The following is a 57,671-nucleotide window of genomic DNA, read 5'->3' as shown; positions in this document are numbered from 1 at the left end:
CTTTTCAATCTGGGCCTGCTGAGCCAAAGGCGTACCCGCGGCACGACCTTCTAACTTGTCGAATAGCATCGAGGCGCGGTCCCAAGCGCCAGCGCTGACTTCATCGCGAGCTTCACTGTAAATTTTTTCAGGTGTCCAAGCCGCCGTGGGATCGGTGTTAGTGCCAGCACAACCTGCAAGAAGCACCATCGAAAAGCTAACAATTGAAAGCGCAAGCACCGATAATCTGATGTTTAACATCTGGCAACCTTGGAAATAGACCAAATTGATTATATCGACCCCCATTGATCAGGGCGAGCCTGAAGACTCTCAGGACGAAAGTTTCTTTGATTCAGCTTCCAGCGAATCCTTGGTCGAGGTGCGGTCCTTGTGGGTTCCCCCTGAGTTTCACGGTCAACGCCTAGACAAAATGTTGGCATCAGCAGTGCCTGAGTTTTCAAGGAGTTACCTGCAGCAGCTCCTGGCAGATGGTGCAGTAACCCAAAATGGGGGGGTATGCACCAAGTCCTCCACCAAGGTCAAAGCCGGGGAGTCGTGGACCATAGAACTGCGTGCCACACCCCAATCACAGGCCTTCAAACCTGAGTCGATGCCACTCAATGTGGTGTTTGAAGACGAATACCTCAGAATCATTGACAAACCCGCTGGCCTGGTCGTTCATCCTGCCCCTGGAAATTGGTCAGGCACTCTCATGAATGGACTTTTGGGCTTGGATGCCGCCCTCATGGATTTACCCAGAGCCGGTATCGTGCACAGGCTAGACAAAGACACCAGTGGCTTGATGGTGGTTGCTAGAACGCGTCAGACCATGGACGCGCTAGTTAAACAAATAGCAGCTCGCGAGGTCAAGCGCCAATATGTGGCCGTCAGCGACAAGACGTGGGAGGGCACCAAGCAGAAGTCAATCGACCTGCCCATTGGCCGAGATCCGACAAATCGACTCAGAATGGCGGCGGTCGATTTGAGTAGAAACTCTGGCAAATTGGCTTTAACCCACTTTCACTTGTTAGACCAAACAAGTCAGGGTGCCTTGGTGCGTTGCATTTTAGAGACGGGTAGAACCCATCAAATTAGGGTCCACATGGCCTCCCTGAAGATGCCTTTACTGGGCGATGCGCTTTATGGCGGTTCCGCAAACGCCTTGATGCCTCGGCAGGCTTTGCATGCGGACATCTTGGCTTTTGAGCATCCCATGACACATCAGAGCATGACTTTTAAGTCAAACTTGCCGCCAGACTTTTTAGGATTGCTGTCGGCTTGGTCCCTCAGTTACAATGAAAAGACCTGAATCTCAGGCTCCTTGGTCGCAATAAAATGGGACCAGAATCCTTTCAATGTGATGCACCTCTGAATATTTTCAGACTCGGTTAAATTCAACCGAAGAATGCATCTCGATTCGCGCCTCTGGCGCATTTATCCCGGAAGACTGACACCATGAATACGGCGCAAGCCAAGCGTGTCCTTGAAACAGCATTGCTTTGCTCAACTCAGCCCGTCACATTGCGTGATTTGCGAGTTTTGTTCGACGATGCCTTAGGCGCTGACACACTTAAAGTTCTCCTTGAGGAACTCCAATTGGACTGGGCCGAGCGCGGCCTAGAGTTGGTTTCTGTTGCCACCGGTTGGCGTTTTCAGAGCCGTCCCGAGTTAAGACTCTATTTGGACAAACTGAATCCAGAAAAGCCGCCCAAGTACACGCGCGCTGTCATGGAAACTTTGGCCATCATTGCCTACCGTCAACCCGTGACACGGGGAGACATGGAAGACATTCGAGGCGTCACCATCAACACCCAGATCTTGAAGCAGTTGGAAGATCGTGGCTGGGTTGAAGTCATTGGCCACCGCGAGTCAGTAGGCCGCCCTGGCCTTTATGCAACAACCCGTCAATTTTTGGATGACCTGGGCCTCGGGTCTCTTGACCAGTTACCTTTGTTGCCATCGGTTGATACTCAGGCGGCCGCTTTGTCCAGTTTGAACATGCCCGAAGAAGATCCTTCACAGCCCTCTTTGTCTTTGGAAGAAGCCATAGAAGAAGTGACAGAAGTGGTGACTGAAGAGGTCAGTGTAGAAGTCAATGAAGAAGTGACAGAAGAAGTCATTGAGCTTGTGTCTCAAGAAGTCATTGAAGTCGTCACCGAAGAAGCTGAAATACCAAACGAACAAAAAGAAGGCCCAGCCCATGAATGAGCCTTCAGACCTGCCTGAGCAATCAGAGGCAATTTCTGCACCCCCCATCAAGCAGGCCGATGTGATTGACGTTTTCAAGCCCATTGGCATTGAAGATGTCGTTTCGGGCCAGTTTGATCAAGAGGCCGAAGGCGTAGTCTCTCCGCTCATTACCAAACGCGTCTTGGCCCCTCAAGCGGAGTCACCCAAATTGCACAAAGTATTGGCGCAAGCTGGATTGGGCTCCCGACTTGAAATGGAGCAGCTCATTTTGGAAGGCAGAATTTCTGTCAACAATGAGCCAGCCCACATTGGTCAACGCATTCAGTTTGGTGACCAGGTCAAAGTAAACGGTAGACCCCTGCGCGTTCGGATTGATCCACCGCCCCCCAGAGTCATTGCATATCACAAGCCTGCCGGCGAAATCGTCTCGCACGATGACCCTAAAAACAGACCCACTGTTTTCAGAAAATTGCCGCGACTGCAACAAGGTAAGTGGCAATCGGTTGGGCGCTTGGACTTGAACACGGAAGGCTTGTTGCTTTTCACCAATTCCGGCGAATTGGCCAACCGTTTGATGCACCCCCGATTTGGTTTGGAACGTGAATATGCGGTTCGCGTGTTGGGTGCCTTAAGCAACGAAGAGAAACAAAAACTTTTAGACGGTGTCATGCTCGAAGACGGCATGGCGCAATTTGGCGCCATTGAAAACGGTGGCGGAGAAGGATCGAACTGTTGGTACCGAGTCACCATTTCTGAAGGTCGCAACCGTGAAGTTCGGCGCATGATGGAAGCGGTTGGTCATGCGGTTAGTCGTTTGATTCGCATTCGCTATGGCGCCATGGTGTTGCCCCATGGCTTAAGGCGCAGCACTTTCATGGAGCTAGACGACGCCGATATCCGCGCTTTGACGCACGCGGCCAATAAGGCTGATTCTTCAAGGGAGACAACGCCAGATTCACCCTCTAGGCCTGCTCAACCACAGGATCGCAAAATTCAGAATCCTAGAAACCGCGCATTTGGCGCTAAGAAGCCAGGGCAGGGACGTTCTGGACAGGGGCAGGGCCAAGGACAGGGTCGTGGTCGCCAAGACAGTGCGCAACCCGATCCTATGAAAACCTCAGTCGGGTATATCGGGGCAGACAGTTTCAGTCGGCAACGTAAAGCACAAGGTCCAGGGGGCCGGCCTGGCGGCCCAAGGCGCAGTGGCGGTCGAAGTCGTTAAATCTCGCCCTTTGCAAGGGTCGCAAATCCTTTTCCCCTCTGGGGAAACCCTAATGTCGGGTTAGAATAGCGGGCTTGCCAGAGTGCAACCAAACTTGGAAATCAAGGTTTCCAACATCTATTTTCAAAATAAAACTGAGGAATCTCATCATGGCCATCGAACGCACACTTTCCATCATCAAGCCTGACGCAGTTGCCAAAAACGTCATCGGTCAAATTTATGCTCGTTTTGAAGCTGCTGGCCTCAAAGTTGTGGCTGCCAAAATGGCCCACTTGTCACGTGGCGAAGCCGAAGCTTTCTACGCTGTGCACAAAGAGCGTCCTTTCTTCAAAGATTTGGTCGGCTTTATGATTTCTGGCCCCGTCATGATCCAAGCCTTGGAAGGCGAAGGCGCCATCTTGAAAAATCGCGACCTGATGGGCGCCACAGATCCTAAGAAGGCAGCGCCTGGCACCATCCGTGCTGACTTTGCTGACAGCATTGACGCCAACGCCGTTCACGGCTCTGACGCCCCCGAAACAGCTGCCGTTGAAATTGGTTTCTTCTTCCCCGGCATGAATGTTTATTCACGTTAATCTGAGCTGATTGTTTTCAGCCCATTGACCGCGGCATAGAACCTTTTCCTTGACCGCCATGACGGCCAACCTTCTTGATTTCGACCTAGAAGGCTTGGCCGTTTTTTGTGAGGGCTTGGGCGAGAAACGCTTTCGCGCCACGCAACTCTTTCGCTGGATTCATCAGCGTGGCATGGCCAATTTTGACGACATGTCAGACTTGGCAAAGGCCATGCGCGAAAAGCTCAGGGTCCATGCGCATGTCGCCGCATTGCCTATTCTTTCGCAACAAATCTCTAAAGACGGCACCATCAAATGGTTGTTTGATGTGGGTGCAGGAGATGCCGTAGAAACGGTCTTTATTCCTGAGGACGATCGGGGTACTCTGTGTGTCTCATCGCAAGCGGGTTGCGCGGTGGGTTGTCGTTTTTGCTCGACGGGTCACCAAGGCTTTAGCCGAAACCTCAGCACCGCAGAAATATTGGCTCAACTTTGGTTTGCTGAGCATTTTCTGCGTCAGCACTTGGGTCAAACCGAGCGCGTCATTTCCAACGTGGTCATGATGGGCATGGGCGAACCTCTGCAAAACTACTCAGCGCTGGTGCCTTCATTAAGAGCCATGTTGGATGATCATGGCTATGGCTTGTCGCGCAGGCGCGTCACAGTTTCTACTTCTGGCGTTGTCCCCATGATGAACCGATTGTCACAAGATTGCCCTGTGGCATTGGCAGTTTCTTTGCATGCACCCACCGATGCCTTGCGTGACAATTTGGTGCCCCTCAATCGCAAATACCCCCTCGACGAATTGTTGGGTGAATGCACGCTTTACCTGAACAAAGCACCGCGTGACTTCATTACGTTTGAATATTGCATGCTCAAGGATTTGAACGATCAAGTTTCCCACGCTCAAGAGCTGGTTACTTTGGTTCGTAAACATGCCGCCCAGGGTTTGCGCTGCAAATTCAACCTGATCCCTTTCAATCCATTCAAAGAATCTGGGCTGTTGCGCTCCGACGACGCCACGGTTGAAAAGTTTGCCAGCGTACTCATTCAAGCCGGATTTGTCACCACCATTCGCAAAACCAGGGGGGACGACATTGATGCCGCTTGCGGCCAGCTAGCCGGGGATGTCAAGGACAGAACTGGTGTGGCCGATCGCATCGCACAGCAGCGCGCTGTGCCGATTCAGTGGGTAGATCGCAAATTAAGTTAAAAAGACGGCTCAAACCATAGAAAATTCTTGGTTTTTTGATCGATTCTCCCTCTGTCGGTGCACAATTGCCTGAGTTGGGAATTCCATTCCCAATTGGGTCAATTTGAATGGCCCAAAAGAACAAATGAGGCAAGATGCTAGGACCGAGAATTTCCAATACTGATCAAGGGCTTGAATGCTCCCATGAGGCTTTTCATGACTGATGCGTCGACCGACAACGTCATGCCATTGGCGCCAACCTCTCCTGGCGCGCTCATTAAGGCGGCCCGCGAAAAAGAGGGTTTGCATCTGGCCATCCTTTCAGTCAATCTCAAGGTCAGTGTCAAACAGCTAGAGGCCCTGGAGGCGGATCAGTTTGACAAATTAATCGAGCCTGTTTTTGCCCGCGCATTGGCTGCCAAGGTATGCAGAATGGTCAAACTTGACGCCAATCAGGTCTTGGCTTTGATGCCAGTTGCTGTGAATGGGTTAAAACCTCTTAATATTATTGATGCAGACGGGGAAGCTTCGTTTTCAGGTAGAACAAACGATAGGCAAAGTCAGCCTGCTTTGGGTCGTCCCAAGTTTTTGTTTCTCTTGATCTTTGTTGCACTGCTATTGTTGGCCCTCAACAACGAATGGTCGGCTGGCATTTTGGGTTTCAATCATTCGCCACCGCCAATGGAAGTTTCTCCTGTGATGCCGCCCGTTCAAGAACCCGTGGCCCCCGATGCTGCGCAAAATGAATTGCCTAAGGCCATGGTCTTTGAAGGCCCCACCAACGCCGCCACATTGCCTAACCCGACAGCACCTGAATCAGTTCCAACAGAGGTTAAAAAATGACAGAACCTGTTGCAATTCCAGCCGCCACACCGCTTCCTAGAAGAAGCCTTCAAGCCCAAGTTGTTTGGGGTCAACGCATTGTGACGGTGGGTGGGCAAGCGCCTGTTCGCGTTCAGTCCATGACCAACACCGATACCGTCGATGTCATTGGCACAGCCATCCAGGTCAAAGAATTGGCCTTGGCGGGTTCTGAGCTTGTGCGGCTTACTGTCAATACGCCTGAAGCGGCTGCGGCCGTACCGCATATTCGCGATCAGCTCGACAAAATGGGCATCGATGTCCCCTTGATTGGTGACTTTCATTACAACGGCCATCGTTTGTTAATGGACCATCCTGCGTGCGCAGAAGCCTTGTCCAAATACCGGATCAATCCGGGCAATGTGGGCAAAGGCGATAAGCATGATTTGCAATTTGGACAAATGGTCGAGGCTGCCCTGCGGTGGAACAAACCCGTTCGCATTGGTGTCAACTGGGGCAGCTTAGACCAAGAGTTGTTAGCCGACTTGATGGACCAAAATAGCCGCCGTGCAGTGCCATGGGAATCTCGTCAAGTGATGTACGAGGCGCTCATAACTTCTGCCATTACATCAGCTGACAAGGCCCACGAGTTAGGCATGCAGCGTTCGCAAATCATGCTGTCTTGCAAAGTGTCTGGTGTACAAGACCTCATTGCGGTTTACCGCGAGCTTGGCAAGCGTACCGACTATCCCTTGCATTTGGGTTTGACCGAGGCGGGCATGGGAACCAAAGGCACCGTTGCCTCTGCCACGGCTTTGTCCATCTTGCTGCAAGAGGGTATTGGTGACACCATTCGTGTGTCCCTCACACCTCAGCCCGGCGAGTCAAGAACACAAGAAGTGGTCATTGCCTCCGAAATTCTGCAGTCCTTGGGCATGCGCATCTTTGTGCCCAGCGTCACGGCGTGCCCAGGTTGCGGTAGAACCACCAGCAGCACGTTCCAAGAACTTGCCAAGCAAATTGACGATTTCCTGCGCGCTCAAATGCCAGTTTGGCGTCACCGCTATCCTGGCGTAGAGAATCTCAAGCTCGCTGTCATGGGTTGCATTGTGAATGGGCCCGGCGAAAGCAAACATGCCGACATTGGCATCAGTTTGCCCGGTACCGGCGAGGCACCTGCTGCCCCCGTGTTTATCGATGGCGAGAAAAAACTAACCTTGCGCGGCGACAACATCGCACAAGAGTTTCAACAAATTGTTGAGCAATACATTGAGAAACGTTTTGGTGAGGCCGTGCTTGCCAAATAAGCTGTGCATTGGCACATCAGCTTTTCAGTGTTTGCTTTGAATTTTTATGTCTGAATCAAAAAATAACGAATCGCCGGTCAAACCGGCAAGCTTCAAAAAAATCAATGCCGTCAAAGGCATGAACGACGTCCTGCCTGGCGAATCAGCCAAATGGGAGTGGTTGGAGTCTGTCGTCAGAAAGTTGATGGCCAGTTATGCCTACCGCAACATTCGCACGCCCATTGTTGAGCCCACAGCTTTGTTTGTTCGCGGTTTGGGCGAAGTAACAGACATTGTCGAAAAGGAAATGTATTCCTTTGAAGATCGCTTGAATGGCGAAGCATTGACGCTCAGACCCGAAAGCACGGCGGGTGTCGTTCGCGCTGTGGTCGAACACAATATGTTGTACGAGGGCGGCAAGCGCCTGTATTACATGGGCCCCATGTTCAGACACGAACGTCCTCAACGTGGCAGATATCGTCAGTTCCATCAAATTGGCGCAGAGGTCTTGGGATTTCAGGGTCCCGAAATTGATGCTGAGGTCATCTTGTTGGCGCATGATCTTTGGAAAGCCATCGGTCTTCAAAATGTTCGTTTGGAACTCAACAGCTTAGGTCAACCACCCGAGCGCCTGGCGCACAGGGCGGCCCTGATTGCCCATTTTGAAAAACATCAAGATGTGTTGGACGAGGATGCCAAACGTCGCCTCTACACCAACCCCTTGAGGATCTTGGACACCAAAAACCCCGCCATGAAAGATGTGGTGGAAGCCGCACCCAAGTTGCTTGATTTTTTGGGCGAAGTCTCGTTGGCTCATTTAAATTCAGTGAAACAAATCCTCGATGCGAACGGCGTTTCATACACTCTGAATCCGCGTTTGGTACGCGGTATGGATTATTACAACCTCACGGTTTTTGAATTCATCACCGATCAACTGGGATCACAAGGAACGGTCTGTGGCGGTGGTCGCTACGACTACCTCATTGAACAAGTGGGCGGCAAGCCAGCCCCAGCTGTTGGCTGGGCCTTGGGGGTTGAACGGGTTTTGGCCTTGTTAGAACAGCAGGGCGCAGCGCTGCCGGATGCCATACCCCATGCCTATGCCATCGTGCCAGATGCGCCCAGCATGCCATTGGTCCTTCAATACCTGCGTCAATTGAGGGCCTTGGGCGTGAATGTCCAAATGCATGCTGGCTCTGGCGAAGGCGTTGGCAGCATGAAAAGTCAGTTTAAAAAAGCAGACAGCAGTGGCGCTCAATTCGCTCTCATTTTTGGTGCAGACGAATTGGCTCAAAACACAGTCTCTATCAAGTCCCTCCGTGATGGCGGCGGCGCCCAAAGAACTGAATCACTCGATCGTCTAGAAAGCTGGGCCAACAGCCTACAATTGACCTCTTGATACAAAGCAACATATGGCCTCAAATCTCGATTTAGAACAACAAGAGCAACTTGACGAACTCAAGCACTTTTGGAAGCAATACGGCAATGCCATCACCTGGTTTTTGATTGTGGTGATGGGCGCCTACGCCGGTTGGAACGGTTACCAGTACTGGCAAAAACAACAATCTACCAAGGCTGCGGCCTTGTTTGATGAAGTTGAACGGGCCGCGGCATCTGGCGACACCGCCAAGCTTGAGCGTTCTTGGAATGACATGAAAGACCGTTTTCCGGGTACCACATACGCTGCGCAATCAGCCTTGTTGGCAGGTAAAACGTTCCAGCAGACAGACAAACCCGATGCGGCTCTGGCTGCATTGAAATGGGCCGCCGAAAGTGCTTCCGACGATGCCAACACCCAGTTGGCTCGTTTGCGTCTGGCCAATTTGCAAATTCAGCAAAAAGCTTTCGACGATGCCGCCAAAACTTTGACCAAGCCTTTTACACCGGCCTTTGCTGGCTTGGCATTGGACATCCAAGGCGATCTTTTTATGGCGCAAAGCAAATCTCAGGAGGCCGTCAAAGCCTACACAGAGGCCTGGTCTAAGCTTGAAATCAACAATGAGTATCGCCGCCTGGTGCTTGCCAAGTTGAACGCCTTAGGTGCGGATCCTGAAAACGCCAAAGGTGCTTCCAAATGAAGCAACTACAACTGAATTTGAGACAAGGCGGAACTGTTGTGGCTAAGCGCTGTGCTTCATGGTTCAGTGCTTTTCTATTGGTGTTTTTAACAGCTTGTTCCAGCACGCCAGAAAAACCTAAACCCACTGAATTGGCTCAATTTGCACCTCAACTAACTGTGACGCCCGTGTGGTCTGCCCAAGCCGGCCCCATCGCCAGCACCTCGACATTGAGTGTCAACGCTTCTCGTCTTGCATTGGTCAGCCAAAACGGATTGCTCACTGTGCTCAACGCCGATTCTGGCGCTTTGGTTTGGCAAGTGGCTCTCAACACCCCCATTTCGGCGGGCGTTGGAAGTGATGGCAATCGTTTTTCCGTCATCACCCAAGCCAATGAATTGATCACACTCACAGACGGCAAAGAATCTTGGCGAGTCAAGTTACCGGCCAGTTCATTCACCGCACCTTTGGTGGCGGGTGGCCGTGTGTTCGTACTGACAACAGACAGAACGGTCCTTGCGTTTGACGGAGCTTCGGGTCAAAGACTGTGGTCTCAGCAACGCGCCGGTGATGCTTTGGTTTTGAAGCAAGCTGGCATATTGACCAGCTTTCAAGACAGTTTAATTGTTGGTTTGTCGGGCCGTTTGGTGGCCATGAGCCCCTCCAACGGCGTTGCCAAATGGGAGGCCTTGATTGGGTCATCTCGGGGTACCAACGAAGTCGAGAGACTGGTTGATTTGGTCGCTGGCGTGTCAAGGGTTAACCAAACTCTTTGCACTCGTGCCTACCAAACCGCTGTTTCATGCACCGATGCGGCCAAAGGCACAAATGTCTGGACGCGAACAGCCTCTGGTCATGTGGGTTTAAGTGGCAATGACACCCAGGTATTTGGCACTGAATCAGACGGCAAAATGATCACCTGGAATCGACTCACAGGCCAGGTCGTTTGGCAGTCTGAAAGTTTGCGTTTTCGCGGTCTGACAGCACCTGCCTTTTCTGAAGGTCAATTGCTGGTTGGCGATGAACAGGGTTGGTTGCATTGGCTTGACCCCAAGAATGGCCAAACTGTTGCAAGAGTGCAATTGGATGCATCGGGCGTTGCCCTTGCACCTTTGCGCTTTGGAAAAAATTGGATTTCAGTTTCAAAAAATGGCTTGGTTCAAGCCTATCGCGCTGAATAAGAACCCCACTGAAAGCTTGATTTGAAACCCGTACTGGCCTTGGTCGGACGCCCCAATGTGGGCAAGTCCACTTTATTCAATCGACTGACCAAAAGCCGAGATGCCATCGTGGCTGACTTTGCTGGTTTAACCCGTGACAGACATTATGGTCAGGGCAGACAAGGGCGCTACGAGTACATCGTGATCGACACCGGTGGCTTTGAGCCCGATGCGCACGAAGGCATTTACAAAGAAATGGCCAAGCAAACGCAGCAAGCCGTTGCCGAAGCAGATGTGGTGGTTTTTGTCGTCGATGCACGTGCGGGCGTTTCAGCACAAGATCATGACATCGCCAAATATTTGCGCCGCATTGGCAAGCCTTGTTTGTTGGTTGCCAACAAAGCCGAAGGCATGCGAGAGGGCGTTCAAATCAGTGAGTTTTACGAGCTGGGCTTAGGTGAAGTGATTCCAGTTTCTGCCGCACATGGGCAGGGCGTTAGAAGCCTAGTAGAGCTAGCCTTAGACCCCCTCATGCTGCCCGAAGACGATGAGGGGCCCGCCGACGACCCTTCCATTGTCAAATTGGCGGTTGCAGGCCGACCCAATGTGGGTAAATCAACACTCATCAACACTTGGTTGGGTGAAGAGCGCCTGGTGGCTTTTGACATGCCCGGTACTACGCGCGATGCTATCTCTGTACCGTTTGAACGCGGCGGTCAAAAATTCGAGTTAATTGACACGGCAGGCTTGCGACGCAAAGGGCGTGTTTTCGAAGCCATTGAAAAGTTTTCAGTGGTCAAAACTTTGCAGGCCATTGAATCGGCCAATGTTGTTTTGTTGCTGCTTGACGCCACACAGGGCGTGACAGAGCAAGACGCCCACATTGCCGGCTTTATTTTGGACAGCGGTCGTGCGGTTGTGTTGGCAGTTAACAAGTGGGACGCCGTCGATGAATACCAGCGTGAGTTGGTTCACCGGTCGATTGAAAACCGTTTGCCATTTTTGAAATTTGCCAATTTGCACACCATTTCTGCCAAGAAGCGTCAAGGATTGGGCCCCGTATGGAATTCAATTACCCAGGCGCACAAATCGGCCATGGTCAAAATGACCACGCCAGTTTTGACGCGTTTGTTGTTGGAATCTGTGCAGTTTCAAAGTCCACAGCGTGGCGGCATGTTCAGACCCAAAATGCGCTATGCCCACCAGGGGGGCATGAACCCGCCGGTCATCGTAATTCACGGCAATTCTCTGGAACACGTCACAGAAACCTACAAGCGCTACCTGGAAGGACGCTTCAGAAAAGCCTTTGACCTTTCTGGAACGCCCTTGAGAATCGAGATGAAAACCTCGACAAACCCTTACGCAGACAAAGAATCAAGTTAATTTGTGAGGTTTTGAAGGGCTATTCACAAGAATTATTCTTTTGTTGTGTTAAGGTAAAACCCTTATTTCAATTCAGAACACGGAGAATATCGTGAACAACAAAGGGCAACTTTTGCAAGATCCCTTCCTCAACGCCTTACGTCGTGAGCATGTGCCAGTTTCCATTTACTTGGTCAACGGCATCAAACTCCAAGGCCAAATCGAATCATTTGATCAATACGTCGTTTTGCTTCGCAACACGGTCACTCAAATGGTTTACAAGCACGCCATTTCAACCATCGTCCCCGGTCGCGCTGTCAATCTCAGCGGGTCAGATGCGCCCGACGAGCCTGCTGCTTAACCGCTTCTCTTGAACACCCAATCGGTTGTTGCAACCCCCGCCTTGTTGGTGGGTGTTGATTTTGGTTTGCCTCATTTCGACCATGAGTTGGATGAGCTGAGCCAGCTCGCCATTACGGCTGGACTGAAGCCCATTTCCAAAATAACTTGCAAAAGAAAAGCTCCCGATGCGGCGCTTTTTGTAGGTTCGGGCAAGGCCGACGAAATCAAATTCATGGCCGAGCAATTGGGCGCCCAAGAAGTTCTTTTTGATCAATCGCTCAGCCCTGCGCAGCAACGTAATTTAGAGCGACATTTGGGATTGCCGGTCAATGACCGAACCCTTCTGATCTTAGAAATCTTTGCGCAACGGGCCCGAAGCCACGAGGGCAAACTTCAAGTTGAGTTGGCTCGTTTGCAATACCTCAGTACCCGCTTGGTTCGTCGGTGGTCTCACTTAGAGCGACAACAGGGCGGTATTGGTATGCGGGGCGGCCCTGGCGAAACTCAAATTGAGCTCGACAAGCGCATGATTGGTGAAGCGATCAAGCGGACCAAAGAACGTTTGGTCAAGGTCAAAAAACAGCGTTCAACTCAGAGGCGTCAAAGAGATCGCCGCAACGCTTTCAATGTTTCTTTGGTGGGTTACACCAATGCGGGCAAGTCCACCTTGTTCAATGCCTTGGTCAAGGCGCGCGCCTATGCGGCCGATCAATTGTTTGCAACCCTTGATACCACCACGCGGCAGCTTTATTTGGGTGAGGCGGGACGGACGGCTTCTGTTTCAGACACCGTGGGCTTTATTCGGGACTTACCACACGGCTTGATTGATGCTTTTCAAGCCACCCTTCAAGAGGCGGTTGACGCAGATTTGCTGATTCACGTGGTCGATGCTTCAAACCCTAACTTTCCAGAGCAAATGAGCGAGGTCAAGAGGGTGCTGCATGAAATTGGCGCGGACGATGTCCCTCAGTGGTTAATTTTTAACAAAATTGACAATCTGCCGGCCGATCTTCAGCCGCTGGTTTTGCAAGATCAGTATGAGGTCGATGGGGTTGCGCTGCCTCGATTGTTTCTAAGCGCTCAAACTGGACAGGGCCTGTCGACTTTGCGTGAAATGTTGGCCATTGAAGTCATGAAGACTTCCGCCTTAGACGCGCCTGCAACAGATCCGCGTTTTGACCTTGATAATTACGGGGAAAATTAAGTGCACGAGGTCAATTTGCCTTCTGGATTGTGCACAATGAGACCCAACAAATAAATTACTAACAAAAAGAATGAACTTCAATCTCCGAGCCTTCTATGGGTCAGTCATTCCACAACGCATTCGTGGCATGTTCAATCTGAACGATCCACGTTGGGGACGTGGCGACGACAAGCCAAATTCTGATGCCCATGACAATGGCGCTTCTGGCAATACGCCTGGTTCTAACGCACCGCAGCAACCTTCCCAGAACAACGGCCAGAACAACAACAATCAGCGACCTGGTCCAGCCTCAGGCCCACCCGATTTGGACGAGCTCTGGCGCGATCTCAACCGAAAGTTGAACCAATTTTTGGGTGGCAAAAATGGCGGCCCACCGCACAAGGGTTCCCCAAATGGCTCTGGCTCTAACGGTCTACCACCCATTTTTAGAAACCTGGGAATCGGTGTCATTGTGGGCGCCTTTCTCCTGATTTGGCTGGGTACAGGCTTTTTCATTGTCCAAGAGGGTCAACAGGCCGTCATTACCCAGTTTGGCAAATACAAAGCCACAGTCGGTGCCGGCTTCAATTGGCGCTTGCCTTATCCCATCCAAAAACACGAGTTGGTGTTTGTGACCCAAATTCGTTCGGTCGACATTGGCCGCGACAATGTCATCAAAGCTACCGGTTTGCGTGAGTCAGCCATGCTGACCGAAGATGAAAACATTGTGGAAATCAAGTTTGCCGTGCAGTACCGTCTAAACGACGCTCGCGCTTATTTGTTTGAAAGCAAAAACCCCACAGAAGCCGTTGTTCAGGCTGCAGAAACGGCCGTCCGCGAGGTGGTCGGCAAAATGAAGATGGACTCAGCTTTGGCTGAAGAGCGCGATCAAATTGCACCCCGTGTGCGTGCCCTGATGCAAACCATTTTGGATCGTTACAAGGTCGGTATTGAAGTGGTCGGCATTAACTTGCAGCAGGGTGGTGTGAGGCCGCCTGAGCAAGTTCAAGCGGCATTTGACGATGTGCTAAAAGCGGGTCAAGAAAGAGAACGCGCTAAAAATGAAGCGCAAGCCTATGCCAACGATGTGGTGCCGCGCGCTGTGGGTGCCGCATCCCGCTTGAAGGAAGAATCACAGGCCTACCGCGAACGCATTGTTGCGCAGGCTGAAGGTGATTCGCAGCGTTTTAAAGCCATCTTGCCTGAGTATCAAAAAGCACCCCAAGTCACGCGTGATCGCATGTACTTGGATGCCATGCAACAAATCTACACCAATGTCACCAAGGTGGTGGTTGACAGCAAACAAGGTTCCAACCTGATGTATTTGCCTCTGGATAAGTTGATGCAAATGACCGCTGGCGCGGCACCTGCTACGGCCGCTACACCAGAAACATCTGCCTCAACAGCACCAAACGCCGCCAACAACAATGGCGCCGCACTTGATCCTAGATCGCGTGAAAGTCTTCGTTCACGTGACCGTGAAATTCGCTAAGGAAGTCTCAAAATGAATCGCATTGGAATTTGGGCTTCATCCCTTTTGTTGTTGCTGGCTTTGGCCAGTTCTATGTTGTTTGTGGTCGATCAGCGTCAGTTTGGTGTGGTCTATGCCTTGGGGCAAATCAAGGAAGTGATTACCGAGCCTGGTCTTAACATCAAACTCCCGCCACCCTTGCAAAATGTCACTTACATTGACAAGCGCTTGCTGACCCTCGACAGCCCCGATACCGAACCCATGTTGACGGCTGAGAAGCAACGTGTGGTCATTGATTGGTATGTGCGTTGGCGCATTACCGACCCCATGGCCTACATTCGCAACGTGGGTTTGGATGAAAAGTCAGGTGCCAACCAACTTAACCGCGTGGTGCGCAATGCGTTCCAAGAAGAAATCAACAAACGCACCGTTAAAGACTTGCTGTCTTTGAGTCGGGATGTTTTGATGAACGACGTTAAGCGTGAAGTCTTAGAAAAGGTTCGCGGCGACAAGCCTTGGGGCGTTGATGTGGTTGACGTTCGCATTACACGTGCCGATTATGTCGATGCCATTACCGAGTCTGTTTACCGACGCATGGAAGCAGAGCGCAAACGCGTTGCCAATGAACTCCGCTCAACTGGCGCAGCTGAAGGCGAAAAAATCAGGGCCGATGCCGATCGTCAGCGCGAGGTGACCATTGCCAATGCTTACCGCGAAGCACAAAAAATCAAGGGTCAGGGCGATTCTCAGGCCGCCCGTATTTACAACGAATCCTTTGGACGTGACCCCCAGTTTGCCCAGTTCTACAGAAGCTTGGACGCATACAAAGCTAGCTTTGCCAAGAAGAGCGATGTCATGGTGCTTGACCCGAGTGGCAGTGACTTCTTCAGAACCATGCGCGGAACCGCTGCACCAGCAGCTGCTCCAGCCGCTGCCGCGCCCCAGACACCCAAGAAATAAGTGTCTTTCGGGAGCGCAATCCTGGCAGCGATTGCCTTGGTCTTGATATTTGAGGGGCTCTTGCCCCTCATTTCACCCACCAAATGGCGTGAAATGTTCACCCAGCTGTTACAACTGCAAGATGGTCAAATCAGGTTTTTCGGCCTAACGACCGTTTTGTTAGGACTCTTTCTTTTGGCTTGGCTAATTTAAGCCGCTTTGAGCCAGTAAAATCCCTGTTTTAACAGCCCCCCTTAATTGCCATGTCCGCTTGGGTCCTCCCGGATCACATCGCCGATGTCTTGCCTTCTGAAGCAAGGCACATCGAAGAACTCCGAAGATTGCTTTTAGACACCGCCCGAAGCTATGGCTTTGAGTTGGTTTCTCCGCCTTTGCTGGAACACATCGAGTCTTTGTTGACAGGTACGGGCAAGGCCCTAGATTTGCAAACCTTCAAATTGGTCGACCAAATTTCGGGGCGCATGATGGGTTTGCGTGCAGACACAACCCCACAAGTGGCCAGAATCGACGCTCACTTGCTTAACCGGGTGGGCGTCACGCGACTGTGTTACTGCGGTCCTGTTTTGCACACACGACCTGACCGGCCGCACGCCACACGCGAGCCCCTTCAGTTGGGCGCAGAAATTTATGGCCATGCAGGTTTAGAGGCAGATCTTGAAGTCTTGCAACTTGCCTTAGATTGTTTACAAGCAGCCCAAATGGGTGAAGTCCTGGTTGACTTGGCCGATGCTCGCATTGTGGGTGCCTTGCTCGAAGGTTTGTCACTGAGTGAAGCGACGCGTGGCGAAGTTTATTCGGCATTAGCTTCTAAAAACAGCTCCCTCTTGGCCGAGCTTGTCAAAAGCTTTCCCTCAGACATTCAAGCGGGTCTCATGAGCCTGATTGATTTGTATGGCGACGCTTCGGTGCTGTCCAAAGCTTTGAAGCAGCTGCCTGCCAAACCCCAAATTAAGTTGGCCCTTGAGCAGTTGAAGTGGTTGAGTGATCAATTGCCCCATGTGACATTCCAATTTGATTTGGCAGATGCGCGGGGTTATGCGTACTACAGCGGTTTGCGATTTGCTATTTACGCCAAAGGCGCCAGTGATGCTGTCATTCGCGGTGGTCGCTACGATGGCGTCGGTGCTGTGTTTGGTCACGAAGTCAGTCGAGATCGACCCGCTGTTGGGTTCAGTCTGGACTTGAAACAATGGGTTGGCATTGTGCCAGCGCTGACATTGAAAGTGGCTATTCGCGCACCTTGGGGCAACTCAAGCGCCTTGCGAAATGCCATTGCAAAGCTTCGTCAACAGGGCGAAACCGTGGTGTGCATCTTGCCCGGCCACAACAGTGAAATCGATGAATTCCAATGCGACCGCGAGCTCATAGAGGTTGCGGCGCAGTGGGTTGTCAAAGTGATTGAAAAATAAAGCGATATGAACATGATCAAAGGACGTAACGTTGTCGTTGTAGGTACCCAGTGGGGCGACGAGGGCAAAGGCAAATTGGTGGACTGGCTCACTGAAAGTGCGCAAGGTGTTGTGCGTTTTCAGGGGGGACACAATGCCGGCCATACCTTGGTGATCAATGGTGTCAAGACTGCCTTGCACCTGATTCCCAGCGGCATCATGCGGCCAGGTGTGAAGTGCTACATCGGCAATGGTGTGGTTCTTTCAGCAGGCAAGTTGTTTGAAGAAATTGCGGGCCTTGAAAAGGCTGGTGTTGAAGTGCGCTCGCGTTTGCGCATCAGCGAAGCCTGTCCCTTGATCTTGCCTTTCCATGCGGCATTGGATGTTGCGCGTGAAGCGGCCAGAGAGCAGGGCGGCACCGAAAAAATTGGCACGACCGGCCGCGGCATTGGCCCTGCCTATGAAGACAAAATTGCGCGCCGTGCCTTGCGCGTTCAAGATTTGAAATATCCCGAACGCTTTGCGCACAAGCTCAAAGAGCTTCTGGATTTGCATAACCATGTTTTGAAAACCTATTTGGGTTCTGAAAAATTCATCTTTGGCGATGCCCTGAAGCCTTACGTCAAAAACGGCGAAGTTCAGTTCGATGTGGTTTACAAAGAAGCTATGGAACACGCCGAACTGCTCAAGCCCATGATGGCCGACGTTTCTCGTGAGCTCAATGACGCGCATCGCTTGGGTGCCAATTTGTTGTTTGAAGGAGCCCAAGGCACTTTGTTGGACGTCGATCACGGCACGTACCCCTACGTCACTTCTAGCAACTGTGTGGCCGGCAATGCCGCTGCAGGTTCAGGCGTTGGACCCGGCCTGTTGCATTACGTTTTGGGTATTACCAAAGCCTATTGCACCCGCGTTGGCGGCGGCCCCTTCCCAACGGAACTCGATTGGGAAAAAGAAGGGACACCCGGCTGGCACATGAGCACAGTGGGCGCAGAAAAGGGGGTCACCACAGGTCGCAGCCGCCGTTGCGGTTGGTTTGATGCAGCACTCTTGAAGCGCAGCGCACAAGTCAATGGCCTATCTGGCTTGTGCATCACCAAGCTCGATGTGCTCGATGGCTTGAAAGAATTGATGCTTTGCACAGGCTACGAGTTAGACGGTGAAGTGATCGATATTTTGCCCATGGGCGCAGACGACATTGCCCGTTGCAAACCCATCTACGAAACCATTGAAGGCTGGACTGACAGCACCGTGGGGGTGACTCAGTTCGATCAATTGCCTGTCAATGCGCGTTTGTATTTGCAGCGCATTGAACACGTCACTGGTGTGCCGATTCACATGGTTTCAACCAGCCCCGATCGTGATCACACCATTCTGATGCACCATCCCTTTTTGGCCCCCCTTTAATTTTCACCTTGAAGCACGCTGCGTGCAAACACATTAACTTGGAGAGACCCCATGCTGACTGAAGACGGCAAACACTTGTACGTAAGCTATGACGAGTACCACAACCTGATTGAAAAATTGGCCTTGAAGGTCTATCAATCGGGTTGGGAATTTGACACCATTCTTTGCTTGGCACGCGGTGGCATGCGCCCCGGTGACATCTTGTCACGCATCTTCGACAAGCCATTGGCCATCATGTCAACCAGCTCTTACCGCGCAGATGCCGGTACCGTTCAGGGACATTTGGACATTGCTCGCTTTATCACAACGCCTAAAGGCGAAATTGCAGGGCGTGTTTTGTTGGTCGACGATTTGGCAGATTCTGGCCATACCTTGAATGCCGTCGTCAACATGCTCAAGAACAATTACAAGCCCATCACTGAACTTCGCACGGCCGTTATTTGGACCAAAGGCGTGTCTGGCTTTCAGCCCGATTACTCCGTCGATTATTTGCCCACCAATCCTTGGATTCACCAGCCTTTTGAAGGCTACGACAGCTTGAACCCTGAAAAATTGATGGAAAAGTGGAAGGTCTAAAGGTAGGATTGTGGGATGACAGATCAGAATGCATCCCACCCCCCTTTGCTTGGGGCTCATCCACACGATGAGCATCTCAGCACCCATATGATTCATCACGGCTACACGCCACCGGCAGACTTTCAAGCACCTCAGCCAGGTGTTTTCAAAGCTTCAACTGTCTTTTTCCCTAACGTCGCGGCCATGCGGCAGCGCGAATGGAAAGACAAATCTGCCTACACCTACGGCACTCACGGCACGCCCACCACCTTCACGCTAGAAGAGCGTTTGTGTTCGCTTGAAGGCGGTTTGCATTGTGTCCTCACACCCAGCGGCCTGTCCGCCATTTCGGTGGTGTCATTTTCAGTTTTAAAAACAGGCGATCATGTTCTGATTCCTGACAATGCCTATGGGCCCAACAAGGTCTTGGCCGAGGGTGAGTTGCTGGCATTTGGTGTATCGCATAGCTATTACGACCCCATGAACCCTGCCGATATGGCCGCCAAAATTCAAAGCAACACCAAGCTGGTTTGGTTGGAAGCGCCCGGTTCTCTCAGTATGGAGTTTCCAGATTTGGTCCAAATGGTTCAAATTTGTCAAAGCCGTTCCGTCTTGACTGCGTTAGACAACACGTGGGGGGCGGGTATTGCATTCAAACCGTTTAACTTAACAGGCAATGCTCAACTTAGCGTCGATTTCAGTGTGCATGCCTTGACCAAGTATCCCAGTGGCGGCGGCGATGTCTTGATGGGCAGTGTCATGACACACGACGAAGCTTTGGGGCTCAAAATGAAGCTCACTCACATGCGTTTGGGTTTGTGTGTGGGCGCCAATGATGTTGAATCCGTCTTGCGATCTCTGCCTACTTTGGCGCTTCGATATGACGCGCAAGATCAAACAGCACGCGCCCTGGCCAAGTGGTGGCAAGGTCAAAGTGCTTGCGCTCAAGTTTTGCATCCCGCCTTGGTTGGCTCGCCCGGTCATGAGCATTGGAAAAAACTATGTACCCCTCAGGGGGGTGTGGGATATGCAGCTGGCCTGTTTAGCGTCATGCTTGACCCACGTTTCACCCAAGCACAAGTCGATGCTTTTTGCGATGGTTTAAGTTTGTTCAAAATTGGCTACAGCTGGGGCGGCCCCATCAGTCTGGTGGTGCCCTACAAGTTGGAGAGTGTCAGAAGCGCTTGGCCTTCAGGTCTGAAAAAAGGCCACTTGGTTCGTTTTTCGACAGGCTTTGAAAACATCCAAGATTTGATTGCCGATTTAAGCCAATCTGCGCAGCAAAACTTGATTTTTTGATTGATGGCAAGTTCTGGGGTGGCAAACTGATACAGTGGAAGAAATTTCATTGAAAGAACTATCTTGGCTACTCCCAATTACGGTTACGAAAAACGTCAAAAAGAATTGGCGAAAAAGCGCAAGAAAGAAGACAAACTGAAAGCTAAGGCTGAGCGCAAAACCGATGCGCCAGATGAGTTGCAAGAAGAGGGTTTAGATTCCCAGGATCAACCCAGCTCGCCAGCCAGCAACTAGCATTTGAAGGTACCCAAGGCCATTAGGGGCTTCACTTCAAGGGGCCCGCAACATCGACTTAAGTTGTGGCCAAATGTTTCTCATCATCACGCTTTGTGCGGCTTCATTTGGATGAATCTTGTCGGCTTGAAACCACTTTAAGGGATCTGCGTCGTCAGCCACCCCTTTCAAAAATTGTTGATTGAGCTGCGAGCCCGATTCTTTGGCCACCTTGAGGTAAACCGCATCCATCTGCTTTCGGTAGTTTTCGCCGTAGTTGGGTGGCACCTGCATTGCCACCAACAAAACTTTGGCCCCAGATTTCTTGCTCGCTTGTGCCATGTTGCCCAAATTGTTTTGCGTCATGCTCATGCTCAAGCCTCTGAGTGCGTCGTTGCCCCCTAGCTCAATCACAACAATGTGAGGTTGGTGTAGCTGGAGTAGGGCGGGCAGCCTAGAAACGCCCCCCGAAGTCGTGTCGCCACTGATGCTGGCATTGATCAGCTGGACTGAAATCTTTTCTTGGACAGCTTGTTTGTCCATCAGCTGAACCCATCCCGTGCCCCTAGGCAAGCCATACTCGGCGCTGAGGGAGTCGCCCACAATCAATACGGTTTGCTTGGCTTTTGCGGTATTGGCTGAGGGTCCGTTCGTTGATTGACTTGGATTGGCGCTGGCATTCATACCTCCCAGCACGCAAGCAATTCCCGAGATCAACACGCCTAAAACAAGGCGGTTAAAGTGTCGTTGTCGGAACAAAGGTATTTGCATGTTGAGTTCTATGATTTCTGTCAGTCAGGTTAGCAAAACGGTCAGCGATGCCAGCGGGCCGCTTTCTATTTTGCGCGATATTGATTTCTCTGTGGGCGTTGGGGAAACAGTGGCTATTTTGGGCGCTTCTGGCTCGGGTAAAAGCACATTGCTCTCGATCATGGCTGGCTTGGATACCCCCAGTCAAGGCCGCGTGGAACTGGCCGGGCAAGATATTTTTGCCATGTCAGAAGACTCGCGTGCGGCCTGGCGCGGCAATCATCTGGGATTTGTCTTTCAAAACTTTCAATTGATGGGCCATTTAACCGCACTCGAAAATGTCATGCTGCCCTTAGAGTTGGCCGGCACCTCCAATGCGGCCAATCTGGCTAAATCTATATTGACCCAAGTGGGCTTGGCCGAGCGCTTGCGTCATTTCCCTAAAGTGATGAGTGGCGGGGAGCAGCAGCGAGTGGCCTTGGCCAGGGCGTTTGTGGTTGAACCGCAATTGCTGTTGGCCGATGAACCCACCGGCAGCCTCGACGCTCAGACTGGCGAAAGCATCATGAATTTGATGCTGCAAATGAACAAAGCCAGAGGCACCACCTTAATTTTGGTCACTCACGATCAAAAATTAGCACAAAGATGCGATCGAACCCTGACCCTGGAAGCAGGACGACTGATATCCCAAGGATAATTGGGGCATGTCTTCTCCCAAAATATTGTTTGGATTTCACGCTGTGGGTGTGCGCCTCAAAACGGCGCCTCAGTCTATTGTTGAAATCTATTTTGAAACCACTCGCCGTGATGCTCGCATGCGTCAGTTCATTGAGCGTGCGCAAGAGGCCGGTGTCAGGCTCATTGAGGCCGATGGCATGCGTCTAGCCAAATTGGCCGGTAGCCACGGTCACCAGGGCGTTGCCGCCAGGGTTGAGTCGATGCCGCAGGTTCACTCACTAGACGATTTATTGGATCAGGTTCAAGGACCGCCTTTGTTGCTCGTTTTGGATGGTGTCACTGATCCTCACAATTTGGGTGCCTGTTTGCGCGTTGCCGATGGCGCAGGGGCGCATGCCGTCATTGCGCCCAAAGACCATGCCGCTGGTATCAATGCCACCGTGGCCAAGGTGGCCAGTGGCGCTGCCGAAACAGTGCCTTATTTCATGGTGACCAATTTGGCCCGCACCCTGGGTGAATTGAAGGAGCGTTCGATCTGGACCATCGGCACCAGTGGCGACGCGCCAAAGAACATTTATCAGGTTGACTTAAAAGGGCCAGTGGCATTGGTGCTGGGGGCCGAAGGGCCTGGCATGCGCCATCTCACGCGCAAAACGTGCGACGAACTGGTCAGCATCCCCATGCAAGGCGCTGTTGAGAGTTTGAATGTATCGGTGGCCAGCGGCGTTTGCCTTTTTGAAGCTGTTCGTCAGCGCTTAGGCTAACTCAAGCCTAGAGCAAGCCTAGATTAAACCTAGTGCGCCTGCAGCGCCGCCGCCTCCAATTAGCCAAAGAATATGGATGCGTGTTTTGAGCATCAGGCCAAAGGCCACGGCCGTTAAAAGCCACAGTTTCCAATCTTTGGCCATGTTGTTGTGGGCCGCTGTGAGTAACCAGCCTGTGGCAACCAACAGGCCAATCACAATGGGTGCCATGCCAGATTTAAAAGACCGAACAGAAATTAAATTTCTATTTTCATGAGCCCATTTGGTGGCGGTGTAGGTCAAAAAAGAGGAAGGCAGCATGATGCCTGCCATGGTGATGCCAATGCCAAGAAAGCCCATTGGCCAAGCACTCATGCCAGCAGACAGTCCGCCGCCAGCATTAAGGCCAATGTTCCATCCCATCAAAGCGACAAACAGCACATTAGGGCCCGGTGCAGATTGCGCCAAAGCGATCGAAGACGAAAAAGAAGCGTCTGAAAGCCAATGTTTTTCATCGACCAAATAACGATGCATTTCCGGGGCCGTTGTAATGGCGCCTCCCATAGAGAGCAAGGACAAAGCTGCGTAGTGCAGAAATAAATCAAACCAATCGAATGGCGTCATTGAAATGATTTCGTTCATGACTCTGCCTTGTCGGTGTTGGCATTGGCATTGGCATTGGCATTGGCATTCGATGGAGTTTGAGCCGCAATCACTGCAAGCGCCCTGTGAGCTAGCCAGCAAGCCAAAATTCCAAGACCGAAAAGGACCCAGGCTAGCGGCAGTCGTAGCAATCCGACACCCACAAAAGCGGCGAAGCTGATCAGCCAGGCCATGCGCAATCCGACCGGATTTTCATTCAAGGTGCTACCCAGTTTAAAGCCTGTGGCAATGATCAAGCCGGCTGACACAGCCCCCATGCCTTTGAGCGCGCCTTGGGCCATCGGGTTGTCTGACACACCCCCGAACAAAATAGCCAAAAGCAAGACCACGGTTAAGGGCGCTATCAGGAGTCCGGCTACAGCGACCAATGCGCCAGACAGGCCAAAGTGTCGGCGACCAAACATCAGCGCCAAATTCACGATGTTGGGGCCGGGCATGATTTGAGCGATAGACCATTCTTCGACGAATTGCGACTTGGTCATCCATCTGCGTCTTTCCACAAGCTCTTGTTGAGCGACGGCCAGGACACCACCAACACCTTGCAGTGCCAGCAATGTAAAGCCAATAAACAAGGCCATTTTTGATTCTGGCTGTTTAAGTTGATCGGAATCCGCGGTCATGTTGTTCAATCAAGGTCAAAGTCATGCAATTTTATGGGTTCATAAAGACCTTTCATGCTCGTGGAAGCGTCTGAGCCACTAAACTACGCCATCCCTCCGACTTGTGACCCATGAACGCCTTTGTAGACGTCTCTTTTTTCCCGCGTGAAGCAAAACCCCTGAACAGTTACAAAAAGTTCTGGGCGTCACGCTTTGGAACGGCTCCTTTCTTGCCAATGAGCCAAGCCGAGATGGCGCAATTGGGCTGGGACAGCTGCGACATCATTTTGGTCACTGGCGATGCCTACGTGGACCATCCCAGCTTTGGCATGGCCGTCATTGGTCGCATGTTGGAAGCGCAAGGTTTCAGGGTTGGCATCATTGCCCAGCCCGATTGGCAAAGTGCCGATCCTTTCAAAGTTTTGGGCAAGCCCAATTTGTTTTGGGGTGTGACTGCCGGCAACATGGATTCGATGATCAATCGTTACACGGCTGATCGCAAAATTCGCTCAGACGATGCCTACACACCTGGCGATGTCGGTGGCAAACGTCCCGATCGGGCAGCCATTGTGTATAGCCAGCGTTGCCGTGAAGCCTATCCCGATGTACCCATTATCTTGGGCGGCATTGAAGGTTCTTTAAGGCGCATTGCGCACTACGATTATTGGTCTGACAAGGTTAGACGTTCCGTTGTGGTCGACAGCAAGTGCGACCTTTTGCTTTATGGCAATGCAGAACGCGCCATAGTTGAAATTGCGCATCGCTTGGCAGCGCGCGTACCGGTTCATGACATCGTTGATGTGCGAGGCACTGCATTTGTTCGCCGACAAACACCAGAAGGGTGGTTTGAAATCGATTCGACCACGGTGGATACGCCTGGTCATGTTGAGGCCCACGTCAATCCGTACCTGATGATTTCTGAGCAGGCACGAGAAAACGGCGCCACTTGTGCGCGAGAAGACGAAGCCCAATCTGTGGCAGATCTTCAAAATGCCAGCAGCTCAGTCAAGGTGCAGCAGCCGGCCTTTCAAGCCTTGCAATTTGTGCCTAGTTCTCACATGCCATCTCTGCGTGGCAAGGGCACTCACAAAGTGCCCCCGCGCGACAAAAGCGTGATTCGTTTGCCTAGTTTTGAACAAGTCAAAAGCGATCCGGTTCTTTATGCGCACGCCAATCGTGTATTGCATCTAGAAACCAATCCTGGCAATGCCAGGTGCTTGGTTCAAGCGCATGGCGAAGGGCACACAGCGCGCGATGTGTGGATGACGCCGCCGCCCATTCCTTTGACCACAGCCGAAATGGATGCTGTGTTCGACTTGCCCTACGCACGCAGTCCGCATCCCAGTTATGCCGACGAAAAAGGCTCGCACGACGGCGCCACCAAAATTCCTGCTTGGGAGATGATTCGCTTTTCGGTCAACATCATGCGCGGTTGTTTTGGGGGCTGCACTTTTTGCTCCATCACAGAGCATGAAGGCCGCATTATTCAAAGCCGCAGCGAAGCCTCTGTGCTTCGTGAAATTGAAGACATTCGCGACAAAGTCAAAGGCTTTACCGGCGTTATTTCAGACTTGGGTGGCCCCACGGCCAACATGTACAGACTGGGATGCAAGAGCCCAGAAATTGAATCAGCATGCCGCAAACCCAGTTGTGTTTTCCCGGGCATTTGCAGCAACCTGACCACCGATCACGGTCCGCTCATTCAAATGTACCGAAAGGCCAGAAGCCTCAAGGGCATCAAAAAAATCTTGATTGGCTCTGGACTTCGTTATGACTTGGCCGTTCAAAGCCCCGAATATGTCAAAGAGTTGGTGACGCACCATGTGGGTGGCTATCTTAAAATTGCGCCTGAACACACAGAGTCTGGCCCTTTAAGCAAGATGATGAAGCCCGGCATTGGAACTTACGACAAGTTCAAAAGCATGTTCGACAAGTTCAGTGCAGAAGCTGGAAAAAAACAATTCTTAGTCCCTTACTTCATTGCTGCCCATCCAGGCACCAGTGATGAAGACATGATGAATTTGGCCATTTGGCTCAAGAAAAATGGTTTCCGTGCCGATCAGGTTCAAACCTTTTACCCCAGCCCAATGGCCTCAGCGACGGCCATGTACCACACCACCAAAAATCCGCTTCGCAAGATCAGCCGTGACAGCGAAAAAGTGGATGTAGTGAAGGGGGAGAAACGTCGTCGTTTGCACAAAGCGTTTTTGCGCTATCACGATGCCAAGCATTGGCCATTGTTGCGCGAGGCCCTGAAGGCCATGGGCAGGTCGGACTTAATTGGCAACGGCAAGCACCATCTGATTCCAACTTGGCAGCCACTCTCAGATGATTATCAAAGTGCACGTCGCAAAAACAGCACACCCAGTGTCACTAAGTCAAAGTCGCCACGGCCAGGTCAAATCTTGACGCAACACACGGGATTGCCGCCCAGAAAGAAATCGTGAACTAAGCCTGCAAGACTTGCAGGAGTTCTGTTTCGATTTCAATTTGCTCTCGGTTGTGTTGAAGGGCAGAGCCTTCAATCAAGAAGGTGTCCTCAACCCGTTCGCCCAAGGTGCTGATCTTTGCCAGTTTTAAGCTGATGCTGTGTTTGGCCAAAACAGTCGCCACGCTGTACAACAATCCCAGGCGATCGCTGGCCGAGATACCCAGCAACCAACTCTGTGCTTTTTCGTCAGGGTGCAGGGTGATACGCGGTGCGATAGGGAAATTTTTAACGCGCCTCGAAACTCGGCCTTTAGTAGGTGGCGGCAATTCACCTTTTTTGTTGATGGTGGCACTCAAGCCAGACTCAACCATGGTCATCAATTCTCTGTAGTGTTCGGGCAAAAGAGACGTGACCACTTGGAAAGTGTCCAAGGCATAACCGTTATTGGCGGTATGAATTTTGGCGTCCAAAATACTGAAGCCGGCTTGGTCAAAGTAGCCGCAGATGCGCGCAAACAAATCTGTCTGGTCGGCGGTGTAGACCAAGACTTGCAGGCCTTCGCCCAGGGGTGAAATTCTGGCGCGGACAATACTTTTGGCCTCGCCGTTGGCCAAATCAATTGCGTTGACTTTATTCACATGGCGTGACAACTGGCGCGCATGCCACGCAATTTCGCTGGCATCGTGCCGCATGAAATAGCCTACATCCAGAGTTTCCCAAAGTGCTTTGTGGCCCTCGTGAGGTTCGGAATGAAGCGCAAGTTCGATCAGGGCGTCGCGTTTGCGGGCCTCAATCTCTGCATTGGCATCTGGCGCTCTGCCGCCCAGTACCCTTAAGGTGTATCGGTACAGGTCTTCCAGAAGCTTGCCTTTCCAGGCGTTCCACACCTTGGGACTGGTGCCGCGGATGTCGGCCACAGTTAAAAGATACAAGGCTGTCAGGTGTCTTTCGTTGCCGACGCGCTTGGCAAAGGCGGCAATGACATCGGGGTCACTGAGATCTTCTTTTTGAGCCACATGGCTCATGGTCAGGTGTTCACCCACCAAGAAGGAAATGAGTTTGGCGTCTTCTGCAGGAATGTTGTGTTGCTTGCAAAACAATTTGACTTCCCGCATGCCCAACTGCGAATGATCACCGCCACGGCCTTTGGCAATGTCGTGAAACAAGGCTGCTATGTAAAGCACATAGGGCTTGTCCCAGCCTGCCGCCAATTGCGAGCAGAAAGGGTACTCGTGTGCATGATCGGCAATGAAGAAACGGCGCACATTTCTCAGCACCATCATGATGTGTTGATCTACGGTGTAGACGTGAAACAAGTCGTGCTGCATTTGGCCCACAATGTTTCTGAAGACCCACAAATAACGACCTAGCACCGAGGTCTGATTCATCAATCGCAGGGCATGCGTGATGCCTTCACCCTCCTGCATGATTTTGAGAAAGGTTTGTCTGTTGATTGGGTCACGCCTGAAATTGGCATCCATCACATTGCGGACGTTGTAGAGCGCGCGCAAGGTCTTGGCTGAAAGTCCCTTCACACCTTGCGTTTGCTGATAGAGCAAGAAGGTTTCCAAAATGGCGTGGGGGTGTTTTTGATACAGATCGTCTTGAGCCACATCGATCAAGCCGTTCTTGTCATTGAAGTGCTCATTGATTTTTCTAACTTCAATGCGCAGGTCACCGCGCTCGGCTTGCAAGTGCGCTTCAATGTTCAATAACAAGATTTGATTGAGCTGTGTGACGGCTTTGGCGGCCCAGTAATACTGACGCATTAGAACTTCGCTGGCCCGTTGCTTGTGCTTGCCATCGGGCGTGCTTTTGGCTTCGTAGCCAAAGCTTTCGGCCAAGGCGTGCTGCAAATCGAACACCAATCGATCTTCGCGTCGCTTGGCCAACAAATGAAGACGCGCACGAATCAAACTCAAAACGGCTTCATTGCGTTTGATTTGCTTCACTTCGAGCGGAGTGGCCAAGCCTTTTTTTGCCAGGTCATCCCAGTTGCTGCCCAAACCTGCAGCCTTTGAAACCCACAGAATGATTTGCAGGTCACGCAGTCCGCCTGGTGATTCTTTGCAATTGGGTTCTAGCGAATAGGGCGTATTTTCAAACTTGTTGTGTCGCTGTTGCATCTCGAGGGTTTTGGCCACAAAAAATGCATAGGGATCCATCGCGTCACAGAAACCTTGCCAGAATTTTTTGAAAAGCGTTCGGTTGCCCGTAATGAATCGACTCTCCAGCAAGGATGTTTGAACGGTAATGTCCTTTTCGGATTCAATCAAACAGTCTTTGAGATTTCGGACGCTAGATCCAATTTCTAAACCGCTGTCCCAGCAGCTGCCAATGAAAATTTCCAACTTGGCTTTGAGTTCAGAAGACTCTTCGGTGTTGGCTGTATCGGGTAGCAAAACCAACACATCCACATCAGACGAAGGAAACAACTCACCCCGTCCAAAACCGCCAACCCCAATCAAGGCTTCACCCTGATTAAAGCCCGCATTGGACCAAAGCTGAACCAAGAGGGCATCGGCCAAATGGGCCAAGCGAATCAGCGTTCTTTTAAGACCCCGACCGCTGGCATTGCTGGATTCAATGTGTGTCCAGAGCGCCTGTTTTTCCTGCCGATATTTATCGCGCAATACCGACACATCTGACATGGCTTTATCCCTTGATGAAATCTGGAACGGGCGGGCTGCCTGCCGACAAGGTCAAGACTTCGTAGCCTGTTTCAGTGACCAAAATGGTGTGTTCCCATTGCGCTGAGAGTGAGCGGTCTTTGGTGACGATGGTCCAGCCATCGCCCATTTCTTTGATGTCGCGTTTGCCGGCGTTGATCATGGGCTCGATGGTGAAGGTCATGCCGGCTTTGAGCTCTTCCAGCGTGCCAGGCTTTCCATAATGCAAAACCTGCGGTTCTTCATGGAAAACTTGGCCAATGCCGTGGCCACAAAATTCGCGAACAATGGAGAAACCTAAGTTTTCAGCAAATTTTTGAATGGCCCAACCAATGTCGCCCAAACGAGCCCCTGGTTTGACCTGGGCTATCCCATGCCACATGGCTTCGTAAGTGACGCTGCAAAGGCGTTTTGCGGCAATAGAAGCCTCACCCACATAGAACATGCGGCTGGTGTCGCCGTGCCAGCCATCTTTGATGACCGTGATGTCAATGTTGACGATGTCGCCCTTTTTGAGGGCTTTGTCGTTGGGAATGCCGTGACACACCTGATTGTTGATGGAGGTGCAAATTGATTTGGGATAGGGCGCGTAACCAGGCGGCTGATAATTCAGGGGAGCAGGCACGCATCCCTGAACATTGACCATGTAGTCATGGGCCAATTTATCGAGTTCATTGGTGGTGACACCGGGCTGAACGAAAGGTGTCAGGTAGTCTAAAACCTCGGAAGCGAGCCGACCGGCCACACGCATTCCGGCTGCCCCTTGGGCGTCTTTAATAGAGATTGTCATGGGTGCGGATTATCCCATCTCAGGCCTGATTTTGCATAAATTGCCCTTTCAGGCGGTTAAAATAAGCGCACGATAAATACCCCAGTCAGCGGTATTTCAGATCTTTTTCCCACTTGCCTCCAAGGCCACACAGTGACCCTGCATACACACATCCTAGAAGGCGGCAACGCCCTTAGCGCATTTCGAACTCAACAATTGCTTTCTCAGTTGCAGGCACTGTGCCCAGACATCTCAGGCCTTCAAGGCCGATTTGTGCATTTGGTGGCTTCCGAAACGGCCATCTCATCGGCTCAAACAGAGGTCCTTCAACAGCTTTTAACTTACGGTGATCCTGCCGTTTCGCTGCCCGGCGCCCATCACGTTCTGAACGTCATTGTTTCGCCGCGTTTAGGCACGGTATCCCCTTGGGCTTCCAAAGCGACCGACATCGCCCACAACTGCGGTCTGGCAGTTCGCAGAATTGAGCGCCTGATTGAATACGTTTTGCAATTTAAAAGCGCTTCTAAACTGAATGCGATATCCGCTGAAATTAAGTTGCAGTTGGCTGACCTGTTGCACGATCGCATGACCGAGTCTATTTTGACAACCAGAAATGACGCGGTGGCCTTGACGCAAGAATTGCACGCGCAAGCTTTATTGCACGTCGATGTTCTGAAGGGTGGGCGGGACGCCTTGGTCAAAGCCAACCAAGAATTTGGTTTGGCTTTGGCTGAAGATGAAATTGATTATTTGTTGTCGTCCTTTCAACATCTGGGCCGTAACCCGACTGATGTTGAATTGATGATGTTTGCGCAGGCCAACAGCGAACATTGCCGTCACAAGATTTTCAATGCCAAATTCACCATTGATGGCGAAGACCAAGCCCACAGTTTGTTTGGCATGATCCGTCATACGCACCAGCAAAATCCTCAGCACACCGTGGTGGCTTACTCGGACAATGCCTCCATCATGGCGGGGCATGAGGTTGAACGTTTTGTAGCTAAGCAAGGTGGCGCCTACCAAAAAGAAACCGCTACACACCACGTGCTGATGAAGGTTGAAACCCACAACCATCCCACAGCTATTTCACCATTCCCTGGCGCATCTACAGGTGCCGGTGGCGAAATCCGAGACGAGGGCGCTACAGGCCGTGGCTCGAAGCCTAAAGCGGGCTTAACGGGTTTTACTGTTTCAAAATTGTGGGACGCGCCCCACGGCAAACCTGCACACATTGCCAGCCCACTTCAAATCATGACGGAAGGCCCCTTGGGTGGCGCAGCATTTAACAATGAGTTTGGTCGCCCCAACTTGTTGGGTTACTTTCGCGAGTACGAACAGGTCGTTGACGGCGTAGTTCGGGGCTATCACAAGCCCATCATGATTGCCGGTGGCGTTGGTGTGATTGACGACATCCAAACTAAAAAAATTGAATTTCCTGCAGGTACTTTGCTGATTCAATTGGGTGGGCCGGGAATGCTGATTGGCATGGGCGGCAGTGCAGCCAGTTCAATGGCATCGGGTACGAATGCCGCCAATTTGGATTTCGATTCTGTGCAGCGTGGCAATCCAGAAATTGAACGCCGCGCGCAAGAGGTCATCAACCAATGTTGGATTCTGGGCACAGACAATCCTATTCTGGCCATTCACGATGTAGGCGCTGGCGGCTTGTCCAATGCCTTTCCAGAACTGACCAACGACGCTGGCCGTGGTGCTCGTTTTGATTTGCGTTCTGTGCCCTTAGAGGCATCTGGTTTGTCACCCAAAGAAATCTGGTCCAACGAAAGTCAAGAGCGTTACGTGTTGGCCATTGCCCCAGAATCACTAGAAAGGTTCAAAGCTTTTTGTGAACGTGAGCGATGCCCCTTTGCCGTTGTTGGTGTCGCCACCGAAGAACGTCAATTGGTATTGGCCGATGATCAAGCAGTGGCTGCAGATCAACAACAGCCCGTCAACATGCCCATGAATGTGCTGTTGGGCAAGCCGCCCAAAATGCACCGCGATGTCACTTCGGTTCGTCGCCAGACGCAAAGCATCCAACTGACAGGGGTTCAATTGCAAGAGGCTGCTCTCAAGGTATTGAGCCACCCCACGGTGGCCTCCAAGAGATTTTTAATTACCATTGGCGACCGCACTGTGGGCGGCTTAACCCACCGCGATCAGATGGTGGGGCCATGGCAGGTTCCTGTGGCCGATTGCGCAGTGACACTGGCTGATTACAAAGGCTTCCAAGGTGAAGCCATGAGCATGGGCGAGCGAACCCCTTTGGCCAGCGTCGATGCGGCAGCTTCTGGCCGCATGGCAGTTGCTGAAGCCATTACCAATTTATTGGCGGCACCCATTGAGTTAGATCGTGTCAAGCTTAGTGCCAATTGGATGGCCGCTTGTGGCGAGCCTGGTGAAGATGCCGCCTTGTTTGAAACTGTCAAAGCCGTGGGCCTTGAACTGTGCCCGGCCTTAGGCATTTCAATTCCCGTTGGCAAAGACAGCTTGTCCATGAAAACGCAGTGGACCGATTCAAAGGGCTCACACAAAGTGACCTCGCCTGTGAGTTTGATCGTCAGTGCCTTTGCATCTTTGTCCGATGTCAGGGGCACTCTCACGCCTCAGTTGAATGCCAGCCTAGAAGACAGCAGTTTGATTCTCATTGACTTAAGCAATGGACAACAGCGCATGGGTGGCAGCATCCTAGGTCAAGTCTTGAACCAGTCGGGTGATGCTGTCCCAGATCTTGAATCACCGCAAAATTTGATCAATGTGGTCAAGGCTATCAACGAACTGCGTGCCAAGGGACAAGTGCTGGCCTACCACGATCGATCTGATGGTGGCTTGTTCAGTACCGTGGCCGAAATGTGTTTTGCTGGCCAAGTGGGTGTGGCACTCAACGTGGACTTGCTGGTCACGGAAGGTGATGGCATCAGTGACAGCCGCGCCGAATACGGCGATGCCAAAAACTGGGCAAAACAAGTTAGCGCGCGCCGCGAAGAACTGACACTCAAAGCTTTGTTCAATGAAGAGCTAGGGGTGGTCATTCAAGTTGCTACACAAGACCGCGCCGAAGTCATGCAAGTGTTGCGTGAGCACCATTTGTCCAAGCACAGTCACGTCATTGGCAAAGTGAGACCTGCTCATTCGGTCATTGCCAAAGGCGTGGGTGAACTCAGTATTTGGCGCGATACGCAAGAAATTTTTGCAGCCAAACTAGAAGACCTGCATCAAGTTTGGGACAGCGTGAGTTGGAAAATTTGCCAGCAACGCGACAACGCTCTTTGCGCAGACTCTGAACACGCGGGTGTTGGTTTGCCAGGCAATCCTGGACTGCATGTGTCTCTTGGTTTTAACCCAGAGGACAATGTGGCAGCGCCTTGGCTCAATTTGTCAAAGCCTCGGGTTGCCATTTTGCGAGAGCAGGGTGTCAATTCGCATGTGGAAATGGCTTATGCCTTTGCAGAAGCCGGATTTGAGTCGCACGATGTTCACATGACCGATTTGCAAACGGGCCGAGTCAGTTTGCAAGACTTTAAAGGTTTGGTCGCATGTGGTGGATTCAGCTATGGCGACACTTTGGGGGCTGGTATTGGTTGGGCACGCAGCATTACTTTCAATGCCAAATTGTCTGATGAATTCAAAGCTTACTTTGCACGCCAAGATACATTTGGTTTGGGCGTCTGCAATGGCTGTCAGATGTTTGCTGAATTGGCCGACATCATTCCGGGTGCACAAGACTGGCCAAGATTCACGACCAATCAAAGCGCGCGATTTGAAGCCCGCTTGTCGATGGTTGAAGTGCTTGATTCACCCAGTATTTTTCTGCAGGGTATGGCAGGTAGTCGGATGCCGATTGCTGTGGCGCACGGTGAAGGGTTTGCCAACTTCAAATACCGCGGTAATCCAGAACGCGCGCTTGCTGCAATGCGCTTTGTAGACAACTGGGGGCAAGCCACCGAAACTTATCCTGCCAATCCAAATGGCAGTCTTGGCGGCTTAACGTCGGTCACTACAGCAGATGGTCGTTTCACCGCCATGATGCCGCACCCTGAACGCGTTTTCAGGAATGTTCAAATGAGTTATACGACGGGTGATGTGTCTCGCCACAGCCCTTGGTTAAGACTGTGGCAAAACGCTCGCAAGTGGGTTCAATAAAACTTATTGAACTTTTGCTTTGGCGCGCAAGTCGTCTTGGTACTTGGCCAATTTGGATTGCGTCAATTGCTGCGTAATTTGTGGCTTCACTTCATCCAGCTTGGGCAATTGGGCTTCACGGACATCGTCAACACGAATGATGTGAAAACCAAATTGGCTCTTGACGGGTGCGTCGGTCATCTGACCTTTTTCAAGCTTGATCATGGCATTTGAAAACTCAGGCACATAACTGGCAGCATTGGCCCAATCCAAGTCGCCGCCATTGGCACCAGAACCTGGATCTTTGGAAGCTTTCTTGGCCAAGTCTTCAAACTTAGCGCCTTTTTTGATGTCGGCAATCAAGGACTTGGCTTCGTCTTCTTTTTCAACCAAGATGTGACGCGCACGGTATTCCTTGCCGCCATTGGCTGCCACAAATTTGTCGTATTCGGCTTTGACTTCAGCATCTGTGACTGGGTTCTTTTTCTGAAAGCTGGCAAAGAGTTCACGGATCAACAAGCTTTGACGTGCCAATTCAATTTGCGCTTTGTAATCTTCAGAAGTTTCGAGGCCACGTTTGCGAGCCTCTTGCATGAAAATTTCACGTGCAATCAATTCTTCTTTAATTTGAGCCAAGATTTCAGGCGTGACGGGACGACCAGAGCGCTCAACTTGCTGCTTCAAGGCTTCAACGCGTGAACTTGGCACAGGCTTGCCATTGACGATGGCCAAATTTTGGGCCCAAGCAGACAAACTCAAAGCGGCCAACAGACTTACGACCAATTTAGAAACTTTCATGAAATTCTTTCAATAACAAATAGATAAACGATCATCGAAACTCGATGGCCAAGGCATGAAGGCCATGATCCAAGAATTCTTGGAGCGAATCATACACAAGCCGATGGCGCTGCACGCGGGTCAGCCCCTCAAACTGGGTAGAGGCAATTCGAACCCTGAAATGACTGTTTAGACCCGATTCGCTGGCCCCAGAATGGCCAGCGTGTTGGTAACTTTCGTCAATTACCTCTAAAAAGCTGGGGCTGAATTGTGCTTCGAGGGTTTGAGCCATCAGTGGTTGCCACGACGTATCTGGGGAAAGTGATGACAAATTGTGCATATCAAGAACCTTCGGGACCTTTTTCAACAGCCTTCTGATCAGCATCCTCTGGCGATTGAATGGCATATTTGGCAATAAAAAATCCCGTTCCAACGATGAAGGTCAACGGAAATATATAACCCCAAATTTTAAAATCAACCCATTGTTCTGTGGCGTAATAGGCTGCCACATACGCGTTGATGGCGGCCATGAAGATGCAATAGCCTATCCAAGCAAGGTTCAGGCTGTGCCACTTTGGAAGCGGAAGTTTGACCTGGCTGCCTAGCATCGAAAGGAGCAGGTTCCTTTTGAAAACATACTGGGAAACCCAGAGTGCCAAGGCCAAACACCCGTAAAGTAGCGTTGGTTTGAACTTGATAAAACGGTCGTCTTGAAAAAACAAAGTCAGGCTGCCAAAGACCAAAATCAGCGCCAAACTGGCCTTTTGCATGGTCGCCAATTTGCCTTCCATTCTGTACATCAACAAACTTTGCACTACGGTGGCGCCCATTAAAACGGCTGTCGCTTCATAAATGCTGGCGTATTTGTAGGCCGCAAAGAACAGCAAAATGGGAAATAAATCTAGAATAATTTTCATGTCACGGCTTCTTAAATTGGAGGGATGCCGAGTTCATGCAATAACGCAAGCCGGTTGGTTTAGGGCCATCTTCAAAAACATGGCCCAAATGAGCGCCACATTGGGCGCAAACACTTTCAACCCTGACCATGCCGTGGCTGCGGTCTACTTTATCAAGGATGGCGCCTGGTTCGGCCGCTTGATAAAAAGAAGGCCAACCGCAGCCGGCATCAAACTTAGTGCTTGAGTCAAATAGCTTTGCTTCGCAGCAAACACAATGATACTGGCCAGGTTCCCAGTGGGTTTCGTACTTGCCGGTAAAAGGTCTTTCTGTGGCAGCGCGGCGAGTCACCTCAAAAGCCAAAGGCTCTGCATCTTTGGCACGCAAATATGCGCGCCATTCTTCATCAGTTTTAGGGTGTGGTTTTGAATTCATGGCGATTAGGACGAACAGCTAATTTCGATCGATGATGCCCAAGCAGGCGGTAAATTGGCGTAATGATCAAAGTCTGCTTGATCATCAAATGGCGACTGTAACAACTTGAACAGTGTTTCGACTTCAGAATGATCGCCTATTTTAGATTTTTGAATGGCTGATTCAGCCAAATGATTTCGCAAAATGTATTTGGGGTTGACTTTGAGCATGCGTGCTTGGCACTTGGTGGTGTCAAGCTGCCCCAAGCGATCGAGGTACCGAACTTGCCACGACTGCCACGCTGCTTGATCGATGAATAAATCGGAAACATAACGCCAAGCGGGCGCATCAGCACTGGACTCAGTGACTGCACTACTGAGTCTTCGCCAAAAAACTGTGAAATCGACTTGTTCTGCAGCCAGTCTTTCTAGCAAGTCATTCAACAACAATTTATCTTTTTCAAGTTGATCTGGGGCATCCGATACGTCAAGTCCTAGCTTGTTCAAAAATTTGGATGTCCAAGCATCAGCAAAACTAGATTTGTAAGATTCCAGAGCGCGCATGGCCAATTCTTGCGTTTCAATCAATGGCATGAGTGCTTGGCCCAAACAAAATAAATTCCAATAAGCCACTTGCGGTTGGCGGCCATAAGCATACCTGCCCATGTGATCAGAATGGTTGCAAATGTGATTGGGATTAAAGCCATCCATAAACTGAAACGGCCCGTAATCCAATGTCAATCCCATGATGCTCATGTTGTCTGTGTTCATGACGCCATGACAGAAGCCCACCGATTGCCATTGCGCCATGAGTTGCGCAGTAGATTGCGTCACTTCATAAAGCAAATTGGCGTAGGGGTTGTCAGAGAAATCCTGACTAGAGTGAACAAAATTTGCCAAAGTGAAATCAGCCAACTGTTTTAAGTTGTCAGAACTTTGGGCAGAGACCTGATTGGCAAAGTGTTCAAAGTGACCAAAGCGAATAAAGCTTGGAGCTGTGCGCGTCACAATGGCCGCAGTTTCGATGTCTTCGCGAATGACTTTTTGTGGCGATGTGGTGATGCAAAGTGCGCGTGTCGTCGGTATGCCCAGTCCCGCCATAGCTTCACTGCACAAATACTCACGAATGCTAGAGCGCAAAACGGCACGGCCGTCGCCCATTCTCGAGAAAGGCGTTTTGCCTGCACCCTTCAATTGAAGTTCGATCGTGCCCTTGTCAGATTTAAATTCACCAAGGCTTAAAGCACGTCCATCGCCCAGTTGACCCGCCCACTGACCAAATTGATGGCCGCTGTAAACGCTGGCCCTAGCTTGCATGCCATCCCAAAGACCGTTGCCGCTAAACACAGCCAAGCCCTCTGGTCCATTCAACCAGTCCTGCGGCAGCCCCAGCGATTGACTCAATGCTTCATTGCGGGCGACCCACGTGGGGTTAGGCACAGGGGAGGGCAGTACTTCGGCCGAAAATTCAGAGCCAAGTTTGGCAAAACGATTGATCCAGTTCATGTTTGACATTGTCCGTCCCTTTCGATGGACTTGTGGTCCCACTGGTTTTTGGAAAGCCGTTGGCCATTCGTGCTACAAAGCGGCTTGTTTTATCAAATACCTGAGGTTGTTATGTTGGGACTCATGCAGCAGCAGTCATTGCTGATTTCTTCTTTGATTGAATTTGCAAACCGCCATCACCATGATGGCGAGGTTGTTTCGAGGCGTGTCGAGGGCGACATTCACAGATACACCTGGGGTGATGTGGCCAAACGATCACGCCAAGTTGCCCATGTGCTGGACAATCTCAAACTGGCCCAAGGCGATCGCGTCGCTACGCTGGCCTGGAATGGCTATCGACATTTAGAGCTTTACTTTGGTGTCAGCGGCTCAGGAAGAGTCTTGCATACCCTCAATCCCAGATTGCACCCCGACCAAGTGGTATGGATTGCCAATCACGCCGAAGATCAAGTGCTTTGTTTTGACATGACCTTTTTGCCACTGGTGCAAGCGGTACATGCCAGATGCACCACGGTGAAGCATTGGGTTGCTTTGTGTGACAAAGACAAGCTTCCAGTCGACTCAGGCATTCCCAACTTAATGAGTTATGAGGCTTTGCTTGAAGGCCAATCGACTGAGTACGACTGGCCCGATTTAGACGAAAACACCGCATCTAGCATGTGCTACACCAGTGGCACCACGGGTAACCCCAAAGCAGCGTTGTACAGCCATCGCTCTACATTGCTTCACGCTTATGCCGCTGCATTGCCCGATGTGATGTGCATTTCGGCAAGAGACGCCATCTTGCCTGTGGTACCCATGTTCCATGTGAATGCATGGGGTATTCCCTATAGCGCGGCCATGACAGGCGCCAAATTGGTTTTCCCAGGACCTGCTTTGGATGGCAAGTCTGTGTACGAGTTGATCGAATCTGAAAAAGTCACATTTGCTGCGGGTGTGCCCACGGTGTGGCAGATGCTGTTGGGTCACATGAGACCGGCCAAACTGCGGTTCTCATCGCTCAAACGAACTGTGATTGGGGGCTCCGCTTGTCCGCCCGCCATGATTGATGCATTCAATGAAGACTATGGCGTTGATGTTTTGCATGCTTGGGGCATGACAGAAATGAGCCCCTTGGGAACCTTGTGCACACTTAAAAACAAACATCTGTCTTTACCCGCTGAAGATCAAATGAAAATTCGCCTCAAGCAGGGGCGTTGCATCTTTGGTGTGGACTTGAAAATTGTGAACGATGCGGGTGAAGACTTGCCGCACGATGGCAAAACCTATGGCGACTTGCTGGTTAAGGGTCCCTGGATCATTCGGGAATATTACAAGCAAGAGGGCCCTGGTGCTTTGGTGGAAGGTTGGTTTCCAACAGGCGATGTAGCAACCATTGACGAAGATGGTTTCATGCAGATCACAGACCGCAGCAAAGACGTGATCAAGTCGGGCGGCGAATGGATCAGTTCAATTGACATTGAAAACATTGCGATGGGTCACCCCGATGTGGCCATGGCCGCTTGCATCGGTATGGCACACCCCAAGTGGGATGAAAGGCCCATTGTTTGTGTGGTTAAAAAGCCTGGAAGCAACTTGACTGCTGCTGAGTTGTTGCAATTCTACGAAGGCAAAACAGCCAAGTGGCAGATACCTGACGATGCTGTTTTTGTAGAGGCCATTCCATTGGGCGCAACAGGCAAGATGTTGAAAACCAAGTTGCGCGAACAGCTTTCAAATTACAAACTTCCAAGTGCATGAGAAGCCTTTTTTGGGGTGGGGTGATGCTTGAATTTGCCTAGGGCAAACCCCGACCGAAAAATTACATAAAACAGTTACGCTCACAACGTTAATTTCTCATTCACAGTTGGAGACACACATGAAATTTGCAGTTCGTTCAATCGCAGTCGCCGCAGTGGCTTTTTGCGCATTCGGTGCCCACGCCCAAAAAGGCGAAACCGTCAAGATCGCATGGATTGACCCCTTGTCTGGCCTGATGGCACCCGTGGGCAACAATCAACTTAAGAGTTTCCAATTCTTTGCTGAGAAATACAGCGCGATCAACAAAGCCGGCGTCAAATTTGAAGTGGTTGGTTTTGACAACAAACTCAGCCCCGCCGAAAGCTTGAACGTCTTGAAGGCCGCCACCGACCAAGGCATTCGTTACATCACACAAGGCAATGGCTCTGGTGTGGCAGGTGCTTTGATTGAAGCAGTCAACAAACACAACGAGCGCAACCCTGGCAAAGAAATTATTTTCTTGAACCACTCCGCAGTGGATCCTGATTTCACCAACAGCAAGTGCAGCTACTGGCACTTCCGTTTCGACGCAGACACTTCCATGAAAATGGAAGCTCTGACGACGTTCATGAAAGATCGTCCAGAAACCAAAAAAGTATTCTTGCTGAACCAAAACTATTCACACGGTCACCAAGTGGCCAAGTTCTTCAAAGAAGGTATCAATCGCAAGCGTCCTGACGTTCAAATCGTTGGCGAAGACTTGCATCCTTTGGCACAAGTTCGTGACTTTGCACCTTACATCGCCAAGATCAAAGCATCTGGCGCCGACTCTGTGGTCACAGGCAACTGGGGCTCTGATTTGGCCTTGTTGGTGAAAGCTGCCAACGAAGGTGGTTACACAGGCAACTTCTACACATACTACACTGGCGTTACAGGCACACCTACAGCCTTGGGCAAGAGCGGTGAAGGCCGAGTCTTCCAAATTGCCTATGGTCACTACAAAATGGGTGGCCAGATGGACAAATGGCAAGATGAGTTCAAGGCCAAGTTCAACGACGACTTCTACACTGGCTCAGTCCATAGCATCTTCGCCACCTTGGGCGATGCCATGGCCAAAGCCAAATCAACAGACCCCGTCAAAGTCGCTGCTGCCATGTCTGGCCTCAAGACTACCAGCGTGTTCAACGGTGAAGTTGAAATGCGCAAGGCCGATCACCAGTTGCAACAGCCTTTGTACCTCACGGTATGGAGCAAAGTTGATAAAAAGTACAACTACAGTGTTGAAAACACTGGCATGACTTTGGTGCCTGTGAAGGAATTCCCATCCTACATTTCCAGCACACCCACCAGCTGCCAGATGAAGCGTCCAGCTTAATTAATGTGAGTCTTCGGATGGGCCCGCTCCTCAGGGTGTCGGGCCCATCTTGTTTTTTGTGACTTGCCATGGGTGGCGGAAAGTAGTTTTATGGAGTTCTTCATCATCTCCATGCTCAATGGTTTGAGCTACGGGTTGTTGTTATTCATGCTCAGTTCAGGCTTGACCCTGATCTTCAGCATGATGGGCGTTTTGAATTTTGCGCACGCATCGTTCTACATGATCGGTGCTTATTTTGGTTACACCTTAACCAGCATCATTGGGTTTTGGCCCGCCTTGTTGGTGGCGCCTATTTTGGTGGGCGCAACAGGTGTTCTTTTTGAGCGCTTGTCCTTGCGCAAAGTGCACAAGTTCGGTCACGTGCCTGAATTGCTGGTCACCTTTGGTTTGTCCTACATTGTTTATGAGTTGGTTCAGCTCATTTGGGGCCGAACTGCAGTCGATTTCACACCTCCCGAAATTCTTCGGGGTGCAGCCTTTACCTTGGTTAATCACTCCATCGATGGCTTGCAATTGATATGGGGCGCAGCGCCTGCCGAAATGTGCAAGGCAGCTGATACCACCATCCGATTGGTTTGCACACCGTTTCCAGCCACTCGCGGTTTCATGATGATCGTGGCATTGATGATGTTGATTTCGCTCTGGCTACTCCTCACCAAAACACGCATTGGCTTGGTGATTCAGGCCGCGCTGACACATCCTGAGGCAGTTGAATCACTGGGTCACAATGTGCCTCGCGTGTTCATGCTGGTGTTTGGTGCCGGTACAGGCCTGGCCGGATTGGCTGGCGTGATCGGTGGCAGCACTTACGTCACAGAACCCGCCATGGCCGCAACGGTAGGCTCTGTTATTTTTGTGGTGGTTGTGGTGGGCGGCATGGGCTCCTTGTCGGGTGCTTTCCTTGCCTCTGTGCTCATTGGTGTCATTCAAACTTTCGCCATCGCGTTCGACTATTCGTTTATCAGCGTGGCTCAAAGCATGGGCGTAACCTTGTCCGACGCAGCACGAAACAACTCTGTTCTCAAATTGACGGTGTCACAAGTGGCGCCCATCTTGCCTTACCTGTTCTTGGTTTTGATTTTGATTTTCCGTCCTAAAGGACTTTTAGGAACGAGGGAAGGTTGACATCATGGCTACGTACAAATTTAAACCTTACAACGTTGGCAGATGGATCATTTGGAGTCTGTTTGCGCTCGTCTTGATTTTTGCACCATTGCTGTTCACCAGTAATTTGTCTGGCACCATGTTGGCGCAAATGGGCATTGCCATCATTGCCTGCTTGTCCTACAACATGTTGTTGGGACAAGGCGGCATGTTGAGTTTTGGTCATGCGGTCTACACGGGCCTTGGCTCCTTCATGGCCATTCATGCATTGAATGCTGTCACAGCAGGGCAGTCTAATATTCCTGTCAGTTTGATTCCCTTGGTGGGTGGTGTTGCAGGCATGGGCTTCGCTGTCTTGCTGGGATTTGTCACCACCAAAAAGTCAGGAACGCCCTTCGCCATGATTACCTTGGGTGTTGCCGAGTTGGTCTTTGCTATGTCCTTGATGTTCTCTGAGTTCTTTGGCGGCGAGGCCGGTATTTCTGGCAATCGCGTGGCAGGGTCCAGTGTGTGGGGCATTACTTTTGGTCCGCAAATTCAAATTTACTACCTCATTGCCATTTACACATTCATCTGTGTTGCTTTGATGTATGCCTTTACCCAAACACCTTTGGGACGTATTTTGAACGCCGTTCGTGACAACCCTGAACGCGTCGAGTTCATTGGTTACAACACGCAAAAAGTTCGTTATTTGGCTTTCATCATTGCCGGTTTTTTTGCGGGTATCTCCGGTGGACTGGGCGCCCTTAACTTTGAAATTGTCACGGCTGAGGTGGTCGGTGCAGGCCGCTCCGGTGGTTATTTGTTGTTTACCTTTTTGGGCGGTGCCACGTTTTTCTTTGGTCCCATCATTGGCGGTATTTTGATGGTGTTGGCCTTTGTGCTCTTGTCAGAATTCACCAAAGCTTGGTTGCTTTATTTGGGTTTGCTGTTCTTGTTCATGGTGATGTATGCACCTGGCGGTATTGCCAGCCTCATCATGATGAATTTGCGCGTGGCTGCTTTCGGCAAACTCAAACAAATTTGGGTCAGTTATTTGGGCTTGATGACGACAGCGCTGGTGGCCCTCATTGGTGCGGGTGCCATGATTGAAATGGTGTACCACCTGCAGCTAAATTCTGCTTTGGGCGACACCCTCAAATTCATGGGCGTCACCTTGAATGCCAAAGGCGTCGACAGCTGGGTGGGTTCTGTCTTTATTTTGCTCACTGGTTTGGGTTTATTTGAAGTTGCTCGCCGACACTTCTTAATTGAGTGGGGCGACATTCAAGTCGAAATTGAAAAAGAAATTAAACGTCGGGAGACAGCGTGATGTCTTATGCGCTAGAACTCAAAGATCTCCGAAAGAATTTCGGAAAAACAGAAATCATTCGCGGTGCCAATTTGGCTGTCAATGCGGGCGAGCGCATTGCCATCATTGGGCCTAATGGCGCTGGTAAATCAACGCTGTTCAATTTAATCAGTGGCCGTTTTGGTCCCACCAGTGGCGAAATCTTGCTCAATGGTCAACGCATTGACCACAAAGCACCCTACGAAATCAATCGCATGGGTTTGTCGCGTAGCTTTCAAATTACCAACATCTTTCCAAAGTTGAGCGTGTTTGAAAACTTGCGCTGCGCAGTTTTGTGGAGCCTGGGTTACAAGTACACCTTCCTGAAGTTTTTATCGGGCTTGAAGGATGCCAATGAACTGGCTGAAAAATACATGGAGATGATCCGACTCGATAAGAAGCGCAATCTATTGGCCATGAACCTCACCTATGCAGAACAACGTGCCTTAGAAATTGGCATCACCATTGCAGGGGGCTCTAACGTTATTTTGTTGGATGAACCTACTGCAGGTATGAGCAAAAGTGAAACCACTCGTTTTATCAGTTTGATCAAAGAAGTGACCATCGGCAAAACTTTGCTGACCGTGGAGCACGACATGGGCGTTGTGTTTGGTCTTGCAGACAAAATTGCCGTAGTGGTTTACGGCGAAGTCATTGCCTTCGACACACCCGAAGCTGTTAGATCAAACGCACGCGTGCAAGAAGCTTATTTGGGCTCACATGTGGCCGATGAACAAGCGGGAGCCCACTGACATGCTGAACATCGACAACTTACATGCCTACTACGGCAAAAGCCACGTGCTCCATGGCGTTAGCTTCAACGTCAATCCTGGCGAAATTGTGGCCTTGTTGGGACGCAATGGCTCGGGTCGATCTACAACGGCCAAGGCCATCATGGGTCTGGTCGACTCACAGGGTCAAATCGATTGGAAGGGTCAAGCCATCGTTGGCAAGAAGGCTTTTGAAATTGCGCACTTGGGCATCGGTTATGTGCCAGAGAATCGAGATATCTTTCCCAAGCTCACAGTTCATCAAAACTTGTTGTTGGGCCAAAAGGGCAAAGGGAAGGGCAGTCGTTGGAGCTTCGACGACATGTACCAGATGTTTCCTCGCTTGTTAGAGCGTCAGCACACAGAATCCGGCGTTTTGTCTGGGGGTGAGCAGCAAATGCTAACCCTGTGCAGAACACTCATGGGTGACCCCGATCTCATCATCATTGATGAACCAACTGAAGGCTTGGCCCCCAAAATTGTCGAATTGGTTGGCCAGTACCTCAAGACACTGAAAGACAGAGGCGTTTCTGTTTTATTGATTGAGCAAAAATTAACCATCGCCATGAAAATCTCAGACCGTGCCTTGGTCATGGGCCATGGCAGCATTGTTTTTGAAGGCACGCCCACCGAGCTCAACAACAATGTCTACATCCGCAAGGAGTGGCTGGAAGTTTAATTCTCTACAGGGACCCAAAAAATTCGTCCCTTAAGCGACTTTCCCTCTACCCACTTCCCAAGAAACATCTTAGAATTGTCCAAAATAGAACGCCCGTTCTATTTTGGGATTGACACCACCTTTAGAGGAAAACCAGCATGACCGCTGAATACAAAGTCATAGGCGATGTGGCCGTGATCACCATGAGCAACCCTCCCGTCAATGGGCTTGGACTTGCAACCCGCGTTGGCATCACCAATGGCTTGACTCAAGCCAACAGTGACGCTGCCGTCAAATCCATCATCATTACGGGTGCTGGCAATGCCTTTTCTGGCGGTGCCGACATCAATGAATTTGGATCACCCAAAGCCATCCAAGAACCCAACTTGTTAAGTGTCATTCGCGCTTGCGAAAACTCGGCCAAACCCGTTTTGGCAGCAGTTCATTCAGTTGCCATGGGCGGTGGATTGGAGTTGGCGCTGGGTTGCCATTACAGAATGGCTGCGCCAGGCTGCAAAGTGGCATTGCCTGAAGTCAAGCTGGGCTTGATTCCCGGTGCAGGCGGAACGCAACGTTTGCCTCGTGTCCTGGGTGTTGAGCCAGCGCTGAACATGATTGTCAGTGGCGAACCCATCAACAGCGAAATGTTGGCCATGTTGCCTGGCCAAAAGCTGTTTGATCGCATGGCCACTTCTGCTGAGTCCTTGGCTGCTGAAGCCATGGCTTACGCCAAAGAGTTGGCCGCACAACATGCAGACGGTTCTGCTTTGCCGTTAGTTCGCAACTTGCCTTGTAAGCACCCTCAGGGCGACGCTTACTTCCAGTTCGCTCGCAACATGGTCAAAGGCATGGCCAAGAACTATCCCGCACCGCCCAAGTGTGTGGATGCAGTTGAAGCCGCCACCAAGAAAAAATTTGAAGACGGCATGGTCTTTGAGCGTGAAATTTTCACCAACCTCATGTGGACACCTGAGTGCCGCGCCTTGCGTCACATTTTCATGGCCGACCGCGCTGCTTCCAAAATTCCAGATGTGCCAAGCGATACGCCAAAGCGCACCATTGCTTCCGTTGCTGTCATTGGTGCTGGCACCATGGGTGGCGGCATCTCCATGAACTTCTTGAACGCAGGCATTCCTGTCAAGATGCTCGAGATGAAGCAAGAAGCTTTGGACCGCGGCGTGGCCACCATTCGCAAGAATTACGAAGCGCAAGTCAAAAAAGGCAAGTTGAAGCAAGACAAGTACGACCAGCGCATGGCTTTGCTCACCACCACTTTGAGCTACGACGACATCGGCAGTGCCGACCTGGTCATTGAAGCCGTGTTTGAAGAGATGGGCGTCAAAGAAGCCGTCTTCAAGAAACTCGACGAAGTGATGAAGCCAGGCGCTATCTTGGCTTCTAACACATCTACTTTGGACGTCAACAAAATTGCTTCCTTCACCAAGCGTCCTGAAGACGTGGTGGGCATGCACTTCTTCAGCCCTGCCAACGTGATGAAGTTGTTGGAAGTGATTCGCGGCGCCAAAACCAGCAAAGAAGTTTTGGCCACCGTCATGGCTTTGGGCAAAAAGATCAAGAAAACTTCTGTGGTGTCTGGCGTCTGCGATGGCTTCATCGGCAATCGTATGATTGAACAATACAGCCGCCAAGCAGGCTTCCTCATTGAAGAAGGTTGCACCCCTGCACAAGTTGACAAGGCCGTCGAAAAATTCGGTTTTGCCATGGGACCCTTCCGCATGGGCGACTTAGCCGGCAACGACATTGGTTGGGCCATACGCAAGCGCCGCAATGTTGAGCGTCCTGGCATGAAGTACAGCAAAACAGCCGACCTCTTGTGCGAAATGGGACGCTATGGTCAAAAGACGGGTGCAGGCTGGTATGACTACCAAGCCGGCAAACGCGATGCCATCCCCAGTGCCTTGGTGGTGGAGATGATTGAAAAACACCGTGCCGCTGAAGGCATCACACCGCGCAAAATTTCTGACGAAGAAATCGTGCAACGTTTGGTCTTCTCTTTGGTGAACGAAGCCGCTCATATTCTTGAAGAAGGTATTGCCAGCAAGGCCAGCGACATCGACATGGTCTACCTCACCGGTTATGGTTTCCCCATCTTCCGCGGTGGCCCCATGCTGTATGCAGACCAAGTTGGTTTGTTCAACGTGGCAGAAGCCATGAAGCGCTTTGCTAAAAACCCACGCGACGATGCCGCTTTCTGGCAACCCGCACCGCTGCTTGCCCGTTTGGTGGCAGATGGCAAAACATTCAACTGATCAGAGGTATTCAATATGACCAACGCCGTCATTGTTTCGACCGCACGCACACCTCTGGCTAAAAGCTGGAAGGGTGCTTTCAACATGACCCATGGCGCCACTTTGGGTGGCCATGCGGTACAACACGCTGTTCAACGTGCAGGCATTGATGCTGCTGAAGTTGAAGACGTCATCATGGGTTGCGCCACACCGGAAGGTGCAACCGGTGCCAACATTGCACGTCAAATTGCTTTGAAGGCTGGCCTGCCCATTTCTGTGTCTGGCCTCACCGTTAATCGTTTCTGCTCCTCTGGTTTGCAGACCATCGCGCTGGCAGCTCAACGCATCATTGCTGGCGAAGGCCAGGTGTATGTGGCGGGTGGCGTTGAGAGCATTTCTTGCGTTCAACAAGAAATGAACCAACACATGTTGCAAGATTTGGCCTTGGCCAAAATGAAGCCAGAGATTTACTGGAACATGTTGCAAACGGCTGAGCAAGTGGCCAAACGCTACAAAATTAGCCGCGATCGCATGGACGAATACGGTGCTGGCAGCCAACAAAAAGCTTGTGCAGCCCAAGCCGCTGGTTTGTTCAATGACGAAATTGCACCCATCACCGTGTCTGCGGGTGTGATTGACAAAGTCATGGGTCTCATGACCAAGCAAGTGACCGTGAGCGCCGACGAAGGTTTGCGTGAAGGCACCACCGTAGAAGCCATCGCCGGTTTGCGTTCTGCCTTGCCAGGTGGTTTGATTTCTGCTGGTAACGCCAGTCAGTTCTCTGACGGCGCAGGCGCTTGCGTATTGATGGACGAAAAGTTAGCAGAGCAACGTGGTTTGAAACCCCTGGGTCGCTTCTTGGGCTTTGCCGTTGCAGGATGCGAACCCGACGAAATGGGCATTGGTCCTGTTTACGCAGTGCCCAAAGCATTGGCTCGTTTGGGCCTCAAAGTTTCCGACATCGATTTGTGGGAACTGAACGAAGCTTTCGCCGTGCAAGTTTTGTATTGCCGCGATACATTGGGCATTCCGCCCGATCGCCTGAATGTCAATGGCGGTGCCATTGCGGTGGGTCACCCTTACGGTGTTAGCGGTCAGCGCCTCACAGGTCACGCTCTAATCGAGGGCAAACGCCGCGGTGCCAAGCGTGTTGCTGTCACCATGTGCATTGGTGGTGGCATGGGCGCTTGCGGTATTTTTGAAGTGCTCTAAACGCTCAAGCCGAGCACTTACTGAACTTCCACGGGCGTCCCGCTAACCATGCAGGCCGCCCGTTTTTATTTTCACTGAGACCTACTTAACATGAGCCTTCGGACTACTCTGGATTTTTTGTTGTACGAATGGTTGGACGTGAACCAACTCCAGCAACGCGAGCGTTTTGCCGACCACAGCCAAGAAACTTTTGATGCGGTGCTCGACACATGCGAGCGAATTGCGCGCGAAAAATACGCACCATTTAATCGCCTCGTGGACACCGAAGAGCCACGCTTTGATGGCGACAAAGTGATCTTGCCGCAAGCCACACACGATGCTCAGAAGGCCTATGCAGAATCAGGCATGCTGAGCGCAGCACAAGATTACGAAATTGGTGGCATGCAATTGCCATACACCGTAGAGGCCGCCGCCAATACATTTTTTGCCATGGCCTCCGTCAGCATGGGCTCTGGCTTGCTAACTGTTGGCAATGCCAATTTACTCATGGCCCACGGCTCTGAATTGCAAAAACAGGTGTTTGCACTCAATGAGTTTTCCGGACGTTGGTCGGGCACCATGTGCCTGTCAGAACCCCAAGCTGGCTCTTCGTTGAGCGATGTGATGACGCGCGCTACGCCAGATGGCGCAGCCTTTCAGCAAGATCCTTTGGGTGCGCGCTATCGCCTCAAAGGCAACAAGATGTGGATTTCGGCAGGTGAGCATGAACTCACCGAAAACATCATTCATTTGGTCTTGGCCAAAATTCCAGGACCCGATGGCAAACTGATTCCGGGTGTAAAAGGCATTTCTTTGTTCATCGTACCCAAAAAAATGGTGAACACCGAAGGCCAATTGACAGGCGTGCGCAACGATGTGGCCTTGGCGGGTTTGAATCACAAATGTGGCTGGCGTGGTACCACCAACACACTGCTCAATTTTGGCGAAGGCAAATTCAAAGTCTCAACTGACAACACAGATTCCGATGGCTCGGGTGCCGTCGGTTACTTGGTGGGCGAGCCTGGCCGTGGTTTGGGTTACATGTTCCACATGATGAACGAAGCGCGCATTGGCGTGGGCCTGGCAGCCACCATGTTGGGAATGGCAGGCTATGAGGCCAGCTTGGAATACGCTAAAAACCGTCCACAAGGTCGTCCCGTTGCGGGTGGCACACAAAAAGTGGTGAAAGATGCAGCGCAAGCACAGGTTCGCATCATTGAACACGCCGACATCAAACGAATGTTGTTGGCTCAAAAATCTTATTGCGAAGGTGCTTTAGCACTTGAGCTGTATTGCGCCAAGTTGGTGGACGAGCAGCACACCGGTTCTATCGAGAACGCCGACGAAGCACGCTTGTTGCTTGAAGTCCTAACACCCATTGCCAAAAGCTGGCCCAGCGAATGGTGCCTTGAAGCCAATAGCTTGGCCATTCAAATTCATGGTGGCTACGGCTATACACGTGACTTTCCCGTCGAGCAGTACTGGCGCGACAACCGATTGAACATGATTCATGAAGGCACCCACGGCATTCAAGGCATGGACTTGTTGGGTCGCAAAGTTTTGATGGAAGAGGGTAGAGGCGTTAAGCTTTTGGCTGCTCGCATGTTGGCCACAGCCCAAAAAGCACAAGCGCTGCCAGACTTGGCAGACGACGCAAAAGCCTTGACGGCTGCGCTTCAAAAAGTCACACAAGCCACCCAAATGGCATGGGTTACAGGTCAGCCACAAGAAGCTTTGGCCAATGCCGTGCCTTATCTGCAAGCCTTTGGTCACTTGGTTTTGGCTTGGGTTTGGCTGGATGTCAGTGCCTCTTGCAGAGGGGAAGCAACACCGGCCCAAACTGGCCGTCAAGCTGCCGCCAAATACTTTTACCGTTATGAGCTGCCCAAAATTGATGCTTGGTTGAACGTGGTTGGCAATCGGGATATGACGTGTGCGAATTTGTCTGAGGAGGCATTCTGATGAATCAATTTAATTCTTCTATCAAAGGCTTGCGTCACATTGTGATGTGGCGGTTGAAAGACGAAGCTGCTGGCCAGCCAAAAGCGGAGAACATACTAAAAGCGCAGGAGGCCCTGATGCGCTTCTCAAATTTGGTGCCAGGCATAGAACTGTTTGAAGTGGGCCTAAAGACCGACGGTCTTGATTGCACCTGTGACTTGATTTTGAATTCTATTTTTAAAGACGAAGCGGCATTGAAAGCCTATCAAAATCATCCTGATCACCTCGCAATTAAACCCTTGATGAAGGCCATCGTTGAGCAACGTCAATGCATGGACTTTTGGCAATAATTTTTTACTAAGGATTGAACATGACACGTACTGTCAAACAACTTTTCGACTTAACAGGCCAAACTGCATTGGTCACGGGTGGCTCACGTGGGCTGGGCTTGCAAATGGCACACGCATTGGGCGAAGCCGGTGCACGTATTATGGTGAGTTCACGCAAGGCAGCAGACTTGCAGGAAGCAGTCGCCGAACTCAAGGCCGCCGGCATTGACGCTGACTTTATCGCTGCAGATTGCGCCAAAGAAGAAGACATTCGACGCCTTGCGCGCGAAACAGTTGAAAAAATGGGCCGCATTGACATCTTGGTCAACAACGCCGGCGCAAGCTGGGGTGCACCCGCTGAAACTCACCCCGTTGAAGCGTGGGACAAAGTCATGAACCTGAACGTGCGCGGATATTTCATTTTGTCGCAAGAGGTGGCCAACTTGTCCATGATTCCCAATGGTCGTGGAAGAATCTTGAACTTGGCCTCGATTGCAGGTTTGGCAGGCAATCCGCCCGAAATGCAAACCGTTGCTTACAACACCTCCAAAGGTGCGGTCGTCAATTTCACCCGTGCATTGGCGGGCGAATGGGGCAAGTTCGGAATCACTGTCAACGCCATTTGCCCAGGCTTCTTCCCAAGCAAAATGACTTACGGTTTACTGGAAAAAATCGGCGCTGAAAACATGGCCAGCCATGCGCCATTGAACCGACTGGGCGATGACGAAGACTTAAAAGGTTTGACCTTGTTGTACGCCAGCGAAGCCGGCAAGCACATCACAGGTCAATGGCTAGCAGTTGACGGTGGCGTTAGCGCCATCATTGGTGGTTAAGTCAGCACATGAGTATTTCATTTGGCGTTCACATTCCGTTTGTGGCCCATCTTGGCTTTTCTATGGAGAAGTTTGAAAATGGCACATCGGAGTTACATTACAGCCCGCGCCCTGAACACCACAACTCTTTTGATATTCCACATGGTGGGGCACTAATGACCTTACTCGACGTGGTCATGGCAACTGCTGCACGCAGTGTGGATCCTGAAATGGGAGTCGTCACGATTGAGATGAAAACCAGTTTTATTCGACCTGCAACGACCAAGGGCAATGAGTCTTTGGTGGCCAAAGGTTTACTCATACACCGTACCAAAACCATGGCGTTCACTGAAGGAAAGGTTTATGACGCAGCGGGTCAGTTATGCGCTCATGCCACGGGTACTTTCAAGTATGTCAAAAGAACAAATTAAGACATATCGCCAATTTCGACTGACTAAATAAATCACAAGACAATCATGCCAACCAATCACATCATCGTTTTAGACAACCGCCCTGAAGGTGAAGCCACCGCTTCCAACTTTAAATTAATCACTGCAGAGACACCTGCTTTGCAAGACGGCCAAGTTTTGGTGAAGCACCATTACCTCAGCTTGGACCCCTATATGCGCGGCCGCATGAACGCTGGCAAAAATTACGCGCAACCTCAACCTTTGGGTGAAGCCATGATTGGCGGTACTGTGGGCGAAGTCGTGGACAGCAAGCACGCCAAGTTTGCAGTGGGCCAAACCGTTTTGTGCATGGGTGGCTGGCAAGAATACAGCGTGATCAATGCCGATGCCATGGGTGCACTCAAGCATGTCAATGCAGAGAAAATTTCCATTAGCCATTACTTGGGTGCAGTCGGTATGCCTGGTGTCACCGCTTGGTATGGCTTGGTCAAAATCATTCAAGCCAAACCCGGCGCTACCGTCACAGTCAGCGCAGCCAGCGGTGCAGTGGGTAGTGCATTTGGTGCCTTGGCCAAAGCGCGTGGATTTCGCGTGGTGGGCATTGCAGGCGGCAAGGCCAAATGCGATTACGTGGTCAATGAATTGGGCTTTGATGCGTGCGTAGATTACAAAGAACACGCCGACTACATCTCATTGTCCAAGGCACTCAAAGAGGCTTGTCCCAATGGCATTGACGGCCATTTTGAAAATGTGGGCGGCATGGTGCTAGATGCTGTGATGTTGCGCGCCAATGACTTTGCACGCATTGCGGTGTGCGGCATGATTGCCGGCTACAACGGTGAACCTTTGGCCATGACCAATCCCACCTTGATCTTGAAGAGCCGGATGACCATCGAAGGCTTTATTGTGAGCGAGCACATGGAAGTCTGGCCGGAAGCCCTGGCTGAATTGGCCGAGTTGATTGCCAGTAGCAAATTCAATCCACGTCAAACCATTGCGCAAGGATTGGCCGCTGCACCGCAAGCTTTCCTTGGCTTGCTCAAAGGTCAAAACTTTGGCAAACAACTTGTTAAGTTGATTTAAGTCGGTCACAACCCCAGAGAGCCTAGTCATGAGCCAACTGATTCTTCACCATTACCCAACGTCACCGTTTGCCGAAAAAATCCGTTTGATTTTGGGTTACAAAAAGTTGGCGTGGCAAAACGTGATCATCCCCATGATCATGCCAAAGCCAGACCTGACGGCTTTAACGGGTGGCTATCGACGCACGCCAGTGTTGCAGATCGGTGCAGACATTTATTGCGATACTGCTTTGATTGCGGATGTCTTGGAAAAATTGGCACCCACCCCCAGCCTCTATCCATCACCCGTCAATGGCGCGTCCAGAATTGTGGCGCAATGGGCAGACAGCCAAGTCTTCCCAGCAGCCATGGCCTATAACTTTCAGCCATCTGGAGTGGCCGATGTATTTGCAGGAGCCCCTGAAGCTGTTGTTCAAGCGTTTGTGGCAGACCGTGCTGCCATGCGCGGCGGCGCACCTAGAATGCCATTGGGCGAGGGCACCAGCACTTACAAAAGTCAATTGCGCCGCTTGTCTGACATGCTGACTGAGCATCCTTACTTAATGGGCGATGTGCCCACCATTGCCGACTTTTCTGCCTATCACCCCATGTGGTTCACCCTTGAGCGCACACCCAGTGTTGCCAGCATCTTGGATGCAACGCCCTTGCTCAAAGACTGGATGGCTCGCATGAAAGCCATCGGCCACGGTCATCACGAAAAAATGAAGTCTGATCAAGCCGTTGATGTGGCCAAGAATGCAGCACCCGCAGATGTTTCGCAAATGCCTTTTGTAGACGATCACGGCATTGCTTTAGGGTCTGAAGTGACCATCACCGCCGACAACTTTGGTTTAGAACCCTCACCAGGCACCTTGGTGGCGGCCACCAAAACACGCCTCACATTGCGTCGTGAAGATGATCGTGCTGGTACGGTTCATGTTCACTTCCCCCGTAACGGATTCATTTTGAAGAAGGTCAAATCATGATTCGCAATTTTGAAAACAAAACAGCCGTCTTAACTGGCGGTGGCTCTGGCTTTGGTTTGGAGTGCGCACGCATTGCCGCCCGACTCAAAATGAATGTGGTGTTGGTGGATGTACAACAAGATGCCCTCGACAAAGCCGAAGCTGAAATTAAAGCCACAGGCGTCAAAGTCTTTGCCAAGCGCGTAGACGTTTCCAACGCAGAGCAAATGGAAGCCTTGGCCAAAGACGTTCAATCGCAATTTGGTGCACCACACTTTGTTTTCAACAACGCTGGCGTAGGTTCTGGCGGTTTGGTCTGGGAAAACACCGTGGCCGATTGGCAATGGGTTTTGGGTGTCAATGTCTGGGGTGTGGTGCATGGTGTGCGTTTGTTCACGCCCATGATGCTGGATGCTGCCAAAAAGGATTCGTCTTACGAAGGCCACATTGTGAATACCGCCAGCATGGCCGGTTTGCTAACAGCACCCAACATGGGCGTTTACAACGTCAGCAAACATGCTGTAGTGGCGCTAACAGAAACCTTGTACCAAGACCTGAAATTGGTCACCGATCAAGTCAGTGCCAGCGTTTTGTGCCCTTACTTTGTTCCCACCGGCATAAGCCAAAGTCATCGCAATCGTCCCGCCGATTTACCCCATCAAAAGGCTACCAAAAGCCAATTGATTGGCCAAGCCATGAGCGACAAAGCGGTCAGCAGCGGCAAGGTCTCTGCCGCCCAAATGGCTGAAATGGTGTTTGAGTCGATTGGCAACGATCAGTTTTACATTTACAGCCATCCACAGGCATTGGGCAATGTTCAAACTCGAATGGAAGCCATCGTTCAGCAGCAAAATCCACCCAATCCCTTTGCCGCACGTCCCGATATTGGCGAAAAACTCAAAGCCGAACTGCGCAGCTAAAAAACAGCCACCGGAGTGTGGCAAACTCGTCGGCTTTGTTATAGAAATCTATTCATTTAAGTCGACGAGATGCAGAAAATATTGGGCCAATTGGCCGTTGAAATCAAAATCCGCCCTGAGCAGGTTCAGGCGGCAGTTAGTTTGTTAGATGGCGGCGCCACGGTGCCGTTCATTGCCCGTTACCGCAAAGAAGTGACTGGCGGCTTGGACGACATTCAGCTGCGTGAACTGGAATACCGTTTGGGCTACTTGCGTGAGATGGAAGAGCGACGTGCCACCATCCTCAAAAGCATTGCCGATCAGGGCAAGCTCACCCCCGAATTGCAATTATCCATCGACCAAGCAGTTACCAAGCAAGACTTGGAAGATTTGTACCTTCCATTTAAGCCCAAGCGCCGCACCAAAGGCATGATTGCCAAAGAAGCGGGCCTAGAGCCTTTGGCCGATGCCTTATGGGCCAATCCTTCTCTCAACCCACAAGACGAAGCGCAGGCCTATTTGAAGCCAGCCGATGCCATTGAAGGCGCAGACTTTTCAACGGCGGGCGCAGTATTGGATGGCGTGCGGGACATTTTGTCTGAGCGCTGGGCAGAAGATGCCTCACTGATTCAAGCCCTGCGTGAGTGGCTTTGGAAAGAAGGCTTGTTCACCAGCCATTTGGCTTCGGGCAAAGATGAGAACCAAGCCGAGGTCGCCAAGTTCAGAGATTACTTTGACTACAGCGAACCCATTGGCCGCGTTCCATCGCACCGTGCCTTGGCCGTGTTCCGCGGTCGAGCTTTGGAGTTTTTGGACGCCAAGCTAACTTTACCAGAACCAGAAACCATCAGCGCCACTGCGGCGCCCTTAACAGCCACTGCAGCCGCCCAAGCGGCCAGTGCCTTGGCAGAAGGTCGCATCGCTTTGCACCTTGACTGGTCGCACTGCGCCAGACCTTCTGACGACCTCATTCGCAAAACCGTTTTGTGGACTTGGCGCGTCAAGCTCAGTTTGTCTTTGGAACGCGACCTCTTTGCGCGCCTGCGTGAAGAAGCCGAAAAAGTAGCCATTAAGGTTTTTGCAGATAACTTGCGAGATTTGTTACTGGCAGCGCCTGCAGGTCCACGAGTGGTGTTGGGCTTAGACCCAGGCATTCGCACGGGTGTGAAAGTAGCTGTGGTGGATGAAACAGGCAAGCTCATAGAAACATCTACTGTGTATCCCCACGAGCCTCGCCGAGATTGGGAAGGCTCTTTGTACACGTTGAACAAATTGTGTCAAAAACATGGCGTCAATTTGATTGCCATTGGCAACGGCACGGCCAGCCGCGAAACCGATAAGCTGGCAGCCGATTTGATCAAGCAACTCAAAACACCCGACAGCCCCGAAATTCAAAAAGTGGTGGTGAGCGAGGCGGGCGCTTCCGTTTATTCAGCCAGTGAGTTTGCCAGCCAAGAAATGCCCGATGTCGATGTGAGCTTGCGCGGTGCCGCTAGCATTGCACGCCGCTTGCAAGACCCCTTGGCCGAGTTGGTCAAGATCGATCCCAAATCGATTGGGGTAGGACAATACCAGCACGACGTCAATCAAACCGAATTGGCACGTACCTTGGAAGCCGTGGTGGAAGATTGCGTGAACGCGGTGGGCGTTGACCTGAACACAGCCAGTGTGCCATTGCTGTCGCGCGTCTCTGGTTTGTCTGGTGGTGTAGCCAAGTCTGTGGTGCGTTGGCGCGAAGCCAATGGCGCTTTTAAAAATCGTCAAGATTTGTTAAAGGTCACCGGCTTGGGTGCCAAAACCTTTGAGCAAAGCGCAGGTTTTTTGCGCATTCGAGGTGGCGACAATCCACTGGACATGACCGGTGTCCACCCCGAAACCTATCCCGTAGTGGAAGCCATCATGGCCAAGGTGGCTCAGCCTGTAGAGAATGTCATGGGCCGCGCAGACATGCTCAAGACATTGCGGCCTGAGTTGTTTGCCAATGACAAGTTTGGTGTGATCACCGTCAAAGACATTTTGGTTGAACTGGAAAAACCAGGCCGCGATCCTCGCCCAGATTTCAAAGTGGCGCGCTTCAATGACGGTGTCGATGACATTCGTGACTTGAAAGAAGGCATGATTTTGGAAGGCACCGTGAGCAACGTGGCAGCCTTTGGCGCCTTCATCGATTTGGGTGTGCATCAAGATGGCTTGGTTCACGTCAGTCAGCTCAGCAACAAGTTCATTACTGACGCACGCGAAGTGGTGAAGACGGGCGACATCGTTAAGGTCAAAGTGACTGAAGTAGATGTGGCACGCAAACGCATTGGCCTAACCATGAAGCTCAGCGATGCGGCACCCTCAGGTACGCAACGTGGTCGCGAAAATAAATTTGAAGGCGGCCCGCGCCAAAGTCATCAGCATCAACGCGCGCAGGGTCCTAGTCAGTCAGGTAATTTAGGCCAAAGTGCCATGGCCTCTGCTTTTGCTAAATTGCAAAACAAGAATTAAATCGCCTCATGAAAGCCCTTGCCATCTATGCCGGTCCGCAAGCAAAGCAACACCTCGCTTTGCATGGGCTCAGCGCGTCTGATGTGGGGGTAATTCCTGCCGCAGCGGGTGGGCCTAAAGGTTTGATCTTGGGCCCACTGGACAGATTCATGTTCAACGAGTGGTTGCCGACGAGTCAACAGCCCGTAGATCTTGTTGGAGCGTCCATTGGTGCATGGCGCATGGCAACAGCTTGCTTACCAGACAGCAGTGCGGGTCTTCTGCGCTTAGAGCACGACTACATCCACCAGCATTACGAACTGAAGCCGGGTGAAAAGTTTCCCAGCGCCCATCAAGTCAGCGACTCATTTCGGGAAAACTTAGATTTGTTTTATGGTGGCTTGGTTGAGCCGTTGTTAAACCATCCTAGGTTTCGCCTGCACGTACTGGCATCGCGTGGAAAGGGGCTTCTTCAACAGGAACACCCCATCCTTAGCCCTCTGGGTTATGGCGGCGCCTTTTTAAGTAACTTGATCAGCCGCAAAGCCATGGGCGCCTCTTTGGAAAGGGTGGTGTTTTCTTCGGCAGGTTCGCTGCCCTTTGGCACGCAAGACTATGCAACGCGACATTTGCCTTTGACATCCTCCAACTTCATGGACGTGCTGCAAGCCAGCTGCGCCATACCATTTGTATTGAAGGCGGTTCACAACATTCAAGGGGCACCGATGGGTGCTTATTGGGATGGTGGCATCAC

53 protein-coding genes (2 of these 53 running past the window's edge) are annotated in these 57,671 nt (G+C 51.3%); 42 read left to right on the top strand and 11 right to left on the bottom strand.

Annotated features, from left to right (window positions below; genetic code table 11):
- Positions 1-240, bottom strand: the beginning of a protein-coding gene (locus AMM03_RS12115; protein ID WP_090131963.1) for an outer membrane protein assembly factor BamD. 558 nt of this gene lie to the left of the window's left edge; 240 of the gene's 798 nt are visible here — the first part of the coding sequence; its start codon is at positions 238-240; its stop codon lies beyond the left edge, outside the window.
- Between the two features lie 25 nt (positions 241-265).
- Between AMM03_RS12115 and AMM03_RS12110 the strand changes: the two genes are divergently transcribed.
- The 21 genes from AMM03_RS12110 (at position 266) to AMM03_RS14190 (ending at position 20,642) form a co-directional block, all read left to right on the top strand.
- Complete coding sequence (locus AMM03_RS12110) at positions 266-1,288, top strand: RluA family pseudouridine synthase (protein ID WP_090131962.1); 1,023 nt, start codon at positions 266-268, stop codon at positions 1,286-1,288.
- A gap of 146 nt (positions 1,289-1,434) precedes the next feature.
- The gene (gene scpB / locus AMM03_RS12105; protein ID WP_090131960.1) at positions 1,435-2,187 is read left to right on the top strand and encodes an SMC-Scp complex subunit ScpB; all 753 of its coding nucleotides are present in this window, start codon (positions 1,435-1,437) and stop codon (positions 2,185-2,187) included.
- On the top strand, positions 2,180-3,391 hold the full coding sequence (locus tag AMM03_RS12100; RefSeq protein ID WP_090131958.1) for a pseudouridine synthase: 1,212 nt from the start codon (positions 2,180-2,182) through the stop codon (positions 3,389-3,391). Before scpB ends, AMM03_RS12100 begins: the two co-directional genes overlap by 8 nt.
- Before the next feature lie 149 nt (positions 3,392-3,540).
- Positions 3,541-3,966 (top strand): nucleoside-diphosphate kinase, encoded by a 426-nt coding sequence (gene ndk / locus AMM03_RS12095; protein WP_090131956.1) that lies wholly within the window; start codon positions 3,541-3,543, stop codon positions 3,964-3,966.
- A 58-nt stretch (positions 3,967-4,024) separates the two neighbouring features.
- Positions 4,025-5,158: a dual-specificity RNA methyltransferase RlmN gene (rlmN, locus tag AMM03_RS12090; RefSeq protein ID WP_090131954.1), complete on the top strand. Its 1,134-nt coding sequence runs from the start codon at positions 4,025-4,027 to the stop codon at positions 5,156-5,158.
- Between the two features lie 195 nt (positions 5,159-5,353).
- Positions 5,354-5,980 carry a helix-turn-helix domain-containing protein gene (locus AMM03_RS12085; RefSeq protein WP_194942882.1) on the top strand — a complete coding sequence of 209 codons (627 nt, stop codon included), beginning with the start codon at positions 5,354-5,356 and terminating at the stop codon, positions 5,978-5,980.
- The gene (gene ispG, locus AMM03_RS12080) at positions 5,977-7,245 is read left to right on the top strand and encodes a flavodoxin-dependent (E)-4-hydroxy-3-methylbut-2-enyl-diphosphate synthase (protein ID WP_090131951.1); all 1,269 of its coding nucleotides are present in this window, start codon (positions 5,977-5,979) and stop codon (positions 7,243-7,245) included. Before AMM03_RS12085 ends, ispG begins: the two co-directional genes overlap by 4 nt.
- 46 nt (positions 7,246-7,291) lie before the next feature.
- Positions 7,292-8,623 carry a histidine--tRNA ligase gene (gene hisS, locus AMM03_RS12075; protein ID WP_090131949.1) on the top strand — a complete coding sequence of 444 codons (1,332 nt, stop codon included), beginning with the start codon at positions 7,292-7,294 and terminating at the stop codon, positions 8,621-8,623.
- A gap of 13 nt (positions 8,624-8,636) precedes the next feature.
- The gene (locus AMM03_RS12070; protein WP_090131948.1) at positions 8,637-9,302 is read left to right on the top strand and encodes a YfgM family protein; all 666 of its coding nucleotides are present in this window, start codon (positions 8,637-8,639) and stop codon (positions 9,300-9,302) included.
- On the top strand, positions 9,299-10,462 hold the full coding sequence (bamB, locus tag AMM03_RS12065) for an outer membrane protein assembly factor BamB (protein WP_090131947.1): 1,164 nt from the start codon (positions 9,299-9,301) through the stop codon (positions 10,460-10,462). The genes AMM03_RS12070 and bamB overlap by 4 nt, the downstream gene beginning before the upstream one ends.
- A gap of 21 nt (positions 10,463-10,483) precedes the next feature.
- Positions 10,484-11,824, top strand: coding sequence for a ribosome biogenesis GTPase Der (gene der / locus AMM03_RS12060; protein WP_090131945.1), 1,341 nt, complete (start codon positions 10,484-10,486; stop codon positions 11,822-11,824).
- A 91-nt stretch (positions 11,825-11,915) separates the two neighbouring features.
- Positions 11,916-12,164 carry an RNA chaperone Hfq gene (gene hfq, locus AMM03_RS12055; RefSeq protein WP_090131944.1) on the top strand — a complete coding sequence of 83 codons (249 nt, stop codon included), beginning with the start codon at positions 11,916-11,918 and terminating at the stop codon, positions 12,162-12,164.
- A 9-nt stretch (positions 12,165-12,173) separates the two neighbouring features.
- Entirely contained in the window at positions 12,174-13,349 is a 1,176-nt protein-coding gene (hflX, locus tag AMM03_RS12050; protein WP_090131942.1) for a GTPase HflX, read from the top strand.
- Between the two features lie 70 nt (positions 13,350-13,419).
- Positions 13,420-14,820 carry an FtsH protease activity modulator HflK gene (gene hflK, locus AMM03_RS12045; RefSeq protein ID WP_090131940.1) on the top strand — a complete coding sequence of 467 codons (1,401 nt, stop codon included), beginning with the start codon at positions 13,420-13,422 and terminating at the stop codon, positions 14,818-14,820.
- Positions 14,821-14,832: 12 nt separating this feature from the next.
- The gene (gene hflC, locus AMM03_RS12040; protein ID WP_090131939.1) at positions 14,833-15,759 is read left to right on the top strand and encodes a protease modulator HflC; all 927 of its coding nucleotides are present in this window, start codon (positions 14,833-14,835) and stop codon (positions 15,757-15,759) included.
- Positions 15,760-15,951: a DUF2065 domain-containing protein gene (locus AMM03_RS12035; RefSeq protein WP_194942881.1), complete on the top strand. Its 192-nt coding sequence runs from the start codon at positions 15,760-15,762 to the stop codon at positions 15,949-15,951.
- Between the two features lie 50 nt (positions 15,952-16,001).
- Positions 16,002-17,168 (top strand): ATP phosphoribosyltransferase regulatory subunit, encoded by a 1,167-nt coding sequence (locus tag AMM03_RS12030; RefSeq protein WP_090131937.1) that lies wholly within the window; start codon positions 16,002-16,004, stop codon positions 17,166-17,168.
- A 6-nt stretch (positions 17,169-17,174) separates the two neighbouring features.
- Positions 17,175-18,554, top strand: coding sequence for an adenylosuccinate synthase (locus AMM03_RS12025; RefSeq protein ID WP_090131936.1), 1,380 nt, complete (start codon positions 17,175-17,177; stop codon positions 18,552-18,554).
- Positions 18,555-18,605: 51 nt separating this feature from the next.
- The gene (locus AMM03_RS12020) at positions 18,606-19,130 is read left to right on the top strand and encodes a phosphoribosyltransferase (RefSeq protein WP_090131934.1); all 525 of its coding nucleotides are present in this window, start codon (positions 18,606-18,608) and stop codon (positions 19,128-19,130) included.
- 15 nt (positions 19,131-19,145) lie between these two features.
- Positions 19,146-20,408 carry a PLP-dependent transferase gene (locus tag AMM03_RS12015; protein ID WP_090131932.1) on the top strand — a complete coding sequence of 421 codons (1,263 nt, stop codon included), beginning with the start codon at positions 19,146-19,148 and terminating at the stop codon, positions 20,406-20,408.
- Between the two features lie 63 nt (positions 20,409-20,471).
- Positions 20,472-20,642 carry a hypothetical protein gene (locus AMM03_RS14190; RefSeq protein WP_194942880.1) on the top strand — a complete coding sequence of 57 codons (171 nt, stop codon included), beginning with the start codon at positions 20,472-20,474 and terminating at the stop codon, positions 20,640-20,642.
- Positions 20,643-20,678: 36 nt separating this feature from the next.
- Here the strand turns inward: AMM03_RS14190 and AMM03_RS12010 are convergent, their stop codons facing one another.
- On the bottom strand, positions 20,679-21,392 hold the full coding sequence (locus tag AMM03_RS12010; RefSeq protein WP_090131929.1) for an arylesterase: 714 nt from the start codon (positions 21,390-21,392) through the stop codon (positions 20,679-20,681).
- Between AMM03_RS12010 and AMM03_RS12005 the strand changes: the two genes are divergently transcribed.
- Together AMM03_RS12005 and rlmB are read left to right on the top strand one after the other, a co-directional pair.
- Positions 21,391-22,068, top strand: coding sequence for an ABC transporter ATP-binding protein (locus tag AMM03_RS12005; protein ID WP_228764689.1), 678 nt, complete (start codon positions 21,391-21,393; stop codon positions 22,066-22,068). The genes AMM03_RS12010 and AMM03_RS12005 overlap by 2 nt on opposite strands.
- 7 nt (positions 22,069-22,075) lie before the next feature.
- Positions 22,076-22,813: a 23S rRNA (guanosine(2251)-2'-O)-methyltransferase RlmB gene (gene rlmB / locus AMM03_RS12000; protein ID WP_090131926.1), complete on the top strand. Its 738-nt coding sequence runs from the start codon at positions 22,076-22,078 to the stop codon at positions 22,811-22,813.
- Between the two features lie 18 nt (positions 22,814-22,831).
- Here rlmB and AMM03_RS11995 read toward each other — a convergent pair whose 3' ends face one another.
- Entirely contained in the window at positions 22,832-23,434 is a 603-nt protein-coding gene (locus tag AMM03_RS11995; RefSeq protein WP_090131924.1) for a chromate transporter, read from the bottom strand.
- Positions 23,431-24,075, bottom strand: a complete 645-nt coding sequence (locus AMM03_RS11990) for a chromate transporter (protein ID WP_090131922.1) — start codon at positions 24,073-24,075, stop codon at positions 23,431-23,433. Before AMM03_RS11990 ends, AMM03_RS11995 begins: the two co-directional genes overlap by 4 nt.
- Positions 24,076-24,185: 110 nt before the next feature.
- On the opposite strand from AMM03_RS11990, the gene AMM03_RS11985 reads away from it, so the two are divergent.
- Positions 24,186-26,501 carry a YgiQ family radical SAM protein gene (locus AMM03_RS11985; protein WP_090131920.1) on the top strand — a complete coding sequence of 772 codons (2,316 nt, stop codon included), beginning with the start codon at positions 24,186-24,188 and terminating at the stop codon, positions 26,499-26,501.
- A 1-nt stretch (position 26,502) separates the two neighbouring features.
- On the opposite strand, the gene AMM03_RS11980 is transcribed toward AMM03_RS11985, so the two are convergent.
- Positions 26,503-29,136 (bottom strand): [protein-PII] uridylyltransferase, encoded by a 2,634-nt coding sequence (locus AMM03_RS11980; RefSeq protein WP_090131918.1) that lies wholly within the window; start codon positions 29,134-29,136, stop codon positions 26,503-26,505.
- A gap of 4 nt (positions 29,137-29,140) precedes the next feature.
- Positions 29,141-29,944 (bottom strand): type I methionyl aminopeptidase, encoded by an 804-nt coding sequence (map, locus tag AMM03_RS11975; protein ID WP_090131916.1) that lies wholly within the window; start codon positions 29,942-29,944, stop codon positions 29,141-29,143.
- Between the two features lie 132 nt (positions 29,945-30,076).
- On the opposite strand from map, the gene purL reads away from it, so the two are divergent.
- A complete protein-coding gene (gene purL, locus AMM03_RS11970; protein ID WP_090131914.1) occupies positions 30,077-34,063 on the top strand; it encodes a phosphoribosylformylglycinamidine synthase in 3,987 nt (1,328 codons plus the stop codon).
- A 3-nt stretch (positions 34,064-34,066) separates the two neighbouring features.
- Here purL and AMM03_RS11965 read toward each other — a convergent pair whose 3' ends face one another.
- The 5 genes from AMM03_RS11965 to AMM03_RS11945 are packed head-to-tail and all read right to left on the bottom strand — an operon-like array spanning position 34,067 to position 37,644.
- Positions 34,067-34,840: a peptidylprolyl isomerase gene (locus AMM03_RS11965; protein WP_090131913.1), complete on the bottom strand. Its 774-nt coding sequence runs from the start codon at positions 34,838-34,840 to the stop codon at positions 34,067-34,069.
- A 31-nt stretch (positions 34,841-34,871) separates the two neighbouring features.
- Complete coding sequence (locus AMM03_RS11960; protein WP_228764688.1) at positions 34,872-35,111, bottom strand: BolA family protein; 240 nt, start codon at positions 35,109-35,111, stop codon at positions 34,872-34,874.
- Between the two features lie 49 nt (positions 35,112-35,160).
- Entirely contained in the window at positions 35,161-35,736 is a 576-nt protein-coding gene (locus AMM03_RS11955) for a septation protein A (protein ID WP_090131910.1), read from the bottom strand.
- Between the two features lies 1 nt (position 35,737).
- Positions 35,738-36,151, bottom strand: a complete 414-nt coding sequence (gene msrB, locus AMM03_RS11950) for a peptide-methionine (R)-S-oxide reductase MsrB (protein WP_090131908.1) — start codon at positions 36,149-36,151, stop codon at positions 35,738-35,740.
- Between the two features lie 5 nt (positions 36,152-36,156).
- A complete protein-coding gene (locus AMM03_RS11945; protein ID WP_090131906.1) occupies positions 36,157-37,644 on the bottom strand; it encodes a protein adenylyltransferase SelO in 1,488 nt (495 codons plus the stop codon).
- A 102-nt stretch (positions 37,645-37,746) separates the two neighbouring features.
- Between AMM03_RS11945 and AMM03_RS11940 the strand changes: the two genes are divergently transcribed.
- The 17 genes from AMM03_RS11940 to AMM03_RS11860 form a co-directional block, all read left to right on the top strand.
- Positions 37,747-39,375, top strand: coding sequence for a 3-(methylthio)propionyl-CoA ligase (locus tag AMM03_RS11940; RefSeq protein WP_090132119.1), 1,629 nt, complete (start codon positions 37,747-37,749; stop codon positions 39,373-39,375).
- Positions 39,376-39,493: 118 nt separating this feature from the next.
- Positions 39,494-40,729 (top strand): branched-chain amino acid ABC transporter substrate-binding protein, encoded by a 1,236-nt coding sequence (locus tag AMM03_RS11935; RefSeq protein ID WP_090131904.1) that lies wholly within the window; start codon positions 39,494-39,496, stop codon positions 40,727-40,729.
- Between the two features lie 90 nt (positions 40,730-40,819).
- The gene (locus AMM03_RS11930; RefSeq protein WP_090131901.1) at positions 40,820-41,854 is read left to right on the top strand and encodes a branched-chain amino acid ABC transporter permease; all 1,035 of its coding nucleotides are present in this window, start codon (positions 40,820-40,822) and stop codon (positions 41,852-41,854) included.
- 4 nt (positions 41,855-41,858) lie between these two features.
- The gene (locus AMM03_RS11925) at positions 41,859-43,145 is read left to right on the top strand and encodes a branched-chain amino acid ABC transporter permease (protein ID WP_194942879.1); all 1,287 of its coding nucleotides are present in this window, start codon (positions 41,859-41,861) and stop codon (positions 43,143-43,145) included.
- On the top strand, positions 43,145-43,915 hold the full coding sequence (locus AMM03_RS11920) for an ABC transporter ATP-binding protein (protein ID WP_090131897.1): 771 nt from the start codon (positions 43,145-43,147) through the stop codon (positions 43,913-43,915). The genes AMM03_RS11925 and AMM03_RS11920 overlap by 1 nt, the downstream gene beginning before the upstream one ends.
- 1 nt (position 43,916) lies before the next feature.
- Positions 43,917-44,612: an ABC transporter ATP-binding protein gene (locus AMM03_RS11915; RefSeq protein WP_090132118.1), complete on the top strand. Its 696-nt coding sequence runs from the start codon at positions 43,917-43,919 to the stop codon at positions 44,610-44,612.
- 137 nt (positions 44,613-44,749) lie between these two features.
- Positions 44,750-46,861: a 3-hydroxyacyl-CoA dehydrogenase NAD-binding domain-containing protein gene (locus tag AMM03_RS11910; protein WP_090131895.1), complete on the top strand. Its 2,112-nt coding sequence runs from the start codon at positions 44,750-44,752 to the stop codon at positions 46,859-46,861.
- 15 nt (positions 46,862-46,876) lie between these two features.
- Complete coding sequence (locus AMM03_RS11905) at positions 46,877-48,052, top strand: acetyl-CoA C-acyltransferase (RefSeq protein ID WP_090131893.1); 1,176 nt, start codon at positions 46,877-46,879, stop codon at positions 48,050-48,052.
- A gap of 90 nt (positions 48,053-48,142) precedes the next feature.
- Complete coding sequence (locus tag AMM03_RS11900; RefSeq protein WP_090131891.1) at positions 48,143-49,993, top strand: acyl-CoA dehydrogenase; 1,851 nt, start codon at positions 48,143-48,145, stop codon at positions 49,991-49,993.
- Positions 49,993-50,322 (top strand): Dabb family protein, encoded by a 330-nt coding sequence (locus AMM03_RS11895; protein ID WP_090131889.1) that lies wholly within the window; start codon positions 49,993-49,995, stop codon positions 50,320-50,322. Before AMM03_RS11900 ends, AMM03_RS11895 begins: the two co-directional genes overlap by 1 nt.
- 20 nt (positions 50,323-50,342) lie before the next feature.
- On the top strand, positions 50,343-51,134 hold the full coding sequence (locus AMM03_RS11890) for an SDR family oxidoreductase (protein WP_090131886.1): 792 nt from the start codon (positions 50,343-50,345) through the stop codon (positions 51,132-51,134).
- An 8-nt stretch (positions 51,135-51,142) separates the two neighbouring features.
- Positions 51,143-51,544: a PaaI family thioesterase gene (locus AMM03_RS11885; protein WP_090131885.1), complete on the top strand. Its 402-nt coding sequence runs from the start codon at positions 51,143-51,145 to the stop codon at positions 51,542-51,544.
- 45 nt (positions 51,545-51,589) lie between these two features.
- Positions 51,590-52,606 carry an NADP-dependent oxidoreductase gene (locus tag AMM03_RS11880; protein WP_090131883.1) on the top strand — a complete coding sequence of 339 codons (1,017 nt, stop codon included), beginning with the start codon at positions 51,590-51,592 and terminating at the stop codon, positions 52,604-52,606.
- A gap of 28 nt (positions 52,607-52,634) precedes the next feature.
- Positions 52,635-53,570: a glutathione S-transferase family protein gene (locus AMM03_RS11875; RefSeq protein WP_090131882.1), complete on the top strand. Its 936-nt coding sequence runs from the start codon at positions 52,635-52,637 to the stop codon at positions 53,568-53,570.
- Complete coding sequence (locus tag AMM03_RS11870) at positions 53,567-54,469, top strand: SDR family oxidoreductase (protein ID WP_090131880.1); 903 nt, start codon at positions 53,567-53,569, stop codon at positions 54,467-54,469. The genes AMM03_RS11875 and AMM03_RS11870 overlap by 4 nt, the downstream gene beginning before the upstream one ends.
- Positions 54,470-54,538: 69 nt before the next feature.
- Positions 54,539-56,938 carry a Tex family protein gene (locus AMM03_RS11865; protein ID WP_090131879.1) on the top strand — a complete coding sequence of 800 codons (2,400 nt, stop codon included), beginning with the start codon at positions 54,539-54,541 and terminating at the stop codon, positions 56,936-56,938.
- 8 nt (positions 56,939-56,946) lie between these two features.
- Positions 56,947-57,671, top strand: partial view of a patatin-like phospholipase family protein gene (locus tag AMM03_RS11860; RefSeq protein ID WP_090131877.1) — the 5' portion only. The gene runs 355 nt beyond the window's last position; only the first 725 of its 1,080 coding nucleotides appear in the window; the start codon lies at positions 56,947-56,949; the stop codon falls past the right edge of the window.

It is taken from the genome of Limnohabitans sp. Rim11, assembly GCF_001269365.1.
In the GTDB taxonomy this organism is placed as follows: Bacteria; Pseudomonadota; Gammaproteobacteria; order Burkholderiales; family Burkholderiaceae_C; genus Limnohabitans_A.
This window is presented reverse-complemented; position numbering and strand designations above follow the sequence as displayed.

What these genes read in the sequence shown, in the direction of transcription:
- ndk (WP_090131956.1), top strand. Translation starts at nt 3,541, where the DNA reads ATGGCCATCGAACGCACACTTTCCATCATCAAGCCTGACGCAGTTGCC.
- AMM03_RS12030 (WP_090131937.1), top strand. Translation starts at nt 16,002, where the DNA reads ATGTCCGCTTGGGTCCTCCCGGATCACATCGCCGATGTCTTGCCTTCT.
- AMM03_RS12010 (WP_090131929.1), bottom strand. Translation starts at nt 21,392, where the DNA reads ATGCAAATACCTTTGTTCCGACAACGACACTTTAACCGCCTTGTTTTA.
- scpB (WP_090131960.1), top strand. Translation starts at nt 1,435, where the DNA reads ATGAATACGGCGCAAGCCAAGCGTGTCCTTGAAACAGCATTGCTTTGC.
- AMM03_RS11980 (WP_090131918.1), bottom strand. Translation starts at nt 29,136, where the DNA reads ATGTCAGATGTGTCGGTATTGCGCGATAAATATCGGCAGGAAAAACAG.
- AMM03_RS11995 (WP_090131924.1), bottom strand. Translation starts at nt 23,434, where the DNA reads ATGAACGAAATCATTTCAATGACGCCATTCGATTGGTTTGATTTATTT.
- AMM03_RS11905 (WP_090131893.1), top strand. Translation starts at nt 46,877, where the DNA reads ATGACCAACGCCGTCATTGTTTCGACCGCACGCACACCTCTGGCTAAA.
- AMM03_RS12005 (WP_228764689.1), top strand. Translation starts at nt 21,391, where the DNA reads ATGTTGAGTTCTATGATTTCTGTCAGTCAGGTTAGCAAAACGGTCAGC.
- AMM03_RS11965 (WP_090131913.1), bottom strand. Translation starts at nt 34,840, where the DNA reads ATGAAAGTTTCTAAATTGGTCGTAAGTCTGTTGGCCGCTTTGAGTTTG.
- hflK (WP_090131940.1), top strand. Translation starts at nt 13,420, where the DNA reads ATGAACTTCAATCTCCGAGCCTTCTATGGGTCAGTCATTCCACAACGC.
- AMM03_RS11945 (WP_090131906.1), bottom strand. Translation starts at nt 37,644, where the DNA reads ATGTCAAACATGAACTGGATCAATCGTTTTGCCAAACTTGGCTCTGAA.
- AMM03_RS11915 (WP_090132118.1), top strand. Translation starts at nt 43,917, where the DNA reads ATGCTGAACATCGACAACTTACATGCCTACTACGGCAAAAGCCACGTG.
- rlmN (WP_090131954.1), top strand. Translation starts at nt 4,025, where the DNA reads ATGACGGCCAACCTTCTTGATTTCGACCTAGAAGGCTTGGCCGTTTTT.
- AMM03_RS11985 (WP_090131920.1), top strand. Translation starts at nt 24,186, where the DNA reads ATGAACGCCTTTGTAGACGTCTCTTTTTTCCCGCGTGAAGCAAAACCC.
- AMM03_RS11875 (WP_090131882.1), top strand. Translation starts at nt 52,635, where the DNA reads ATGAGCCAACTGATTCTTCACCATTACCCAACGTCACCGTTTGCCGAA.
- AMM03_RS11955 (WP_090131910.1), bottom strand. Translation starts at nt 35,736, where the DNA reads ATGAAAATTATTCTAGATTTATTTCCCATTTTGCTGTTCTTTGCGGCC.
- AMM03_RS11940 (WP_090132119.1), top strand. Translation starts at nt 37,747, where the DNA reads ATGTTGGGACTCATGCAGCAGCAGTCATTGCTGATTTCTTCTTTGATT.
- AMM03_RS11925 (WP_194942879.1), top strand. Translation starts at nt 41,859, where the DNA reads ATGGCTACGTACAAATTTAAACCTTACAACGTTGGCAGATGGATCATT.
- AMM03_RS11910 (WP_090131895.1), top strand. Translation starts at nt 44,750, where the DNA reads ATGACCGCTGAATACAAAGTCATAGGCGATGTGGCCGTGATCACCATG.
- AMM03_RS11960 (WP_228764688.1), bottom strand. Translation starts at nt 35,111, where the DNA reads ATGGCTCAAACCCTCGAAGCACAATTCAGCCCCAGCTTTTTAGAGGTA.
- msrB (WP_090131908.1), bottom strand. Translation starts at nt 36,151, where the DNA reads ATGAATTCAAAACCACACCCTAAAACTGATGAAGAATGGCGCGCATAT.
- AMM03_RS12025 (WP_090131936.1), top strand. Translation starts at nt 17,175, where the DNA reads ATGAACATGATCAAAGGACGTAACGTTGTCGTTGTAGGTACCCAGTGG.
- AMM03_RS11870 (WP_090131880.1), top strand. Translation starts at nt 53,567, where the DNA reads ATGATTCGCAATTTTGAAAACAAAACAGCCGTCTTAACTGGCGGTGGC.
- AMM03_RS12020 (WP_090131934.1), top strand. Translation starts at nt 18,606, where the DNA reads ATGCTGACTGAAGACGGCAAACACTTGTACGTAAGCTATGACGAGTAC.
- hflC (WP_090131939.1), top strand. Translation starts at nt 14,833, where the DNA reads ATGAATCGCATTGGAATTTGGGCTTCATCCCTTTTGTTGTTGCTGGCT.
- AMM03_RS12100 (WP_090131958.1), top strand. Translation starts at nt 2,180, where the DNA reads ATGAATGAGCCTTCAGACCTGCCTGAGCAATCAGAGGCAATTTCTGCA.
- AMM03_RS11930 (WP_090131901.1), top strand. Translation starts at nt 40,820, where the DNA reads ATGGAGTTCTTCATCATCTCCATGCTCAATGGTTTGAGCTACGGGTTG.
- AMM03_RS11885 (WP_090131885.1), top strand. Translation starts at nt 51,143, where the DNA reads ATGAGTATTTCATTTGGCGTTCACATTCCGTTTGTGGCCCATCTTGGC.
- map (WP_090131916.1), bottom strand. Translation starts at nt 29,944, where the DNA reads ATGACAATCTCTATTAAAGACGCCCAAGGGGCAGCCGGAATGCGTGTG.
- AMM03_RS11880 (WP_090131883.1), top strand. Translation starts at nt 51,590, where the DNA reads ATGCCAACCAATCACATCATCGTTTTAGACAACCGCCCTGAAGGTGAA.
- AMM03_RS11900 (WP_090131891.1), top strand. Translation starts at nt 48,143, where the DNA reads ATGAGCCTTCGGACTACTCTGGATTTTTTGTTGTACGAATGGTTGGAC.
- AMM03_RS11865 (WP_090131879.1), top strand. Translation starts at nt 54,539, where the DNA reads ATGCAGAAAATATTGGGCCAATTGGCCGTTGAAATCAAAATCCGCCCT.
- hisS (WP_090131949.1), top strand. Translation starts at nt 7,292, where the DNA reads ATGTCTGAATCAAAAAATAACGAATCGCCGGTCAAACCGGCAAGCTTC.
- AMM03_RS12070 (WP_090131948.1), top strand. Translation starts at nt 8,637, where the DNA reads ATGGCCTCAAATCTCGATTTAGAACAACAAGAGCAACTTGACGAACTC.
- AMM03_RS11890 (WP_090131886.1), top strand. Translation starts at nt 50,343, where the DNA reads ATGACACGTACTGTCAAACAACTTTTCGACTTAACAGGCCAAACTGCA.
- AMM03_RS12015 (WP_090131932.1), top strand. Translation starts at nt 19,146, where the DNA reads ATGACAGATCAGAATGCATCCCACCCCCCTTTGCTTGGGGCTCATCCA.
- AMM03_RS11895 (WP_090131889.1), top strand. Translation starts at nt 49,993, where the DNA reads ATGAATCAATTTAATTCTTCTATCAAAGGCTTGCGTCACATTGTGATG.
- AMM03_RS12085 (WP_194942882.1), top strand. Translation starts at nt 5,354, where the DNA reads ATGACTGATGCGTCGACCGACAACGTCATGCCATTGGCGCCAACCTCT.
- bamB (WP_090131947.1), top strand. Translation starts at nt 9,299, where the DNA reads ATGAAGCAACTACAACTGAATTTGAGACAAGGCGGAACTGTTGTGGCT.
- ispG (WP_090131951.1), top strand. Translation starts at nt 5,977, where the DNA reads ATGACAGAACCTGTTGCAATTCCAGCCGCCACACCGCTTCCTAGAAGA.
- AMM03_RS11920 (WP_090131897.1), top strand. Translation starts at nt 43,145, where the DNA reads ATGTCTTATGCGCTAGAACTCAAAGATCTCCGAAAGAATTTCGGAAAA.
- AMM03_RS11935 (WP_090131904.1), top strand. Translation starts at nt 39,494, where the DNA reads ATGAAATTTGCAGTTCGTTCAATCGCAGTCGCCGCAGTGGCTTTTTGC.
- rlmB (WP_090131926.1), top strand. Translation starts at nt 22,076, where the DNA reads ATGTCTTCTCCCAAAATATTGTTTGGATTTCACGCTGTGGGTGTGCGC.
- AMM03_RS11990 (WP_090131922.1), bottom strand. Translation starts at nt 24,075, where the DNA reads ATGACCGCGGATTCCGATCAACTTAAACAGCCAGAATCAAAAATGGCC.